Origin of the sequence: Actinomadura fibrosa, from assembly GCF_900659615.1 — a bacterium.
Taxonomy (GTDB): Bacteria; Actinomycetota; Actinomycetes; order Streptosporangiales; family Streptosporangiaceae; genus Spirillospora; species Spirillospora fibrosa.
Genome location: NZ_CAACUY010000027.1, coordinates 1 through 57,225 on the forward strand (window position 1 = coordinate 1; position 57,225 = coordinate 57,225).

The following is a 57,225-nucleotide window of genomic DNA, read 5'->3' on the forward strand; positions in this document are numbered from 1 at the left end:
CGTCCGACGCGGCGGCGCGCGGCGGCGCGTGGCCGTCGCCGCGGTCCTGGGAGATGGCGCTGCGGCTCCTCGCGACCGGCTACGCGACGGACGCCGGCCAGGACGCGGTCGCCGCCGCCGTGGTCGGCGCCATCGGCGACGGCGCCGGGCTGGAACTCCTGGCCTACCTGGAGGAACTGGACCTCCCCGACCCCGACCGGGTCCTCGCGAACCCGTCGGCGTTCACGCTGCCGGAGCGCGGTGACCGGCAGCTCGCGTTCCTGACGGCGGTGGTGGCGTCCGTCCAGGGCGACTGCACGCGGCGGCGCTGGGAGGCGGGCTGGGAGGTGCTGGCCAAGGCCGTGGACGCGGGCGTCCCGGACGTTGCCGCGCGAGCCGCCGCCGACCTCGCCGCCCTCCGCGACACCGGCTGGCCCGTCCCGAGCGGCATCGACGGGTTCATCGACATCCTGTCGCTCTCGGGCGCCCTCCCGAACGATGAGTGACGCAGGGGCGGCCGTCCTGAACCGGACGAAACTGCTGGCCGCCCGCTACCGGGCCGCGACCGACCGCCCCTACCTCGCGTCCGCGCTGTACTCGCTGACGGTGGTGCCGAGCCGGGCCGTCCCGACGATGGGCGTGGACCGGCACTGGCGCTGCTACGTGTCGCCCTCGTTCGTGGACGCGACGCCCGTCCCCGAACTGGCCGGGGTCTGGATCCACGAGGCGGCGCACCTGCTGCGCGACCATCACGGCCGCGCCGGGCGCCTCCCCGCCGCCGACCAGCGCGACCACGCGCGCGTCAACATCGCCCAGGACTGCGAGATCAACGACGACATGATCGCGGACGGCCTGCCCCTGCCCGCCGGACGCGTCGTCCCCGCCGACTTCGGGCTCCCGGACGGGAGGCTCTTCGAGGAGTACCTCCCGGGCATCCCGCCGCAGCCGCACCACGACTGCGGCTCGGGCGCGCACGGCCGTCCAGCACCGTGGGAGCGGGACGACCCGGGCGTCCCGCGGGTGAGCGAGGTGGAGGCCGAGGCGCTGCGCCGCGCGACCGCCGAGGCGATCCGCGCGCACGAGCGGTCCCGCGGGCGGCTGCCCGGCGGCTGGCGGCGCTGGGCGACGGAGGTGCTGGAGCCGACCGTCGACTGGCGGCGCGTCCTCGCGGGCGCCGTGCGCGAGGCCGTCGCGTGGGCGGGCGGCGCCGTCGACTACACCTACCGGCGGCCGTCCCGCCGGACCCCGGCGCTGCGCGGCGCCGTCCTGCCGAGCCTGCGCCGCCCCCTGCCGCGCGTCGCGATCGTGATCGACACGTCCGGGTCGATGGGCGAGGACGACCTCGCGGCGGCGCTGGCGGAGGTGACCGGCGTGCTCCGCGAGGTCGGCGTGCGCGGCAACCGGGTCAGCGTCCTCGCCTGCGACGCGGACGTGCGGGCCGTGGCGCGGGTGACGTCCGCCGAGCAGGTCGAACTCGGCGGCGGAGGCGGCACGGACATGCGCGCCGGGATCGCCGCCGCGCTCGCCCGCCCGGACCGCCCCCAGGTGGTGATCGTGCTGACCGACGGCTACACTCCATGGCCCGCCGAGGCCCCGTCCTGCCGCCTGATCGCCGCGCTGACCAGCGGCGCGACACCCGGCCGCGCGGCCGCGCCCGACCCGCCGGCCTGGGTCGAGACCGTGCGCCTCGGCCCGACACCCGGGAGGACCCCATGAGCGACGCGCCCGACCGCGAGGGCACCGGAGCCCCGCGCCTCGAAGAGGTCTCCGAGGGGATCTTCGCCTACGTCCAGCCGGACGGCACCTGGTGGATCAACAACACCGGCTTCCTCACCGGAGCCCGCGGCGTCGTCAGCGTGGACGCCTGCTCCACCGAACGCAGGACGCGCGCCTACCTGGACGCGATCCGCTCCGTCACCTCGCGTCCCGTCCGGACGCTGGTCAACACCCACCACCACGGCGACCACACCTTCGGCAACTACCTGTTCTCCGGCGCGACCGTGGTCGGCCACGAGCGCTCCCGCGAGGGCGTCATCGCCTGGGGCAAGCCGTTCGACGAGCCGTTCTGGACGAAGGTCGACTGGGGCGACGTCGAAATCGAGCCGCCCTTCCTCACCTACACCGACGGCGTCACGCTGTGGGTGGACGACCTGCGCTGCGAAGTCCGGTACGTCGGGACGCCCGCGCACACCCCCGCCGACTCGATCGTGTGGATCCCCGAACGGCGCGTGCTGTTCTGCGGCGACCTGCTGTTCAACGGCGGCACGCCGTTCCTGATGCAGGGCTCCGTCGCCGGAGCGATCAAGGTGCTGTCGGAGGTCCTGGCCCCCTTGGACGCGGCGACGATCGTCCCGGGCCACGGCCCCGTCGCCGGCCCCGAACTGATCGACGACGTCCTCGGCTACCTGCGGTTCGTCCAGTCCACCGCCGCCTCGGCCAAGTCTGCGGGCCTGTCGCCACTGGAGGCCGCCCGCGAGACCGACCTCGGACCGTACAGCGAACTGACCGACAGCGAACGGCTCGTCGGCAACCTCTACCGCGCCTACGCGGAACTCGACGGCGCCGAACCGGGCGCCCAGATCGACCTCTTCGCCGCGATGAACGACATGGTCACCTACAACGGCGGCCGCCCGCTGACCTGCCGCGCCTGACCGGCCGCCATGGCGCGACCGGCCCATAACGAGCCGCTGCGCCACTCAAAGCCGACCACAAACGAGTGCCGAACTCGAAATGCCACCACTCCTCCGCCAACACCACGAAACCTTGACTCCGGAGTGAGTGGTAGAGCAGGCGTCTCAATGTGCGCACCGGCCCGTCCACGCCCTCAAAAGCCGTGACCGCGGCCAGACTGGTGAACTCGTCGAAAGCGGTACCGAGCGCCAACGGCGTCCCCTGCCACGTAAGGGTGAGATCGACTGCACCACCGGTGAGATGAGGCGGAGGCTCGGCAGGATCGTCCGAAGGCGGCGCGACCGGGTCTTCCCCATCCGGATCGGCGGACGGAGCGAACGCCTCGAACAACTCGCGCTGCAAGGCCAGAGGCCGCCAACCGTCGAAAACAGCGAACCCGAATCCTCGCGGAAGGCCGGCGGCCGCCCTCCCCAACCGCCCAAGGACCTCCCCTCTGAGCCACTGCTCCCCCACCGCATGCCGCCAGCCCGCTCCAACATAACTGTGCAACACCTGGATTCCGGCATCCGCGATCCGCACCAACGGTTCCGCGTCGCCGACCACCGGTTTCGCACGCCGAAGAAGAACGGACTCAGGCGTCAATGCGGGAATGGCCGCCCGATGACCAGCGGGACAATGGCTGGCCGCAGCTGAGAGCACCGCATCGTCCACCACCGGAAAGACCATGATCGCGAGCGTACCAAGAGTGCATTCCGCCGAGGCGGCCTAAGCTGCCGAGCATGCCCAGGTCAGGGAACACGCATAGGGGGCCGAGCACGCACAGCAGCTTGACGGAGCACGCCCGGTGCCTGTTCGGGGACGAGTACCGTCCCGCGCCGCAATGCGACCTCGAGCACCGGGAGCATTACTTCATCGAAGAGCTGACCTTCGCCGACGCGGACGAGATCCTCGCCATGCTCCGCGAGCTCTGCCCCAACCTGGTCGACGGCCTCCTGCCGGTCTGGGTCCGGAACCTCGCCTATCGGCTGGTGCTCCTGCAACAGCCAGACGACCCGGCCCTGCTCCGGGAAGCGGCCGAGAGCCTCGTCCTGCACGGTCCGGACTGGGACGGCATCGCGGCAGACCTCAAGCGGAAAGCCGAAGCCCTGGAAGCAGCGAGCCCGCCGGACCCGCCTTGCTAGCGTGATGGTCATGTCGAACGATCCGCCCGATGTACGAGCATCACACGAGGATCGCGACCGCGCCGTCGACGTCCTGCGGATCGCGGGAGGCGACGGCCGCCTCAGCACCGAGGAACTCGAAAAGCGGCTGGAGCTGGCGCTCAACGCCCGGACGCTCGGCGAGCTGGCCGCCCTCACCGCCGACCTGCCGGATTCCAGGCCCGCCCCCGAGGCCAAAGAGGTCCTCGTCATCAGGCAGGAAGGCGGCAAGTACGTCCAGGACGGCCGCTGGCTGGTGCCCGCCCGCATCGACCTCCGCACGCAGCTGTGCCGGGTCACCCTCGACTTCACCCAGGCGGTGATCACCTCAAGCGCCCTGCGCATCGACGCGGAGATGGCGCACGGCAGGCTCGTGATCGTCAGCGCGCCCGGCATGGTGATCGACACCGGCGGCCTCAACCGCACGTACTCGAAGCTCAAGGTCCACTCCACGGATTGGACCGCCGAGCCCCGCCTCCGCGTCGAACTCGCGGGCACGCTCATCCACGCGAAGGTCATCGAGCGCCGGCCGCGGCGCTGACGGACGCGGCGGCCCGTGAGGATCCACCCGTCCGCCCGGACTACATCGGCAGGCCGTAGCCGGTGCACGTCGGCCTGAAACCGGGGACGTTCGCACCGAGCTGGTTGAGGACGTCCTGCATGACCGGGCTGTCATTGAACATCCCGACATGGCCGACGTAGTCGTCCGGGCACTGGTCCTGGACGAGGATGTTCGTGACGCCGTCGCCCTTCAGCCACGCGTTCGTGTACGGGGTGACGACGATGTCATTCTTGGTCTCGATGACGACGTACCGCGGCCCGGGGACGATGTCGCCGTCGCCGAACAGGGCGGTCTGGAAGTCCGAGCCCTCCTCCTGCTGGACGAGCCCGGGCGCGCCCGCGTCGTTGAGGACCTGGTTGGCGAAGCCCAGCAGGTTCAGCGTCCTCCCGAGGTTCACGATGCCGAGCATCGTCGTGCCGTGGTTGCTGGGCGCCAGCGCGACGAACGTGCGGACCTCGGCCGCGCCGCCGAGCCGCTTGAGGTAGTAGTGCGGCATCATCCCGCCCTGGGAGTGCCCGACGAGGTCGACCCGCTTCGCGCCGGTCGCGGCGAGGACCCTGCCGACGAACGCGTCCAGCGTCTTCGCGGACGCGGCGATGTCGCCGAGCCCGCCGACCCGGTCGAACGAGAGCTGCGTCATGCCGTAGTTGAACCCGAAGACGCAGTACCCCTCGTTCGCCAGCATCGGCGACAGAACGCTCCAATTGGTGCCGAGGTTCACGAACGTGGCATGGACGAGGACGACCGGCGTCGGGTGCTCGGGGCTCGGCTTGCAGTCCCAGTCGTTGGCGCCGGCGACCGCGTCCGGGCTGTTGAAGAAGTTCGCCAGGGACGTCCCGACATCGCCGACGGGGTACTTCTCGGCGGCCCGGGCGGGTGCCGCGACCGCACCGGCTCCAAGCAGCGACGCGAGCGTTGCCGCGGTCAGGCCGCGCAGGACCGTCCGCGCAGGACGGCAGTGGGACGAGCTCATCACAACGAGCCTCCGGGGGTGGACGCGGCAAGCACCCGCTTACCGCCGCCCCCGGAATGTAGAACCGCCACCCCACTTCAGGCAAGACCCCTTTTCAATTACACGTCCAGTTGCGAGCCCGCCCCGGACGCCCGCCGGCAGCCGCGCCAACGGCCCCCCGGACGGACGGCCGCCGCCGTCGCCCCTGACCGCTACAAGCAGCGCCACGCCGTCGACCGCGGCATCAGCCGGCTCAAGCACCACCGGGCCCTGGCCGCCCGGCAAGACGAACTCGCCGTCCGCTACGAAGCCACCCTCCACATCACCGTGATCAAGCGTGCCTGGGCGTCGCTCAGCAGGGCAGCTGACTTCGAGACACGCACCTAGGAGAACCGGGTCCGCTCGTCCACCCTGGCCATCGCCCGGACCTTCGCCTCCGCGATCCCTCCGATGTTCCGCATGTCCACGCCCCGCAGGTCCGCGCCCCGCAGGTCTGCTTTCTGTAGGCTCGCGTACCGGAGGTTCGCGTCCTGCAGGTCCGCGCCCCGCAGGTCCGCGTCACGCAGGCTCGCGCCCCGGAGGCCCGCGTCCCGTAGGCTCGCGTCGCGCAGGATCGCGTCCCGCAGGTCCGTGTTCTGCAGGCTCGCGTACCGCAGGTTCGCGTTCTGTAGGTCCACGCCCCGCAAGTCCGCGCCCCGTAGGCTGGCGTTGCGAAGGTCTGCGTTCTGTAGGTCCGCACCCCGCAGGTTCGTGTCCTGCAGGCTCGCGTTCTGTAGGCTCGCGCGCCGCAGGTCCGCTTGCCACAGGATCGCGTCCCGCAGGCTCGCGCGCGACAGGTTCGCGCGCCGCAAGTTCGTGCGCCACAGGATCGCGTCACGCATGTTCGCTCTCAGCAGGTCCGCGTCCCGCAGGTCCGCGCCCTGGAGATCCGCGTGCCGCAGGTCCGCGTCACGTAGGCGGGCGTTGGCAAGGTGGAGACGGCTGAGGTCCAGGGTGCGACGTTCGGGACGGTGCGGCCGGGTAGCAAGCGCGGTCAGCGTGGCCTGAACGTCGGCCTCGGGCTGGTCGGGCAAGGGACGCGGTCGGCCCAAGGTGGGCCCGCCGTCGTCGCGGCGGGCGGTGGGAGCCCGGCGGCGCACGAACGCCTCCAGCACCTCCACCACGTCGTCATGGTGGGGACGGGAGTCGGCGGCCACGTGCTCCAGAGCGTGGATGCCGCCGAGGCGCGCGTCGATGTCGGTCGAGCTGAGCCGTTCCAAGGCCTTGGTGAACCGGTCGGTCACCTGGCCGCGGTGCGACAGCCGGTAGTTGCGGGCGGTGTACAGCAGCGAGATCGCCACCACCACCGCACCGCCGGCCGACACCACCAGCAGCCGGGCGTTGTGCCGGTCCTTGGCGTCGCCGCCTTCGCCGTTCAGGCCCATCCAGCCGGGGATGCGCCACAGTGCGACCGCGTACCCCACCGCCAGCACGGCCAGACCCACCCCGGCCAGCACCGCCCCCGCGCGGCGGACGCCGGGCCGCGCGAGCTCGTACTGTCCCCGGCGGTGCAACCGCCGCGTCCGATCGCCCATACTGGCTCGGACGCTCCAGCCTCACCGCGCGTTCACGGCTGGCCGACAGCAGACAGACCTCGTGCTCTGTCTGGTGGATGCCGAGGGCGGCCTCTTTCTGCCGTATTCCGGCCGTCCCCTTGAAGCGAGTCTCGGGCGGTGAGGGCGGGACGCACGTCGTTGAGGACCTAGCCGAGGTACTCGTCTACCAGTCGCAACTGGAGGCAGGCACCCGCAGTCGTTGCCCGACATGCAGGGCGTCCCAGTTCACCCCAGGGTTCAGCGACCGGAGTGTCGAGAAAGAAATGCCGAGTTTACCGGCTATTCCGCGACCGGTGTCGCCGGCCTTGACGAAGTAGTAACACGCTGGAAGAACGACCGAGGAAGCCTGTTCGACATTGATGGTGTCGGCGAACACGGGCGTCGCGCCCACCATCGACGGTCCAAAGAAAAGCGTCAACGAGAAGATGGCCACGGCCGTTCGTCGCCGCATATCAGCCCCTTGTCCGACCCCGATATATTCGACAGTGTAGATGCCCCGCCGACCCACCTACTGGCCACATCCGGCCCAGCCACCGACGCCTTCACCCGCGCCGACTGATTCATGGGCCATCGGCGCTGCGATCTTGCGGATTCGCGACCGTGATGTGACGGATGACGACGAGCTGATGATCGCTTTAGCCTTCATCGCACCGTCCCAGGAGGAGGAGCCATGAAGAGTGCACTGGCCGTCAGGACCGCAATGATCGTCGGTGTGGCGACGATGATGACCGCGGGCCTTGCCGGAACCGCGTTCGCGGGCACGAACAGCCCCACGGCCAATCACTACAACAGCAACGACATCGTCGACGCGACGGCCAAGTTCTACCATGACGGCGACAAGATCTACATTAAGGACAACTACGCCGATGGCCACGCCGCGGTGGCGGAGGTCTGGGCCAGCGGTTACGGCACGTCCCACGTATGGGCGACCGGAGGTTCGGGGACCTCTGTGACCCAGAGCATCAACTACGCAGAGGGCCTTACCGTTCACATCAAAGCATGCATCGGTGAATACGGCTCTCGCGACATCATCAGCTGTAGCCCAGAGGTCACGGGCGTGGCCTGATCTCCTCCGCGCGCACCCTGTACGGGAATCGGCGAACGTCTGCGGACGATCACGCTCTGCGATATCCTGATTACAGAGCAGAAAGGGAGGGAAGATGAACGCCGAGATCGCAGAACTCACCGCCACAATGCGCGGGCGTGGAGAATGGGAGCATCGGCGTTTCTTCCCGCCCGGCCCCAAGCTGGCCATCTGCCTTTCCGGTGGGGACGGCACCCTCGCGGGCCTGTCGGAGACCGAGCTGATCGAGGTCGCGGCGGCGGCGCGTCGGCAGACCGCCTGGGCGCAGGCGCGCGAGCTGGCCGCGATCGCCGAGCTGACCCGCCGCCGCACGCGGGACGAGCGGGACGACCACCCCGACTACCGCGTCCTGTCGGCCCATGAGTCAGTCGTCGAGGAGGTCGCCGCCGCCCTCACGCTGACAAGTGAGAGCGCCGCCACCCAGGTCCACCTGGCCGAGCGTCTGCACACCGACCTTCCCGAAACGCGGCGCGCGCTGGAGGCCGGGCTGCTCGACCTGCCCAGGGCCCGCGCTATCAGTGACCTCACCGACCACCTTCCCGAGGACGTCACCGCCTCAGTCGAGGAAGCGGTCATCGAGCAGGCGTCGGAGCAGACCACTGGGCAGTTGCGGCGCCGCCTGCGTCGCGTCGTCCAGCGACTGGCCCCTGAGCAGGTGGAACGCCGTAAGCGCGAGGCCATCGCCGGGCGGCGGTTGGAGGTTTGGGAGACGCAGGACGGCACCGCCGACCTGGCCCTGTGCGATCTGGCCGCCACCGACGCGCATGCCATCCACAACAAGATCACCGCGATCGCGCACAGCCTGCGCCAGGACGGTGACGTGAGGTCTCTCGACCAGATCCGCGCCGACCTGGCTCAGCAACTGCTGCGCGGCACGCCCCTTCCCGAGGCCGCCCGAGCCGTCTTCACCGAACAGGTGGAACCCATCGCGCCCCCGGCCACTTCGCCGCCCAGCCTGACGGCAACGGCCGCCGTATCTGCCGAGGGAGCGCCCACCGCGTCCGTGCCGCTGGAGTGCCGCGACACCGCCGACGTACTCGCAGACGTGATCGGCGCGCGGCTGGCACAGGTCACCGAGTACGCCAGGAAGCAAGGGCGGCTCGACGGGCTCGACGCCCGGCTCCGGCACTCCGTCCGCGAACTCCAGGACCAGGTCGCCGCCGCCCGCGACGCGCACTGCGAGGCCGCCGACCACCGCCACACCGGGTACCGGCCGCCCGCCGCGATGCGCAAGGTGATCGAGGCCCGGCATCCGGTCTGCGTGTTTCCCAGTTGCAACCGCCGCTCCGACCGCTGCGATCTCGACCACACCAGTCCCTGGAGCCAGGACGGGCAGGGCCGAACCTGCCCCTGCAACCTCGCCCCGCTATGCCGCCGTCACCACCGAAGTAAGCAATCTCCAAGGTGGGCGCTCTATCAGCCTTGGTCCGGCTTGCTCATCTGGGTCACGCCGGCCGGGACCTGGCATATCGTCCGTCCAGAACGCCGTCGGGAATGAGCTGAACGGGCGCGACCGCCGCGCGCCCGTGCTCCGGCGTCAGAGATCGCCTCGCTGGTAGCGGCGGTAGTGATCCGCTAGCTCGTCCGTGCGCATGGGCGGCCACAATGTCAGGACGCCCGTGTGGCGATCCACGATCAGGACGCGATCGTGGCCGGCGACACGAGCGATGAAACCCGCGTCGAACTCCTCGACCAGGATCGCGCCGACGCGTCCAGTGTCATGGACGAACCAGGCGTCCGCGCGGCGCCACGCCTCGGCGCGGTCGATGGGCGCGGGATGCACGTGATAGGCGCTGAGGACGTCGGCGACCGCGCTGACCGTCCGGCAGTCGTCACGCCCGCAGCCGAGGCACATGTCGCCGCCGTGCGGGTCGGAACCATACCGGTGGACGCGCAGGACGGTCGTCAGCGCGGCGGCGAGTCCCAGCACGAGCCGACGTCCCTCCTGGACGAACTGGAAGCTCGCCGCGTCCATGACATGACCGCCCGCGTTCAGGGCGGCGGCGATGGCGTCCGGGTTCGCCCGCATGGCGGCGGTCATCGCGGAACGGACCCGCTCCCCCGTCTGGACGTGCAGCGCCACGGGACTCATGCCGCCGCGCACACCGCCTCCTTCTCGGTGAAGACGGCCGTGACGGTGCGGGCCTGCTCGTTGCCGAACCATCCCCAGCGCGACGCGATCGCGGACACCGTCCGCAGCCCGCGCCCTGACTCGGCGTAGACGTCCGCGACGGCCGCGGCCGGCTCGCTCGGCCCGCCCTCGTCGATGACGGCGACGGAGACCGCGCCGTCCGTGCACGAGATCTCGACCGTGAACGTTCCACCGGGACGTCCGGACTTGGTGTGCCGTAGCGCGTTGACGACCAACTCGTCCACAGACAGCAGCACATCGTCGAGAAACGGGCAGCCGACCAGGAGGCAGCCGACGAACCGCCGGACCGCGCGGGCCTGCTCGACCTCACCGGGGAACGATCGCCGCCAGTACAGCGGCGGCACAGCCTCAGCCGTGGCCGCAGGAAGCATCACCGGGCACATGTGAACACCTTCGATCGAGGACGGACGGTCTCTGCGGATCAGCCGGACTCACCCGCCGACCGCAAGCCAATCGTCACAGTCCGCAGCCGTCCGAACACGGCATACAAGTCGCGTAGGCCCCCCGGAAGCCGCATCAGCACAAGCGGACGGCGCCCATGCCTTGTTCGGACGCGCGGGCTGCGCACGTCCAAATCTTGCACGTGCGGATTTTCGGCGATGGCCTCCAAGCTGCCTGAAGTCACTCACAGCGATCACGCGAGGGCAGTACGTTGCGAGCGATGTCGATTACCGGAAGTCGCAAACCCCCACGCACGTCGATCGTCCCGAACAAGGAGGGCGGCCATGCCCAGCCCGTACATCCGTCGCCGCCAGCTCGCGGTGGAGATCCGGAAGCTCAGGGAAGAGCGGAACCTGACGTCCGACGACCTCGCGGGCCTGGTGTTCCACTCCCGGACGAAGATCACCCGACTTGAGAACGCCCAGGTCCGTCCCGACCTCGCCGAGATCATGAACATGCTCGACCTCCTGGAGATCACCGGCAGCCGGTACGACCGGCTCCTCAAACTCGCGCGCGAGGCAGCGCAGAAGGGCTGGTGGGATCGCTACGGCATGTCCATGGGTCCGCGCCAGAAGCTGGCAGCGGATCTCGAATACAACGCCCGCACCATCCGCTCCTACGACCAGACCGCGATACCCGGCGCCTTGCAATGTCCCAGGTTCGTCGAGGCCCTTGTCGATCTGGACCGCCTCCAACGCACGATCGACTACGAGCCGAAGCGGATGACCGAAGCACGTGAGAAGCGGCAACACGAGCTGCTGCGCCCGGACGGTCCGTCATATGAAGTCGTACTCGACGAATGCGTGATCCGTAGGCTCGACGTGCCTGCGGATGCCATGGCCGCCCAGCTCCGGCACATGATCGCCGCTGTCTCCGAGGCAGAAAGGATCATCATCCGAGTCCTACTGCACACCGCGCGCGTCCGAGGCGGTTTCCTCCCCAAGTCATCGTTCTACCTCTACACATTCCCGGACTCAGGTGACCCGCCGATGGGAGTAGTCGACACAGCCACCACCGATCTCGTCCTGACGAAGCAGCGAGACGTGGCCCGCTATGCCGGGATGTACAACCGGCTACTGGAAGCCGCACTATCTATCGAAGAGAGCCTCGGCTTCTTCGACCGGGTGGCCAAACAGCTCACCGAGCAGACAGGATCGGAGACATGACTAAACACTTCTACGGCTGGCGGAAGTCGCGTCGCAGCGAACCGAACGGCCATTGCGTCGAGGTGGGACGGGCTGTCGACCGAACGATCGGAGTCCGCGACAGCAAGCTCGACCGCAGCCCCGTCCTCGAACTCACCCCGGCCGCTTGGGCCAAGCTCCTCGACGAGCTACGCCGCCAAACCTGACAACAGGCCACTCCGAGGTGATCAAGGTGAGCGGGACCGAGCGTTTCAACGGCTGGCGGAAGTCGCGGTGGAGCGAGCCGAACGGGGCGTGCGTCGAGGTTGGGCGAGCCTTCAACGGGACGATCGGAGTTCGTGACAGCAAGCTCGATCGCAGTCCCGTCCTCGAATTCACCCCCACCGACTGGGCCGCCTTGCTGGACGGGCTTCGGCGTACCGTCTGACCTGCGGAGAGGTGGGGGTCAGCCTTTTCCTAGGACGCAGAAGTCGTTGCCTTCTGGGTCGGCTAGGACCTTCCACGGGACGTCGCCCTGGCCCAGGTCGACGTCGGTGGCGCCGAGGGCTCGCAGGCGGGCCACCTCTGCCTCCTGGTCGTCTTCGGCGTACGGCATCACGTCGAGGTGGATCCGGTTCCACCAGGACCTCGCGTCCGGCTTGCGGAGGAACTCCAGGTACGGGCCGACGCCCTTGGACGAGCGCAGGACGGCGTGGTCGTCGGTGACCTCGTGGAGGGTCCAGTCGATCGCCGCGTCCCAGAAGCGGGCCATGGCGCGGGGGTCCGCGCAGTCGACGATCACCGCGGCGATCGGGCCGGTGTCGCGGTAGATCTCGCGGGGCTCCAGCACGCAGAACACGTTGCCCTCGGGGTCGGCGAGGACGGTCCACGGGACGTCGCCCTGGCCGATGTCGGCGGGCGTGGCGCCGAGGTCCTTCAGGCGCGCCACCAGCTCCGCCTGGTGGGCGGCGGAGGTGGTGGCGAGGTCCAGGTGGACGCGGTACTTCACCGTTTCCGGGTCCGGGACCTTGACGAGGTCGACGCAGACGGCGCTGGGGTCCGGCCAGTTGAAGCCCACGGGTTCCAGGTTGGTGACACCCGGTCCTTCGCTGGACGTGCCCCAGCCGAGGGCCTCCGCCCAGAACCGCCCGAGGGCTGCATCGTCCTGAGCCTTGATGTTCACCTGGACAAGTCGCAACGCCATGCAGGTGATCATAAGCCCAGGTCGGCAGCGCTTGGACCCCTCAGGCTCGGCGGCGGCGTCCGCGCTGATGAGCCCTGCCCCTGGGGGTGAGGACGGACGTCGTGCGGCGCCGAGGGAGCAGGTGTCCGGCTCGGCGCCGGGCCGGCTTCCGGCTCGGGTTGAGGTCCTGGGGGATGAGCCGTTCTGGGCGCAGTGGCGGTGGAGGCTCGAAGTCCAGCTTCACCCGGGCCGGCGACATCTTGTGGAAGGACGCCAGCGGAGTGTTCAGCCGCCAGGGCTTCGTCCGGCGGACGGCCCAGGGCAGCACCGTGTGAGTTCGTGAAGACATGTTCTCTCTGAGACTGACATGAGGCCCATCGAGCACGGCCTCGGACGCTGGAGGACCGGGCGCGCACGGGCAGCCCGGCGAAGCCGACGGGACGGTCGGCTGGGAGTGAGCGGGAGAAGCGTCAGGTCAAAGAGCAGGCGGGGTCACGCGGTCGTCCTCTGTCCTCGGTGTAACGGGGCCGCAGGCAACGTATCGAAGCACGGAAGGGCGGCTCAAGCGGGTTTCCGTGGGGGCGGGCGGCGGGCGGCCCGCCCCGGGGCGGTTAGCGGAGTTCGGCGGTGGTGAGGAGGCGGATGTGCGCGTCGGCCCAGGCTTGGGCCGTCTGGTGCGGGTCGTCGCCGCCCAGCAGGGACGCCAGGCGGCGAAGGGTGGCGGCGGTGGTGCGGAGGCCGATCCGGTCGAGGTCGTCGCCGGTGCGGGCGATGCGGTCGCGCAGGCCGTGCGGGACGTGGAGGAGGCCGCGGTGGGCGGCTTCGGCGCAGACGTCCAGGGCGGCGGTGAGGGCGTCGCCGAGCGGGTCGGGTGGACGGGCGGACGGGCCGTCCAGGGCCGCGGCGCCGTCACCGGGTGCGAGGTCGGGGACGGCAATGCCGTCCGGGCCCATGACGGCGAACGGGTCGAGGACGAGGCCGCCGCCTTCGCGGTGGACGGCGCCGCTGACGTAGCGGGGGCGCGCGGCGAGTGCGGCGGCCAGGGCGTCGAGGGCGCCGGGGCGGCTCGGGGCGTAGTCGGCGGTGACGACGGCGGTGGTGCCCGCGGCGTCGGCGATCTGGGCCTCCAGCCGCTGCGCGCCGGGGTGGTAGCCGATGTCGCGGACCTCGGCGATCTCGATGACGCGGACAAGTTCCGCTTCGACGCGGGGGCGGACGGTCCGTGGCGGCAGCGCGGAGAGGGCGCGTTCCTCCGCTTTCAGGTCGCGGACGAGGAGCGTGGACGGCAGGCTCGTCCACGCGTCGCCGAGCGGGGTGACGCTGGTCTTGGCGATGCGGCCCGCCGTGACGCGGACGACGCGGCCCGCGCTGCGGGTGGCGCTCTCGGAGACGACGTTGGCGGTGGCGAGGGCGCGCAGGGACGCGCCGAGGATGCGGCGTCCGGCGAGGTCGGCGCCGGTGAGGGTGTCGCCGTCCGGGACGGTCCACTGCCGTTTCAGGACGAGCACCGTGCCGCCGTGGGCGAGGAACACCTCGACGGTGCGGTCGTCGGCGGTGCCCGCGACGCGGCAGCCGAGGGCGGTGAGGCGGACGCGGCGCAGCGGCGTCTCGGCGGACTCGTCGGTGCCGAGCACCTGGGCGCGGGACGAGCCGTTGCGCGCGGCGCGGTGGCGGGCGTGGACCTCGGCGAGGAGCGCGGCGAGGCGTCCGGGCTCATAGTCGGCGCGGCGTTCGCGGTGCGCGTCGAGCTGCCCGGCGAGGTCGTGCACGGCGCCCGCGGGCCAGTGCAGGTCGCGGGCGGTGAGCTGCCCGGCGATGCGGCGGAGGCCGGTGGCGAGGACGGGTCCGGCGTGCGCCGCGCCTTCGAGGAGCACCAGGTCGACCTGTTCGAGGGCGGCCTCCAGGCCGGTCGTCGTCGTCCCGGCGGCCGCGGGTGTCGCCTTGCCGCCCACGTCCAGCCAGGACGCGGCGTCGGTGATGCCGCGTGCGTCGGCGGCGCGGAACGCCCAGACGGCGAGGACGACGACCTCGGCGCGGACGGTCGCGACGGCGTCGGTGTCCACGTAGCCGAGTTCGTCCGGGACCAGGAACCGGACCGTGCAGGACGGCAGCTCGACGCGCGGGACCGGGTCGGCGGCGGACGGGCGGTGGATCCGCGCGGCGTAGCCGGTCCGGAACGTGCGGCGGGCGGCGGTGAGGGCGCGCTGGCCGAGGACGCGGGCGAGCGCGTCGTCGTCGAAGGCGCCGGGCGACCAGTCGGTGAAGGCGGGCCGCGCCTCCGCGGCCGGTTCGGTGTGGTCGCGCTGGTAGGCGAGCACCAGGCAGATGCGGTGGCGGCAGGTCGAGGTGGCGGCGCAGGTGCAGGTCGCGGCCTCCAGCCCGGCCCCGGCGGGGAGTTCCGCCCGCGTGCCGTCCGGGAAGGCGCCCTGCACGCCGCCGTCGTCGGCGACGGTGACGGCCGGGCCGTTCCCGGCGTCCAGGTCCTTCGCGGCGCGCTTCACGAGGCCGCGGTTGGACAGCGCGGCCAGGGAGTCGGGCGTCAGGGCGAGGAGGTCCGCGCGGCTCATCGGCGAGCTCCTCGGGGCGGCACCGCGACGGCGGACGCAGCGCTCATCGGCCGATCCTTTCGGCGACGAACTGGGCGAGTTGGCCGGGGGTCATCGCGCCGACGTGGGCGCCGACGTCGGCGAGGCGCTGGCCCATGTTCCGGTCGTAGGAGGGGTTGGCGTCCTCGTCCAGCGCGGCCAGCCCGAGGACCTGCGTGCCCTGCTCGACCAGCGCCTTCACCTCGCGGACGAGCCGTTCCGGGTCGCCGCCCTCGTAGAAGTCGCTGATCACGGCGACGATGGCGCGGCGGGGGTTGTCGACCAGGCCGGCGCCGTAGGAGACCGCGCGGGCGATGTCGGTGCCGCCGCCGAGCTGCACCTTCATCAGCAGCTCGGCGGGGTCGGTGACGTCGGAGGTCAGGTCGACGACGGACGTGTCGAACGCGACGAGGTGGGTGCGGAGGCCGGGCAGGCCCCACAGGCACGCGGCGGTGACCGCGGCGTGGATCACCGAGCCGACCATGGAGCCGGACTGGTCGACCAGCAGGATCATCTGCCACTGCTCGACGTGCCGCCGCGTCCGCGACACGAAGCGCGGGCGCTCGATGTAGAGGCGCCGCTCGTCCGGGCGGTAGTGGGCGAGATTCGCGCGGACGGTGCCGTGGAAGTCGAAGTTGCGGGCGTTCTTGACGCGGCTCGGCCGCCGCGTCCGGGTGCCGTGGAACGCCTCGCGCACCTCCGTCGCGAGCTTCTCCATCAGCTCGCGGACGACCGCTTCGACGATGCGCCGGGCGAGGGCGAGGACCTCGGGGTTCATGAGGTGCTTGGTGCGCAGGACGGCGCGCAGCAGCGCCTGGTCGGGCTGGACGCGCTCCAGCACGGCCGGGTCGGTGACGATCTCGTTGATCTCGTAGCGTTCGACCGCGTCGCGTTCGAGGCGCTCGATCGTCTCCTTCGGGAACAGCCGGTGGACGGCGTCGAGCCAGTCGACGGGGGTGAGCGCGGACGGGCCGTCCCCGCCGGTGCGGTCGTCGGACCGGGACGGCTCGCCCGACCCGCCGCCCCCGCCGCGCCGCACGCCGCGCCGCGCCAGCTCCGGGTCGCGGCCGTAGAGCCAGTCGAGCGCCTGGTCGCGGTCGGCGGCCTCCGCGGTGAGCCCGCCCATGGACGGTTCGGCGGGCGTCCCGAGGACGAGCCGCCACCGCTCCAGATCCGGTGTCGTCATGCGGGTTCTCCCTGGGTCAGGCCCGCGGCGGTCAGGGCGCGGTCCACGCGGTCTTCCAGGGCCCGTGCTTCGGCGATGACCATCGGGGCGGCGGGCGTCCGGAGGAGCGAGCGGCCGGAGCCGCGCAGGCCGCGGCGTTCCAGCAGGGCCTGCGCGATCGCCTCGCGCTCGCGCGGCGGGAAGTACTCGAACGCCTGCCGCAGCGCGGGCAGCGCGACGAGGAAGTCGGCCTCGTCGAGGTCGCCGACCAGCTCGTCCAGGACGGCGAGGACGCCGGTGTCCGCGTCGAGGACCTCTTGGCGGGCCAGCGCGAACAGTCCGGCGAGCCAGTCGCCGAACGTGGCGGGCGCCGCGGCACCGCGAAGCGCCCGAACCGGATCACCCGTGCCGGTGGAGGCGGCGGTGCTGCCGGTTCCGGCGGTGCTGCCGGTGGCGGTGGTTCCGGCGGTGGCGGTGTTGCCGGTGGTGGCCAGGGTGCGGGTCAGGCCGAAGGCGGCGCCGCGGAGGTCGGGCGGGGCCTCGGGGTCGGCGGCGACGCGGCGGGCGACGCCGAGGGCGGCGTCACGGTCGAGGCCGAGGGGGCCGGCGGCGTGCAGCAGCGCGTCGCGGGTCGCGGCCATGGCGCGGAGCCGGTCCGGGTCGGCGGGCGCGGTCGCGCCGCGGACGCCCTCGGCCAGCCACAGCACCCGCGTGACGCACTCCTGCACGACCCGGCCGAACAGGGGGCTGCGGGCCGTCCCGAGGACACGGTCGTGCCGCCACAGGCCGAGGACGGTGTCCAGCGCCAGCCCGAGCGGGCCGAGGTCGGGCGCGCCGCCGATCCGGGTGGAGATGGACGCGGCGATCCGGTCGGCCTGCCCGGCGCAGCCGCACAGCGCGGCGTCGAACAGCACCTCGGCGAGCCGGGCCATGTCGCCGCCCGCGCCGGTGAGGCGTTCCTCCAGCGCGGACACCGCCGCGTCCGCGAGGGTCGGGCCGTGCGCGCCCGCCTCGATCAGCGCGGACGTCCGGCGGCCGCCCGCGTCGGGCGCGGTCACGTGCCAGCGCTCCTCCAGCACGGGGTCGGCGCCGGTCTCCGGGCCCGACTCCCGCACGAAGCCGGGCACGCCGAGGACGCGCAGCCGGTGCAGGGCGCGGCTCCGCGCGAGGCCCCGCTCGGTCGTCAGCTTCAGCGTGAACGTGCCCGCCCGGTCGAGGCCCAGCCGCTCCAGCTCGGCGGCGGCGTCGTGGACGAGCGGCGGCGCCGGGGTGTCGGGGTGCAGGCGGCCGACGCGGTCGCCGCTCAGCGCGGCGACCATCTCGGCGACGGCCGGGTGCGCGCCGGGCGCGAGCGGGCCGCGCGACGTCCACGGCAGCCGCTGGTCGAGGTCGTCGGTGACGAGCGCGGCGACCAGGCCGTCGAGGAGGTCGGTGCGGGCGGGCGCGCGGTGGCCGCGCAGCCGGGTGAGGCCCTCGGTGAGGGTGCGGGCCGCGATCAGGTCGGCGGTGGAGACGGGCTGGCGGCGCTTCCGGAGGCGCGTCACGACCGTCTCGGTGAGCGCCGCCGCGGCGGCGTCGGGTCCGCCCTCCCACAGCCGCTGGTAGTACTCGGGGGACGGCATGCCCGACTGGTAGCCGGTGAACGCGTCCAGCCGCCGGAACGAGTACGGGACGAGGAAGCTGCCGCCGGTCGCGCCGTCCGGGGGCGACGGCACCTCGGGCCACTCCGCTCCCCCGCCCGCCGCGACGAGCGCCCGCAGCGCCGGTGTGTGGAACCCGCCCGTGACGACCACGACGGGACGGTCTCCGGCCTCGGCCTCCGCCGCCCGGATCCATCCCGCCATGTACGTTTCGCGGGCCGTGTCGTCGGCGCCCGCCTCCGCTTCGCCCCGGATCAGGTCGAAGTAGGCATCGAGCCGCGCCGCCAGGCCGTCGCCGCGCCGCCCGGACGGATCGGCGTCCAGCCGCGCCGCCAGGTCCTCCCCGCCCTCGGCGGGGAGGTCCGTGGCGTCGATCTCGAAGAGGTGGTCCCAGAGGACGTCGGTGTTGTCGACGGCGAACGTCCGGCAGAGGCGCTCGACGGCGTCGGCGTAGCGGCGCTCGGCGTCGGCGTAGCGGTTGCTGCGCTCGGCGAACGCCGGATGCCAGGCGGGGAGGTCGATGAACATGACCTCGGCGCCCGCCGCGTCGCCCGCGTGCAGCGCGACCCATTCGGGCGAGTACGCGCAGAACGGCGACCAGGACGCGTGGACCCGTTCCGCGTCCCGGTAGTAGCTGAAGATCGCGATGGGGGGTTCGTGGCCGAGGAGCAGCTCGTCGAGCCGGTCGCCGACGTCGGCGGGCCCCTCGATCAGCACGAACGCCGGGTCCAGCCGCTCGATCTCGGCGCGGACGAGCCGCGCGCACGCGGGGCTGTGGTGCCGGACCCCGAGGAACGTGACGGCCATCAGCCGGGCAGCAGGTGCCGGGCGGCGTGCAGGGCCTTCCACTGCTCGCCGTCGCGGCGGGACGCCTGCTGCTCCAGGTAGCGGCGCAGCCGGGACAGGTCGTCGGGGCTGTCCTTGGCGGCCGTCCCGGCGAGGCATTCGACGATGTCGGCGGCGCCGCCGGCCTCGCCGCGCAGGAACCAGCCGCGGACGCCGACGGCGTGCGCGACCGACACGGCCTCGGCGGTGCTCATCACCGCCGACAGCCGGTCGAGGGTCCGGCCGTCCTCGGTGGCGGCGTTCCGCAGCTCCCGGAACGTCGTGACCAGCACCTCCAGGACGTCGCGGCGCGGCGCGACGGCGACGCCGCTGCGTTCCAGGAGCCGCGCCGCCTCGGCCTCCACGAGGTCCAGCTCGGTGCCGAAGTCGGCGATGGGGAACACGGTCTCGAAGTTGAAGCGGCGTTTCAGCGCCGCGCTCATCTCGTTGACGCCGCGGTCGCGGGTGTTCGCGGTCGCGATGACGTTGAAGCCGTCCCTGGCGAACACCATCGACTCCGGGCCGGTCAGCTCCGGGATCGCGAGGACGCGGTCCGACAGCGGCGACAGCAGCGAGTCCTGCACCTCCAGCGGGCAGCGGGTGATCTCCTCGAAGCGGACGATCCTGCCCTGCGCCATGCCGTCCAGCAGCGGCGCCGGGACCAGCGACCGCGTGGACGGCCCCTCCGAGACCAGCAGCGCGTAGTTCCACGAGTACTTGATCTGGTCCTCGGTGGTCGCGGCGCCGCCCTGGATCGTCAGCGTGGACGTGCCGCTGACCGCCGCGGCGATCAGCTCCGACAGCAGCGACTTCGCCGTCCCGGGCTCGCCGACGAGCATCAGGCCGCGGCTCGTGGCGAGGGTGACGAGAGCGCGGTCGATGAGCGAGGCGTCCCCGACGAACTTGCGGGTGACGCCGATCGCGTCGTCGCCGACGATGAACCGCCGCGCCGCCGTCAGGCTGAGCGCCCAGCCGGGCGGGCGCGGGCCGGTGTCGTCCTCCCGCAGCCGTTCCAGCTCGGCGGCGAACCGGACCTCGGCGGGCGGCCGCTGGTAGTCGGTGGTGTCCTCAGCCATGTCCTTCTTCCGGGGAGGTGAGCGCGGTCAGGGTCGCGACGATCTCGGACGCCGCGACGGGGTCGAGGTCGCCGAAGCGCAGCGGGGCGTCCTTGGTGACGCGGAAGTGGTGGTCGTCGGGCTCGATGCCGAGCCATACCCTCTCGATCGTCTGGCGGTCGCCGGTCGCGTCGAACTCCATCGCGGAGATGCCGGGATAGAGGGCGAGCACGACGTGCCGGCCCGGGGTGACGGGATAGGACATCCACATCTCGTTGCCGCCGCCCTGGGGCTCGCCGCGCTGCCAGCCGTGCCGGACGAGGCCGAGGAGCCTGCGCACGTCGACCGTGACGCCCTCGAAGCGGTGCAGGCGCTCGCTCTCGCGCTCGTCGTCCGCCAGCGTGTGGACGGGACGGCTGAGCTGCGGGAACGGCTGGAGGATCTCGTAGTCGGCGAACACCTCCGACCAGGCGGGCAGCGCGTCGCCCAGGGTGAGGGGGTGCGCGACCTCGACCTCCGCCGTGGCGGGGAGGGTGAGAGCGTCGTCGTCGATGCCGGCGAGGGTGCGGTCCTCGGCGATGCGGAACGCGACGCCCCCGCCTTCCGCAGAGTCTCCGAAGGTGATCCAGACGAGGCGGCGGGCGACGTGCCAGGTGAGGGGATGCTCGACGACGAAGCGCTGGAAGTCGTCCGGTGCCCAGCGGCGGCGCGTGGCCATGGCGCTCTCGAAGCGGCGGAGCAGCCCGGCCGCGACCGTCCGGACGTCCTTCTTCAGCGCGGTGAACGCCTGGTGCGCGGCGGGGGCGAGGACGGGGTCGTCCTTCGCGCCGGGCTTCGGCAGCGCCTTGCGGGGCTTGCCCTGGTCGTCGGTCACGTAGGGCTTGAGGTGCTCGTCGAACCCGACGGTGAACACGCGGGGGCCGTAGTCGAGCCGCAGGGTCCCCGCCGCGTCCAGGCCGAAGGTGGGGACGAGGCGGTCGGCGAGCTGGTCAGTGCCGAGGCCCAGCCGGTCCGCGACCTCTGCGATCTTCTCCTGCGCGCGGGTCTTGAGACCCTGGAACTTGACCTTCTCGGAGATCCCGTGGAGGTGCATCAGCGCCACGTCGGTGCCGATCTCGGCGAGGACGTCCAGGCCGTTGACGGCGTACTTGTGGCCGCCCTCCCCCGGCCAGGCGCGGATCACGGGCGTGAGTCGGCGCACGGTCCCGTCGTCGCCGGTGCGGCCGAGCTGGGTCAGCGCCCAGCCGTCCTTGGACGGGGCGCCCATGTCCCGCCACTTCTGGAACAGCGCCCAGCCGAACTCGGCCAGCGAGGCGGTGTCGCAGACGGCCTTCACCTCGTCCGTCCCGTACGAGACGGGGAGCGCGGTGAGCTGGATCAGGCGCGCGGTCGCGTCCGGCGGCAGGGCGGCGGCGCGGTCGCGGAGGAGCACCTGCGGCAGGACGGCGGGATCGGCCCAGTCGCCGATCTTCGGTGGCTTGACCAGCCCCGTCTCCGCCGGATGGGCGCCGAGGAGCTCGCCGATCGCGTCGGCCGCGTCGTCGCCGAAGGCCGCGCGGGCGGCGGCCGTCACGTCCCCGCCGATTTCGCGGAGCGCCTGCTCGGCGGCCCGCTGCGGTTTGGGAGCCTTCCCGAGCGCCGCCGGGACGAGGTACGGGGCCGCAGCGATGCCGTGCCGGTCGAACCAGGCGCGGGCAGTGTCGGCGGTCGCCTTGCGGCCCAGGCCGTCCGCCATCAGCAGGGCGGCGTCGGCGCTCAGGAACGGCATGAGCAGCGGCGCGCACCTGGGCCCCTTCTGAGCGATGCGCACGGCCAGCGGATGGGCGTCCAGCTCGTGCCGGGCGATGAGGAGGCGCATCCACTCGTCGGTGTCCCAGCGGCTCACGCCCTCGAAGCCGCCCAGTAGCGGACGGACCACCTCGTCCGGTCCGTGCACGAGGACCTGGATGATCTGGCTCGTCGAACCGGCGGCCAGGCTCTGCCAGTCGGGCTTCACCGGCTCGCTGATCCTTGACACGTCCGACGCGAGCCACTCGTCGCGCTCGCCGTCCGCCCAGATGATGCGTGCGGCGGGCGGTTCGAGGCCGGTCAGGACGGGACGGCGGAACGTCCGCTCCCACGGAGGGGTCAGGAGGGCGACGGGCAGCGCGTCGTCCGGCGCGGACGGGACGCGGACGGACGCCGCCGCGAGCGGCTCGACGACCTCGCGCACCTCGTCCGGCAGCTCCGGCAGCGCCGCCTGGACGGCCTCGGCGTTCGCCGCGACATGCTCCTTCAGCAGCGCCTCGGCCCCGGACGCCTCCGACGCGGCGAGGAGCCGCAGCGCCCGCACTGGGAACCGCTCCATCGCCGCGACCAGCGCGGGGCGGGCGTGCTTGCGTTCGAGCCGGTCCAGGATGGCCTGGAACGCCGCGTCCGACGGCAGCACGGCGATGGTCTCAAGGTAGATCTTCTGGAGAGGGGCGCCGAGATAGGGCCTGCCGAGGTTGCGGAGCAGGAACGGGAGGAGGTCGGCTCCCATCGCGTCCACCATCGTGGCGAGCACGCCCCGGTTCGCCTCCCGCCCGTCGAGGAGCAGCGGCGGATCGCCGAGGAGGTCGGCCCGGTCGACGGAGCAGAGCATCATCCAGCGGTCCGCGCGCTTGATCTCCTCGTCGGAGGCGAGCTGCTCCTCCAGCCAGTCGCGCCGGGCGGGCACCAGGTAGGTCGCGACCCAGCGAGCCGCCCACGTCTCCCGGTGCGCGGCGAGGCGTTCGACCGCGTCCGCGTAGGAGGCGTCGTCGGCGGCGGCCAGCAGGCACCGGACGCGCCGCAGCGTCTCCGGCTCCGTCCCGTTCACGCCGCTGCCGCGCACGACGCCGAACACCTCGTGGTTCCCGGTGCGGCCCCGCCGCCCGCCCATGCGGCTCAGCTCCAGCGCCGCGCACGCGGCGAACCCGAGGCCGTGCTCGGCGGCCCAGGCGTCCACGAAGATGCGGTGCACCGTCTGCGGGGACTCCCGGACGGTCATCGCGACGATCGTCGCGATCGCGGCGGCGCCGGAGGGGTCGGGCGTGCCGGACAGGTGCCGCCAGGCCGCCTCGGTGAGCTCCTCCGCGCCGATCCCTCCGTCGAGGAACCGCTTCACCGCCCCGTCGGTCCCGTCGATCAGCTTCCGCATCGCCCTGACCGCGGACGGGCCGATCTTGATCTCGGGGCCGGGGGTGCCGCCGCGCCGCGGGTGCAGGGAGCGGCGCCAGGCGTCCGGGATCGTCACGGTGTTCTCGCTCATGCCGCCACCGCCGCGTCGGAGAGGGTGGTCAGGTCGGTGATGATCTCGGACGCCGTGACCGGGTCCAGCTCGCCGAACCGGTGCGGGGTGCCTCTGCTCGGCCAGAAGTCGGTGGGTTCGGTGGCGAGCCACACGTAGTCGAGGCGCTGGTGGTCGCCGGTCGCGTCCACGGCGCCGACCGCGATGCCCGGGTCCAGGTCGATGACGACGTACCGGTCGGCGGCGACCCGCCGCGAGATCCACCGCTCGCCGCCCGCGTCCAGCGGGGTGCCGCGGTCCCAGCCGCGCGCCACCAGGCCGAGGACCTTCCCGAACGGCACCTTCAGCCCCTCGAACCGCTCCAGCCGCCCGCTGCCGCGCTCCTCCTCGGTCAGCACGTGGACGGGCCGCGCGAGCTGCGGGAACGGCTGGAGGATCTCGTAGTCGGCGAACACCTCCGCCCACGCCGCGACGGAGTCGCCCATGAGCACCGGGTGCGCGATGCCAACGCGCGCGGACTCCGGCAGGGTGAACGCCTCGTCGTGGACGTCGGCGAGCGTCCGGTCCTCGGCGATCCGGAACGTGGCGCCGTCCCCGGCCGTCCACACCAGGCGGCGGGCGAGGTGCCGGACGAGCGGATGGCCGACGATGAAGCGGCGGAACTCGTCGGGCGTCCAGCGGCGCTGCGTCACCATCGCCCGCTCCAGGCGGCGGAGCTGGCCGTCCGCGACCGTGCGGACGTCCTTCCTCAGCGCGGCGAACGCCTTCGCGGCGGCGGGCGCGAGCTCCGGGTCGTCCTTCGCGCCGGGCTTCGGCAGCGCCTTGCGGGGCTTGCCGCCCTCGTCCGCGACGAGCGGCTTGAGGTGCTCGTCGAACGTGACGGTGAAGCGGCGCGGCCCGTAGTCGAGCGTGAGGCTCCCGTCCGCGTCGAGCCCGAACTCCGGGACGAGCCGGTCGGCGAGCTGCTCGGTGCTGAGCCCGAGCTGCTCGGCGACCTCGTCGATCCGCTTCCGCGCCTCCGCCCTGAGGCCCTTGAACTTCACCTTCTCGGCGATGCCGTGCAGGTGCATCAGCGCCACGTCCGACCCGATCTCGGCGAGGACCCCGAGCGCCGCGACGGCGTACTTGTGCCCGCCCTCGCCCGGCCACGCGCGGATCACCGGAGTCAGCCGCCGCACGGTCTCGTCGTCGCCGCTGCGGCCGAGCTGCTCCATCGCCCACCGGTCCTTGGACGGGCTGCCCGCGTCCCGCCAGCGGCGGAACAGCGCCCACCCGAACTCGGCCAGCGAGTCGGGGTCGCAGACCGTCCGCAGGTCCTGGAACGCCAACCGGTCGGACACGGCCATCAGTCCGATGAGGTTGCGCGCCGCGTCCGCCGGAAGCGCCCGCTCCCGCCCGGCCAGCAGCACCTGCGGCAGCCCCACCGGGTCGGCCCAGTCACCGGTCTTCGGCGGCTGGACGAGCCCCGTCGCCAGCGGATGCGCGACCAGCAGCTCCTCCACGGCCTTCGCCGCGGCCTCGCCGTGCGCGGCCAGCGCCGCGGCGACGACGGGCGCGATCCCCTGGGACGCGGCGACGTGCCGCAGCGCGTTCCCGGCGTTCCGCGCCTGCTTCGCCTTCTTGCCGAGCGCCGACGGGACGAGCAGCGGCACCGCCGCCAGCCCGTGCCGCCCGAAGTAGGCGCGGCCCGCGTCGCGGCTCCTGTCCTTGGTGAGCCAGTCGGCCGCGAGGAGCGCCGCGTCCTCGTCCAGGAACGGCAGGAGGGGCGGGTAGCAGGTCTCCGGGAACGCCTCCGCCCTGCGCCTCGCGACGGGCCCCGCGTCGAGCTCGAACCGGGCCACGAGGTAGCGCATGATCCGGTTGCCCCCCGTCCCGGGATAGCCGGCGTAGTCCGCCAGCCGCGGCCGGATCAGCTCCACGGGCCCATGGAGCATGAGCGGCAGCGGCGCGGGACCCCGGCCGCCGGCCTTGTGTCCCTCGATGAGCTGCTCCAGCTCGCCGCTCTCCGGCTCCTTGACCCCGGGTCCCTCGTCGAGCCAGCTCTGGCGCTCGCCGTCCAGCCACGCCATCGCGGGCGCCGGAACGCTGAGGCCGATCACCACGGGACGCCGCGCGTCCAGCCACACCGGCGACGCCAGGACGGACGGGACGTCCTCCGGCTCCGCGTCCGGCACCGGCACCATCGACGCCGCGAGCGGCTCCACGACCGCCCGCGCCTCCTCCGGCAGCTCCGACAGGATCGCCGGGACCGCGGCCGCGTGCGCGCGCACGTGCTCGGCCAGCAGCTCCGCGGCCTGCGCCGACCGCGCGACCGGCAGCAGCCGCAGCGCCCGCACCGGGAACCGCTTCATCGCCTCCAGCAGCGCGGGCCGCGCGTGCTTCACGCCGATCCGGTCCACAAGCGCCTGGAACGCCTCGTCCGTCGGCAGGACCGCGATCGTCTCCAGGACGCGCTTGCGATCCGCCGCCTCGATGTGCGCCTCGTCGGCGTTCTGGACGAGGTACTCCAGGGCCCCGGCCCCCACACCGTCCACGAGCGTGGCAAGGAGGCCCCGCGTCGCCTCGCCCCAGTACAGCCCGTCCGCAAAGATCGGGGCCTTCAACTGCTCCGGCTTCCCCACCGCGCACAACGCCATGGGCCGCACCGGGCGCCAGTACGCCGGGAACGCGCCCGCGCAGCACTCGTCCACCCAGTCCTCGCGGGTCGGCACCAGATAGGACACGAGCCACCGCGTCGCCCAGTCCGACCGTTGCGCCGCGAGCCGCTCCACCGCGTCCGCGTACTCGCCGTCGTCCGCGACCGCGAGCAGCCCCCTGATCCGCCGCGCGAGCTCGTCCGCCACCTCGACGACGTTGTCCTTGTCCCGGTGGACGGCGCCCACCCACGTCCCCGTCGCATGGGCCGACAGGACCCCGGGCGCGATCCAGTCACCGCCCACGACCCGGTCGCCGACCGTCCGCCCCAGCTCGACCAGCGCGGACGCGGCGAACGCGACGCCGTGCTCGACCACCCACGCGTCGGCGAACACCCGGTGCACCTCGTCCTTGCGGCGCGGCATCCCCAGGACCGTCACCGCCGCGACCACCGCCGCCCCGGCCGGGTCGGGCTCCCCGTCCAGATGCCGCCGCGCGGCCTCCGTGAGCCCCTGGTCGCCGTGCTTCCCCTTCAGCAGCGACGCGACCGCCCCACCGGTCTCCTCGACGAGCCTCCGCGCCGCCTCCGGCGCCCCCACGTCCACCGTGACCTCCGGCCCCGGCGCCCCGCCGCGCCGCGCGTGCAGCGCCCTCCGCCACGTCTCCGGCAGCACCAGGAGGTCCTCGTCTAAAGCGTGATCGTCCATGCCCCCTCACGGTAGAGCAGCGCCCCGACAAACCACCCCCGAACACCACACACCAGCAGCCCGCCTCCCGGACGCCACGCCCCGCCCGCCGTCACCTCGGGCTCTTCCACTTGATCTTCACCCGCTCGGGATCCGACGCCGCCTGGACGCAGGCGAACTGACGGTGCTTCCTGGCGGCGCGCAGTTCCCGGGCGTCCAGCCTCTCGCGGAACTTGACATCCAGCGGCGCACCCCTCACCGGGAGGACGCGTGCCCGGATCTTGTAAATGGTCTCCTTGTTCACCATCACGTGGGTGTCGTCGAGGTCGAGCACCGTGGCCGTGCACTCGATGGTCGGCTCATCACCGGAAACCCCCTCCGACTCACCGGGAATCGCCATGGAGACACCGCCTACCACAGTGAAGATGAGGCCACCCATGATGAAGCCAGTGCTGGTCGAGACGCTTTTCTTCTTCCGCTTGAGCCTGACCGTGACGACGATCCCCCCGATCAGGAAAGGGATGCCGATCATCGCGAACAAGAGACCGGCGAACATAGGCGATGCCTTTCAGTCAACGGATGGAGCAGAACTCGGGAATGATCACCTCGGGCTCGTCCACTTGATCTTCACCCGATGGGGATCCGACACCGCCTGGACGCAGGCGAACTCGCGGTGCCCGCCGACGGCGCCGGCCTCCAGCGCGTCCAAGTACTCGTGGATGACGACCTCCAACGGCGCGCCCTCCGCCGGGACGACCCGCGCCCGGATTCGCATCCCGCGATGGTGCAACCAACGGCTTCGAAGAGGCTCTCGCGTTTCCCCTCGGACCACCGGACCGCGAGGACGATCCCGGCGCCCAAAAGGGGCAGGCTGATGAGCAGGATGAGAACACCGGCGAATGCCATGTTTCCCCCTCCATCCACCCGTACGACAGGCTTCCCTCGCACACCAAAAAGCCAGGAAATACCTAACAGGGCGCGGGAAGGATCATCTCGGGCTCGTCCACTTGATCTTCACACGCTCGGGATCCGACGCCGCTTGAACGCAGGCGAACTTTTGGTGCCCGCCGACGGCCCCGGCCTCCCACGCGTCCAATCTCTCGCGGATGACGACCTCCAAAGGCGCGCCCTCCGTCGGGACGACCCGCACCCGGATCTTGTAGAGGTGCTCCTTGTTGAGCGAGATGTGAGCGTCGTCAGCGTCGAGCACCGTGGCCGTGCATCCGATGGTCGGCTCACCGTCAGAGACCCCCTCCGACTCGCCCGGAATGAACAGGAAGATCCCACCCACGACGATGAACAGGCATCCTCCGACGATATGAGCAACGGCATCGAAGACATCTCTGCGTTCCCGCTTGCGTCTGACCGTGGAGACAATCCCAAGGATCAAAAGAGGTAGGCCGATGAGCAGGACAAGCAAACCGTAGAACGCCATGCTGACCCTTCAATCCAGCCGCACGGCAAGGTTCCCTTTTGACAACAGAAGGCCAGGAAAGGACCTCTTCACAGGCGGCGTCACGGAGATTAGCGAGATCGCCCTCCTCGTCACATCCGTCACATGGCCTGCCTGCGTACGTCATGGCGAGCAGGTCTATAGGCGTGCTCTCGGGGGGTGATCGGACTCCGGACGTTCCCCGGGCGGAAACCGCCGCCCGACACCGACTCCCGCAAGGTGCTGCATGCCGCGCTGGAGGACGCCGAACAGCTCGGCGACATCGTTCCCGACCCGCTGGAGCTGGCGCGCCCGGATGCCGGCGCACCCACCGACACCACGCCGCTGGATCTGCGCCGACCGGGCCCGCGCCCTGCTGGGGCGGCGCTCCAACAGCGACTGCGGGGTGGCATCCACGACCGGGCCGGCGTATCCCGGGCGGCGTCGCGGTCGGGCTGCCCCGCCGGTGTGACCATCACCGCGAGCCATCATTGCTTGCGGCCCTGCGCCTTCGTGCCCGTGGATCGTGCGGGGGTCCGGGTGAGGGGTCGCTCATTCAGGCCGGGCGCGCTGTTGTCGGCGCGGCATGACCGGTGGGGCTAGCCATACCCGAAGACTCCGGTCCGGCCCAGTGCTTCCTTCGCCGGACCGCCGGTTGTATGGACGCGTCTCGCGTAGGCGGGACGCGCCGTCCGCACCCGGACCGAGCCCGCAGGAGAGCCATGAGCCGCGCCATGCCCCGCTCACCGATCCGACGAGTCCTACGGCCGCCACTGGCGGCCTTGCTGGCGAGTGGCCTGCTGGTCGCGAGTCTGGGAACGGCGAAGGCCATGCCCGTGGCGGCGGGCTCAGGGCCCGCTCCCTCCCCGCAGGTCCAGTTCACGCTGCCCGCCCCTACCGGCCACCAGCGCGTCGGCACGGTGTCGCTGCATTTGGTCGACCGGTCCCGACCCGACCCCTGGGTGCCCGCTCAGCCGGACCGCCATCTCATGATCCAGATCTGGTACCCGGCCGCCACCGTCCGCGGACACCCGAACGCGCCGTGGATGACGCCCGCCATCGCGCGCGCATACGAACGGCTCAACAACCTGCCCGTCCTCAACTGGCCGACGACCGCCGGGCACGTCGGCGCTCCGGTTCAGCGGCGCCGGGCGGGGTGGCCCGTGCTCCTGTACTCCCACGGCCTGGGCGGGTGGCGCACGGAGGCCACCGCCCTGATCGAGGACCTCGCCAGCCGCGGCTACGTCGTCGTGACCATCGACCACACCCACGACGCGTTCGCCGTCGAGTTCCCGGACGGACGCCTGGAGCCCTCCGCCATCCCCGAACTCACCGACGACAACGAGGTCGAGCTGACCACCAAGGCGGTCGAGGCCCGCGTCGCGGACACCCGGTTCGTCCTCGACCAACTCGCCGCGCTCAACCGGGGGCGCGACCTGGACGCCGACCACCGGCGACTGCCGCACGGCCTGCGAGGCGCGCTCGACCTGGCCCGCGTCGGGATGTTCGGCCAGTCCGACGGGGGCACCACCACCGCCGCGGCCCTGCACGACGACTCCCGTCTCACCGCCGGGATCAACCTGGACGGAACCCTGTGGACCCCCGCCGCCGTCGCCGGCTCCCGTCGTCCGCTCCTGCTGTTCGGCAGGCAAGAGGAAGACGCCGGGAGGGACGCTTCCTGGGCGACGTTCTGGGCCAACCAGCGCGGCCCGAAGCTGCGACTCAAACTCGCCGGGGCGGCCCACGACACCTTCCTGGACTTCGCCGTGCTGCTGCCACAGGCGGCTCCCATCCTCGGCATCCCGCCGGACGAGGTGGCCAAGGCGGCCGGCACGATCGAGGGGCGACGCGCGGCCGCGGTGGTGCGCGCCTACGTCAGCGCCTACTTCGACCGATACCTGCGCGGCAGGCACAGCGACCTGCTCGACGGACCGTCGTCCCGGTACCCGGAAGTCAGATTCGCCCCCTGACCCTGCACAATTTCCGGACGGAAACTCCCACCCGCCGCCGGTCCAGCCTCGTCCGGCTGGCCTGGGTCAGCGGTGAGCGCGCACGCCAGGCGGCGGAACTGCTCGGCGACCCCGTGTGGACGGCCGTCGCCGCGTTCGGCCGCGCCCACGCCCGTCCCTCGGCCAACCGGCCCCGCGCGCTGATGACCTTGGACCGCGTCGCCGACGCCGTCGAGCCGCACGTGGGCGACGACCGCTTCGCGCGCAAGGTGTACGCGATGCTTCGGTTGTCCGCCGCGCTAGCTTGCGAGGTCGGCGGCGACCACGCCGGGACGCGCGAGCACGCCGCCGAGGCGCGCGCGCATGCCGCCGAGGCCGTCCCGCATCGCCGAGCCTCTCGGCGACCGGCCGGACCTCTGGGAGCTGTTCGGCCCCGCCAACGTCGCCGTCTGGCGCGCGTCCCTGGCCGTGGAGGCGGGTGAGCCCGGCGAGGCCCTCGCCCACGCGGACCGTGTCGAACCGCGCGCCCTCGCGGACCGCGTCGAACCGCGCGCCCTCGCGCCCGGCAACCGCCGCGCCGCACTGCTCATCGAGCGGGCCCGCGCCCACGCCATGCTCGGACGCGCCGCCGACGCCGTCCGCGAGCTGCGAGCCGCCGAGCGCCTCTCCCCCAGCCAGATCCGCAATCACCCCCTCGTCAAGGAGCTGGTCGGGGGCCTCCTCCCGCGCGCCCGGCCCGCGATCTGCGCGGGCTAGCGTGGCGGATGAACCTCGTTTCCGGACGGAAACTTCCGCCCGCCTGAGCGGCCTACGCTGCACCGCCCTACCCGTCTCCCGCCGATCACTCCTGGTACAGCGCCGATCGCTTACCGTGGACGCAGGCGTCGAAAGGTTGGCCATGGCCCTGCCTGGTAACGAGACGAGGCGGATCGGCGAGAACGTCCGCGCCGCCCGCCTGTACCGCGGGATGTCCCTCGAAGTCGCCGCCGGACTCGTCGGCCGCACGAAGGGATGGCTGTCCCGCATCGAGAACGGGCACCTGCGCCTGGAACGGCGCACCGACATCAGTGCCCTCGCCGAGGCCCTCTCCGTCTCGGCCACGGACCTCCTCGGCGAACCCACCCCGATCGTCCGCCCGGAGAACCGCGCGTACGCCGACGTCGTCCGGCTCCGCGAAGTCCTGCTCGACTCCTCCCTGGACGACCCACCCGACATCCCCGCCCGCCCCGTCAACGTCCTCGCCGACCTCAAGCAGGGCCCCATCCTGCGGCAACGCAGGGAGTCGGACCATGCGGCCCTCGCGTCCTCGCTGCCGCCCGTCATCGCCGAACTGCACGTCCACGCCGCCCAAGGCGACGAGAGGACGCGGATCGCCGCGCTCCGGCTGCTCGTCGAACTGTGCGCCGCCGCGACCTCCCTGCTCCGCAACACCGGCCAGGTCGATCTGGCCTGGGTCGCGGCGGACCGCGCTGATCGGGCCGCGCACCTGCTCGACGACCCCGTCATGATCGGGGCCGCCACGTTCAGCCAGGCCCATGCGCGCCGGTCGTCCTCGATGTCGCGCGCGCTGCGGGAGAGCGCCCGAATCGCCGACGGGCTTCAGGACCAGCTCGGTGACGACCGCTTCGCGCACCAGGTGTACGGGATGCTCCGCCTCACGGCGGCCCTCGCCTGCCAGTTGCGATCGGAGCCGGGCGCCGCGTCCGATCAGTTGGACGAGGCGGCCCGTGTGGCCGACCGCGTCGGCGAGCACGCGGACGCCTGGCAGTGGTTCGGCCCCGCCAACGTCGGCGCCTGGCGAACGCTGCTCGCCGTGGAGGCGAGCGAACCCGAGGGGGCGGTCCAGGCCGCCGACGCGACCGATCCCGCACCGCTTCCTCGCGGCCGGAAGGCAGCCCTCCATCTGGAGAAGGGCAGGGCCCTCGCGATGCTCGACCGGAATCTACAGGCGGTCTCCGAGCTGCGACGCGCTGAGAAGCTCGACGCGCAACTGATCCACCATGATCCGATGGTTCGTGACCTCGTCGCCGATCTGTACGACCACTCCTCTCACCGGGATTTGCGTGGGCTGGCTTGGCGCATGAACCTGGCCTGACCGCGGTTTCCCCGGCGAAACTCGGACGCGAGCGCCCTGACTTAGCGTGCCCGTCTCATCACAACTAGTGAGGCGGGATGTGTCGATGACCCGAGGTTCCAACGGGCTGCCGGTCCTCTACTCGTGGGACGTGAAGGTGAGTGCCCGGGGCGGCGCGGGCGGGGTCACCGATGACCCAAAGGTCGCGGTGCGGCGGGTGGACGCGGTGCTGGTGGACGCGCCGCCCGGGGCGTGCGGGGTCGTCCGGAAGGTGCTGCCGAGCACGAGCGGCCGGATCGTCTACGTCGATCTCGGCGAGGTCGGCCGGGCGTGGTGGGACGGGCGCCGCATCGTGTGGACGGCCCGGTGAACGCCGTCCGGCATCTGGACACGCTGGGCGGGGAACTGGCGGCGCGGGGGCATCGCGTGGCGCTCCGCTACGGGCCGCCCGCGCTGCTGCGGGTGTCGCATCCGGCGCTGCCGGTGCTCGGGGAGAGCGTCGCGGTGCGGCCGGGGCCGGACGGGCTGCCGTGGTTCGCGGCGTCCACGGGGGTGCTCCTCGCGCCGTGCTCCGATGTGCCGGAGGCGGCCCGGAAGGTGGTGGACGGGCTGGCGCCGTTCGTGGCGGCGTCCACCGCCCCGGTTCGGCCGGGGCGGTGGGGTCGCCTGTTCAGCCGGTCAGGGATGTGAGGTGGGCGAGGACCTCGGAGGCCGTCACCGGGTCGAGTTCGGCGAAGGTGTGGCCGGTGCCGTCCTTCGGTGGGAAGCGGTGAGGGCGCTCGGTGATCCAGACGTGGGTGAGCCTGTCGGTGTCGCGGCCGTAGGGCATGCCGACCTGGATGCCCGAGAATAGGCTGATCACGACGTAGACCGAGCCGCTCCGGTATTCGAGCCAGTTCTGTGTCCCGTTGTCTTGGGGTCTGCCCCGCTCCCAGCCGTGCTTGTCCAAGGCGAGCAGGCGGCCCATGGGGACCTCGGCGCCCTCGAAGCGGGGCAGGTGCCAGGACGCGGCCTCGTCCGAGGCGAAGGCGTGGACGGGACGGGCGAGCTGCGGGAACGGCTGGAGGATCTCGTAGTCGGCGAACAGTTCCGTCCAGGTGGGGAGGTCGTCACCGAGGTGGATCGGGTGGGGCAGGGCGATCTCGGCGCCGTCCGGGAGCGTGACGGTCTTGTCGTCCACGTCGGCGAGGGTGCGGTCCTCGGCCAGGCGGACGGCGGTGCCGCCGGACGTCCAGACGAGGCGGCGGGCGAGGTGCCAGATCAGCGGGTGGCCGGCGATGTGGTCGCGCCAGTCGGCGGCGGACCAGCGGCGGCCGTTCAGCATCGCGGCCTCCAGCCGTCCTAGCTGGACGGACGCGATGGCGCGGACGTCCTTCTTCAGATCGGCGTAGCGTTGGTAGGCGGCCGGGGCGAGGGACGGGTCGTCCTTCGCGCCGGGCTTCGGCAGCGACTTGCGGAGCTTCCCGTCGTCATCGGTGACGTAGGGCTTGAGCTGCTCGTCGAAGCCGACGGTGAAGCGGCGCGGGCCGTAGTCGAGCGTGAGGGTTCCGGACGCGTCCAAGCCGAAGCGCGGGACGAGGCGGTCGGCGAGCTGCTCGCCGGTGAGGCCGAGGTGCCTCGCGACCTGTGCGATCTTGGCGCGGGCGGCGTCGCGGAGGCCGCCGAACTTCACCTTGCGGGCGATGCCGTCGAGGTGGACGAGCGCGGTCTCGGTACCCATCGCGGCGAGGACATCGAGGCCCTGGACGGCCCGGTGGTGCATGGCCTGCCCCGGCCAGGCCCGCAGGATGGGCGTGAGGCGGCGGACCGTGTCGTCGTCGCCCCAGATGCCCAGCGTGGTCAGGGCCCAGGCGTCGGCGGTGGGCGCTCCGCCGGTCCGCCAGCGCTCGAAGATCGCCCAGGCGAAGGCGGCGAGCGAGGGCGGGTCGCAGGCGTCGTGGACGTCCGAAAGCCCCGGGAAGACATCGTCGCCGGACATCGCCAGCATCGTCGCGATGTGCGCGTTGGCTTCGAGTGGGACGATGCCGCCGCCGCGCAGTGCGACGGCGGGCAGGGTGGCGGGGTCGAGCCAGCCACCGATGCGCGGCGGGTCGAGGAGCGCGACGGCCCACGGGTCGCCGGGGTCGACGCGTGGGACGTCCGCGAGCAGGGGCGCGACGGCTGCGGCGTGCCGTCCGGCCGCGTCCACGACGGCCTCGGGTGACCGCTCCGCCGCGATGAGGCGCAGCGCCAGGGCGGCCTTGGCGCGCAGCGACTCGCGGGCGCCCAGCGCGTCCGGCAGCAGGTAGGGGACGGCGTCGGCGCCGTGCCGCGTCAGCCAGGCGTGCGCGATCCCGGCGTCCTCGCCGCCGCTCGCCAGCCAGCCGGAGACGATGCGGGCCGCCTTGCCGTCGAGGACGGGCAGGAGCGTGCCTCCGGCGTTCTCCGGGCTGTCCTTGGCGGCGTGCAGGACGGGGGCGAGCGCATCGAGTCCGAAGCGCGCGAGGACGGCGTCCACGCCCAGGCCCGAGCGACCTATGTCCGGCTTCCACGTCGCGAGCAGCGGCCGGACGTCGTCCTCGGGTCCCCATGTGAAGAGTTCGACCGAGCGCCACAGGCGGCCGTCGCGCTGCTGCCGGACGGCGTCGTCCCAGTCGGTCTCGGGGGCGGGGCCGGGGCCGGGGGCCCATTTCTCGCGCTCGCCGTCCTCCCAGACGATCTTGGACGGCGGGGGCTTGAGGCCCTTGACGATGACCGGGTCCGGCGCGTCCCACACGCGCCACGGAGGGTCGGTCAGCACACCGGGTAAGGCGTCGGCCATTCGGTTCTCCTTGATTCGGGGGGCGATTCCCGGTTTCGATGCATACCGGCCGCCCGTGGATCCCGTGATCCTCACACGTACCGGCGACACCCCGTGTCCTGGCTGGTGGGAGGGGTGCGGGACGATGGTGGACGGTCGCGCAGAGAAGGGACGGACATGGACATCGGGGACGGGACGCTGGCGGTGGGGGCGGGGCGTCCGCCCGCCGAGAAGTACGCGCCGGCGCTGCCGGGGCCGGTGTTCGCGGCGCACTTCCACCTGCCGGGCGAGCCGGTGGGGCCGTACACGTACGGGCGGGACGCGAACCCGACGTGGACGCTGCTGGAGGCCGCCATCGGCGAGCTGGAGGGCGGCGCGGAGGTCGTCACGTTCGCGTCCGGGATGGCGGCGATCGCGGCCGTGGTGCTGTCGCAGGTCAAGGCGGGCGACGTGGTCGTGATGCCGACCGACTGCTACAACGTGACGCGCGCGCTCAAGGACCGGCTGGAGTCGTACGGCGCCGAGGTGCGGATGGCGCCGACGGCGGACGACGCGCAGCTCGGGGTGCTGGACGGGGCGCGGCTGGTGTGGCTGGAGACGCCGTCCAACCCGAACCTGGACGTGTGCGACATCGCGCGGATCGCGGACGCCGCGCACGCGGGGGGCGCGCTCGTCGCGGTCGACAACACGCTGTCCACGCCGCTCGGGCAGCGGCCCCTCGATCTCGGCGCGGACTTCTCGGTGGCGAGCGACACCAAGGCGATGAGCGGGCACGGCGACCTGCTCCTCGGGCACGTCGCGACGCGTGACGCCGGGCTGGCGGAGAGCGTGCGGCTGTGGCGCAAGACCGTCGGAGCGATCCCGGGGCCGATGGAGGCGTGGCTCGCGCACCGGTCCCTGGCCACGCTGCACCTGCGGCTGGACCGGCAGGCCGCGAACGCCCTCGCGCTCGCGACGGCGCTGAAGGACCGGCCCGAGGTGTCCGGGCTGCGGTATCCGGGGCTGCCGGACGACCCGTCGCACGAGCTGGCGTCCCGGCAGATGCGCCGGTTCGGGTGCGTCGTGTCGTTCACGCTGCCGGACGAGGCGTTCGCGGAGCGGTTCCTCGGCGCGCTGCGGTTCGCGGCGCAGGCCACGAGCTTCGGCAGCGTGCACAGCTCGGCGGAGCGGCGGGGCCGGTGGGGCGGCGACGCGGTGGAGCCCGGGTTCGTCCGGTTCTCCGTGGGCGTGGAGGACGCCGGAGACCTCGTCCCGGACGTGCTCCGCGCACTCGACGAGGCCGCGAAAAACAGGTGACCCGCGGGCCGGTGAAGCCTTACCGTTCCGGCCCATGAGCGATGAGGCACGGGCACTCCTGGAAGGCGGCGACATCCCCGGACTCCTGCGGCATCTGCGGTTCCACGCGGAGGAGATGAACCTCGCGGAGGTCGCGCGGCTGATGGAGGGCGCGGCGGCGCTGTCGGGGTTCGACGACCTGCGGGAGGCCGCCGCGGCGGTGGCCGTCCAGGCGGCGCCGCAGGAGCTGTACGACTTCGGGTACGCGTGCGTCGAGCGCGGCGTGCCGTTCCTGGCGGTGCCCGCGCTGCGGGAGGCGCTGCGGCTCGTGCCCCGGGAGAAGGCGCTCGTCATGGAGCTGGTCTCGGCCCTGGAGCGCGAGGAGCGGCACGAGGAGGCCGTCGCCGTCCTGGACGATCAGTCCGCGCTGGACGACTGGCCCGACCGCTACCTGCTCGCCCACAACGCGCTCATGGCCGGTGACCTGGACCGCGCGTCGGACGAGGCCGCGCGGCTGGCCACCCCGGCGGACGACCGGTGGCTGCCCGCCCGCGACCGGCTGGCGCGGGCGCTCGGCCGGGCGGAGGCGGCGCGGTCCGCCGGGCCCCTCGACGACCGGGACCTGCGCGGCTGGCACTTCGCGCTCGGCGGCGGCGTGCTGCTGACGCTGTCGCCGTTCGGGTTCGACGACGGCATGAACGGCCGCTTCGCCTACCTCGGCGACAGCTATGACGCGTGCCGCCGGAGCATCGAGCGGCTGCGCCTCGTCCTGGACGCGGCAGGGCAGCGGCCGCGCGAGGTCGCCCTGCTGGACGACCGGTCCAGCCGGATCCTGGGCCTCGCCACGGCGGAGGTGCTCGGGCTGCCCGCGCGGCCGTTCGAGCCGGGCCGTCCCAGCGTGCTCGTGGTGGCCTACGACCTCCGCGAGGTCGACGCGGGACCGCTGTGGGAGCGGGCCGAGGAGCAGATCCTGTTCGAGCACGCCACCTGCTGGACGGACCCGCCGCAGGTCAGCGCGGACGTCAGCGGCGTCCTGCACCAGACCGTCACCCGTCCGTGGGGCGAGCGGCTGCGGCTCGACCCGGAGCGCCGCGAACCGGAGCGGCTGCCCGAGGACGAGCGGTCGCCCGAGGAGCTGGCGTCCGAGATCGTCCGCGCCGACCCGCAGGCGGAGCCCGGCGACGACGGCGCCCCCGCCGACGGCGACGACGTGCTGACCGCGTTCGTCGCCGCCGTCCGCGACCGCTGGCTCACCGGGACGCGGGACGCGGTCCACTCCCCCGGCCCGGTGCACAGCTCCCGGTTCCTATAGCAGCGACTCCAGGTCGAGGAGGAGTTCGGAGAGGACGACCGGGTCGAGGTCGGCGAAGCCGTGCGGGATGGGCGGGTCCGCGCTGTGCGGGGCGGGCGCCATCCGGACGCGCGTGAGCGTCTGGGTGGAGGTCATGTTCACGTAGCCGACCGCGATGCCGGGGTTCAGGTCGATCACGACGTGGCGGTCCGGGGCGACCTGCTTGGAGATCCATTCTTCGATGCCGCCGTCCTGCGGCGTGCCCCGCACCCAGCCGGCGCGCGTCAGGCCGAGGATCTTCCCGTACGGGACGGACAGGCCCTCGAACCGCGCCAGTCGGCCGTCCTCGCCCTCGCCCTCGTCCAGGGTGAGGACGGGGCGGCCGAGCTGCGGGAACGGCTGGAGGATCTCGTAGTCGGCGAACAGCTCCGACCAGGCCGCGACCTCCTCGCCGAGGTGGAGGGGATGGGCGATGCCGACGTGGGCCGCGTCGGGGATCGTGAACGGCCGCTCGTTGACGTCGGTGGGCGTCCGGTCCTCGGCGAGCCGGAACGCGGCGGTATCGGACGCGGCGGCGCCGGTCGTCCAGACCAGGCGCTTCGCGACGTGCCAGATGAGCGGGTGGTCGACGAAGAAGGCGCGGAAGTCGGCGGGCGTCCAGCGGCGGCCCGCGACCATCGCGGACTCCAGGCGCGCGGCCTGGTCGCCCGCGATCGCGCGGACGTCCTTCTTCAAGGCCGCGAAACGCGCGTACGCGGCGGGCGCGAGGTCGGGGTCGTCCTTGGCGCCGGGCTTCGGGAGGGCCTTGCGGCGCTTGCCGTCGTCGCCGGTCACGTAGGGCTTGAGCTGCTCGTCGAAGCCGACCGTGAAGCGGCGCGGACCGTAGTCGAGCGTCATGGTCCCGGCGGCGTCGAGGCCGAAGTCCGGGACGAGCCGGTCGGCGAGCTCGTCGGCGGTGAGGCCCCGGTCGGCGGCGAGCCGCTGGAGCCGGATCTCCGCCTGCCGCTGGAGGCCCTTGTACTTCACCTTCCGCGCGATGCGGCTCAGTTCGATCAGCGCCATGTCGCCGGAGCGTTCGCCGATCGCGACCAGCGCGTCCAGGCCCGCGACGGCGCGGTCGTGGCCGCTCTGCCCCGGCCATTCGCGGATGAGCGGGGTGAGGCGGCGGACGGTCTCGGCGTCGCCGAACCGGCCGAGCGCGGGCAGCACGAACCCGGACCGGCCGGGCATGCCCGCCGTCCGCCACGCCTCGAACATGCCCCACGCGAACGCGGTCAGCGAGGCCGGTTCGCACGCGGCGGCGGCCTCGGCGACGGCGTCCTCCACGCCGGGGTAGGCGTCCGGGCGCTCCGCCATGGCCAGCAGGAGCACGAAGGTGCGGACGGCGTCGGCGGGGAGTTCCCGGCCGCCGCGCAGGACCGGGGGCGGCAGCGCGCCCGGCTCCACCCACGCCGGGAGGACGGGGGGCTTGGCCGCCTGCTGGTGCGCGGGGACGTACCTCGGCGCGGTCGCGAGCAGTTCGGCGACCGCCTTGGCCGCCTCGTCTCCGTGGACGCGGGCCGCCTCGGCGACGTCGCCGCCGACCTCCTCGTGGATCCAGCGCAGCGCGTGGACGGCGGTGCGGCGGGCGGCGCGGCGCTTGCCGAGCGCGTCCGGGACCAGGTACGGGACGGCGGCGAGACCGTGCCGCCCGAACCACTCGCGGGCCAGGGGCTGGGCGGACTTCAGCCGGTACAGCCAGTCCGCCATCAGCCGGGCGACCTCGGCGTCCAGGAAGGGCAGCAGCGCGGGGCCGGTGCCGTGCGGGTTTGACCTGCCCAGGCGGACCGCGACGTCCCGTGCGTCGCCCTCGAAGCGGCCGATGATCGGACGCAGCGAGTGGGCGAAGTCCCACGTGACGGTCGGTGCCCAGTCGGCGAGGAGCGGCCGGACGAGGTGCTCCGGGCCCAAGGCGAGAAGGGTCGCCTGCGTGGGCGGGTAGTGCATCCGGCCGTCGCGGAACTGCTCGACGGCCGCCTCCCATTCGTCGCCATGCCACTTGCCGTACTGGCTCGCCGCCCATTCCTCGCGCTCGCCCGGCAGCCAGGCGATGTGCCGGTCGTCCGGCGGGACGAGCCCCGGGACGAGGATCTGGGCGTCGTCCTTCGGCGCTTCGGGAGCGCGTGACCACGGCGGGTCGACCAGCGCCTTCGGCAGTGCCTCGGCCATCATCGCTCCTTCAATGCGTTGAGGTCGGCGAGGATCTCGGACATGAGGACGGCGTCCACCTCGCCCAGCGGCGGCCCGGCGGGTCCGTGCCCGTCCCGGACACGGCTCGCGTGGACGCGGGTGAGGCGCTGCTCGCCGGACAGGTTCGGCTGGCCCGCCACGATGCCCGGATCGAGCTCGACGACGACGTACCGGTCGTCGCCGACGCGGCGGACGATCGTGGTCCCGATCCCGCCGTCGCCGATCGGCCCGCGATCCCAGCCGCGCCGGGTCAGCCCGAGCACCGCGCCGAACGGGACGGTCGCGCCCTCGAACCGCTCCAGCCTCGTGCCCGCGCGCTCCTCGTCCGTCAGCGTGTGGACGGGCCGCGCGAGCTGCGGGAACGGCTGGAGGATCTCGTAGTCGGCGAACAGCTCCGCCCACGCCTTCAGGTCGTCGCCGAGGCGGAGCGGGTGGGCGACGCCGACGTCCGCCGCGTCCGGGAAGTCGAGCGGGGCGTCGTGGACGTCCGCGAGGGTGCGGTCTTCGGCGACGCGGAACGCGCTCGGGCTTCCGGTCGCGTCCCAGGTCTGCCAGACGACCCGCCGGGCCAGGTGCCACAGCAGCGGATGCTCCGCGAAGTGGGCGCGGAACTCCGCCGCCGTCCAGCGCTCGCCCGTCACCATCGCGGTCTCCAGCCGGTGGACGCGGTCGGCGGCGACGGTCCGGACGTCCTTGCGCAGCGCGTCGTAGCGGGCACGCGCTGCCTCCGCGCGGGCGGCGTCGTCTCGCGCGCCGGGCTTGGGCAGGGCCTTGCGCGGCTTGCCCTTGTCGTCCCGGACGTACGGTTTGAGCTGCTCGTCGAACCCGACGGTGAAGCGGCGCGGGCCGTAGTCGAGGACCATGCTCCCGTCCGCGTCCAGGCTGAAGTCGGGGACGAGCCGGTCGGTGAGCCGCTCGGCGGTCAGGCCCCGCTCGCGCGCCAGCTCACCGATCATCGCGTGGGCTCGCTCGCGCAGCGGCTTGTCCTTCGACCGCGCGACACCCGCGACCTGGAGCAGCGCTGTCGTGGTGCCGATCGCCGCGAGGGTCTCCAGTCCCGCCGCGGCGCGGGCGAACTTCGACCATCCCGGGCAGGCGCGGACCACCGGGCCGAGGCGGCGGGCGGTCTCGTCGTCGCCGACGCGGGCGAGCACGCGCAGGGCCCAGTTGTGCGTGCTCGGCCGCCCGGCGTCCAGCCAGCGGGTGAACAGCGCCCAGGCCAGCTCGGCGACGGCGCCCGGCTCGCAGGCGGCGACGGCCTCGTCCAGCCACCCGGACGCCGCCGGATACGCGTCGGGCGCCTTCGTCATCGCCAGCAGCAGCACCAGGGCGCGGACGGCGTCCGGCGGCAGCACGTCCCGGCCGCCGCGCAGCGGGACCGGCGGTAGCGTGCTGGGATCGGCCCACACTGGGAGCGGCGGCGGGGCCTGCACGTCCTTCCGCAGGTCGGCGGCGAGCAGGCGCCCGATCGCGGCGGCGGCCTCGTCGCCGTGGACGCGGGCCGCGCCGACGACCGCGTCCGGGCCTTCGGACGCGGCGATGATCCGCAGGACGTGCGCCGCGTTCGTGCGCGGCGCCGTGGGCCGGGCGAGCGCGTCCGGCACGAGGAACGGCACCGCCGCCACGCCGTGCCGTTCGAGGTAAGCGCTGGTCAGCGCCGCCATCGTCGGGACGCGGCAGGCCCAGTGGGCGATCAGCCGGACCACGTCCGCGTCCAGGAACGGCAGGAGGATCGCGCCCGTGCGGGTCCGCTCGTACTCCGCCGCGTGGAGCGCCGCGTCCCGGGCCAGGACGCCGAACCGGGCGACGACCGGCCTCAGCGCGTCGGCGAGGTCCCACGACTCCGGACGCCACGACGCCACGAAAGGCCGGACGGCGTCCTCCGGGCCCTGCGCGAAGAGCGCCGCGAGCCACCGGTGGTCGCCGCTCGCGCCCGCCCGGTACTGGCGCAGGACGCGGTCGAGCGCCGCGTCGTCGAACGCGACCGAGGCTCGGGTGGCCGCCCAGGCGTCCCGCTCCCCCGGCTTCCACGCCAGGACGCGGTCGGCCGGGGGCAGAAGGCCCGGGACGAGGTCCTCCGGCTGCTTCTTCGTCTTCTTGATCCCCGCCCACGGCGGGCTCAGCAGGACGTCCGGGATCGCGGTCATCGCGGCGTCCCGGTCAGGTGGACGAGGTCGGCGAGGATCTCCGAGGCGATGACCGGGTCGAGATCGGCGGCGCCCACGGTGGTGCCGCCCCGCCAGAAGCCGTCGGGCCTGCTGAGCAGGCCGACGCGGTCGAGGGTCTGCTCCGGCGCCATGTCGGTGGCGGCGACGGAGATGCCCGGATCGAGGTCGATGACGACGTACCGGTCCGGGGCGACGCGCCGCGAGATCCAGGGCTCGACGCCCGCGTCCTGCGGGACGCCGCGCTCCCAGCCGCGCCGCTCCAGCCCGAGGACCCTGCCGACCGGGACCGTCGCGCCCTCGAACCGGGCGAGCCGCCCGCTCGCGCGCTCCTCGGCGGTGAGCTCGTGGACACCGCGTCCGAGCTGCGGGAACGGCTGGAGGATCTGGTAGTCGGCGAACAGCTCCGACCAGGCCGCGAGCGACGCGCCGAGGTCGACCGGATGCGCGACGCGGACGCTCGCCGAGTCCGGGAGGGTGAGGACGTCGTCGTCCGCGCCGGCGAAGGTGCGGTCCTCGGCGACGCGGAACGCCGCCGCCTTGCCGCCGCCGTCCTCGCCCTCGTCCTCGGTGGAGATCCACACCAGGCGGCGGACGATGTGGCCGACGAGCGGGTGCCCGGCGAGCAGGTCCCGGAACTCGGCCATGGACCAGCGGCGGCGCGTCACCATCGCCGTCTCCAGGCGGCGGACCTGGTCGGCGGCGACGGTGCGGACGTCCTTCTTGAGCGCCGAGAACGCCTTGTAGGCGGCGGGCGCGAGGTCGGGGTCGTCCTTGGCGCCGGGCTTCGGCAGGGCCTTGCGGCGCGTGCCGTCCTCGTCGGCGACGTGCGGCCTGAGCTGCTCGTCGAACCCGACCGTGAAGCGGCGCGGGCCGTAGTCGAGGACCATGCTCCCGTCCGCGTCCAGGCCGAGGTCGGGGACGAGCCGGTCGGCGAGCTGCTCGGCCGTCAGCCGCAGCCCGGCGGCGACCTCCGCCATCTTCTCCTGCGCCCGCTTCCGGAGCGCCTTGTACTTCACCCGCTGGGAGATCGCGTGCAGGTGCGTCAGCGCGACGCCGGTGCCGATCTCGGCGAGGACGTCCAGGCCGTTCACCGCCTTGGCATGGCCGCCCTCGCCGGGCCAGGCGCGGATCACCGGCGTGAGGCGGCGGACGGTCTCGTCGTCGCCGATCAGCCCGAGCTGCGTCAGCGCCCACCCGTCCTTGGGCGGCGCGCCGTGCGACTCCCAGCGGCGGAACACCGCCCAGCCAAACTCGGCGAGCGAGCCCGGGTCGCACACCTCGCGGACGGTGTCGAGGCCCGCATAGGCGTCGCCGGGCTTGGACAGCGCGAGCATCGTGAGGACGTGCTCCGCCGCCGCGTCCGGGAGGGCGTGCGTGCGGTCCCGCAGGAGGATCTGCGGGAGCGCGCGGGCGTCGGCCCAGTCACCGATCACGGGCATCTTGGCGGGCAGGACGTCCGCGGGGTCCGTCGCCAGCAGCGCCTTGATCGCCCGCGCCGCCGGTTCGCCGTGGACGCGGGCCGCCTCGACGACCGCCTCGGCGCCGTGCCGCGCGGCGATCACGCGCAGCGCGGCCTCGGCGGCGCGCCGTCCGGCGCCCGCCTTGCCCGAGGCGGGCCCCAGCGCTGCGGGGACCAGCGCCGGGACGGCCGCCGTGCCGTGCCGGCCGAACCAGGCGCGGGCGGTCTTCCCCGCCTGCTTGAGCCGGACCAGCCAGTCGGCCATCGTGCTCGCGACCTCGTCGCCGAGGAACGGCATCAGGAGCACGCCCGCGTTGGCGGGATCGCGCCGGGCCGCGGCCAGGGCGGGGGCGAGCGCGTCCAGCTCGAACCGGGCGACGACCACCCGCATCCACTCGTCCACGTCCCAGGTCTGGGGCGGCTCCCAGCCGTCCAGCAACGGCCGGACCAGCTCCTCCGGCCCCTCCACGAACAGCAGCGTGTGCATGTACGGGGGGAGATCGCCCGCCTTGAACCGCTCTACCTGGACCGGCCATTCCAGCCGCTCGACCCACCGCCACAGGTGGTGCAGATCGACCGTCCACGCGTCGCGCTCGCCCGGCTCCCAGACGATGCGCCGCGTCCCCGGCGGAGTCAGGCCCTTGACGACCACGGGCTTGGCCTTCGGGCGGGCGCGCGTCCACGGCGGCGCGGCGAACAGCGGCGGCAGCGACGCGGCCTCCGGATACCGTTCCGTCGCCTTCTGGACGGCCCGGATCGCGGCGCGCGACTCCTCCGGCAACTCCGGAAGCACCTCCTCGACGAGCCCCGGATGGGCGAGAAGGTGCGCCGACAACGTCTCCCTCACCGCGGGGACGTCCGCCGCGCGGGCGAGCAGCCGCAGGGCCTGCCTCGGGAACCTCTTCGCCGCGCGGCTCACGGCGGCCTGCACATGCGGGCGGCCGATCCGATCGACGAGCGCCTGGAACGCCTCGTCGGCGGGTAGCCGCGCGAGGACGTCCAGCAGCGTCCGCGTCATCGCGACGTCGATGTAGCGCTCGTCGGCGGCCGCGGCCAGCAGCGGCGCCGCGGCCGCCGGGCCGATGCCCTCGACCAGGGTGGTGAAGACGCTCAGGCTGTGCTCGTCATGGCTGAGCGCCAGCCGGTGCGTCCGCGGCTGGTCCGGCTGTCCGAGGGAGCAGAACACCATCCAGCGCACCAGCGACTCGTCCACGGAGAGGGACGGCGCGGCGGCGCAGACGTCGTCGACCCAGTCCTCCCGGGTCGGGACCAGGTACGACACGACGACCTTCCGGAGGCGCGTGCCGCGGTGGTCCGCCAACCTCGCGACCGCCTCGGCGTACACGCCGTCGTCCGCCGCGGCGAGGAGCCCGCGCACGTGCCGGGCGGCCTCCTCCTGGTGCCACCAGCCGCCGATGTAGTCGCGGGGCCTGCGGTCCCTGACGCCCCGCCAGGTGCGGGCGCCGCCGGAGCTGGTGTAGTCGGTGGTGACCTCGCAGAGCTCCGCGTAGGCGCAGGCGGCGAACGGCAGGCCGTGCTCGGCGGTCCAGGCGTCCGGGAACGGGTCCCTGTCGTCGAACCGGAGGAAGCCCTGCGTGGAGTACGTCAGGTGAGCGATCACCGCCGCGCCGACGGGGTCCGGTTCGCCGCGCAGGTACGCGCGGGCGCACTCGGCCAGGCCCGGATCCGTGCCGGGGAGCGCGAGAACGTCCTCGATCTCCGGACGGGCCGCGTCCAGGAGCGACCGCACCTTCTCCGCGGCGTCCTTGTCGGGGCGCACCTCCGGCCGCGGCCCCAGACGGTCGCGGCGGGGGTGCCGCTCGCGCAGCCACGCTTCGGGGAGATCTAAGGCGTTCTCGTCGGGCGGCGGGAAGGCGGGTGCGCTCATGCCGCCACACCGTAGGGGAGATCTCCGACAAACCGACCGGGAACGGCGAAGGCCGGTCAGGAACCCTTGCGGACGTCCCGTTCGACGAGGTCGGCGGCCTTGCGGGCGGCGACGAGGATCGGGTCCCACACGGGCGCGTAGGGCGGGGCGTAGCCGAGGTCGAGCCCCGTCATCTCCTCGACCGTCATGCCGTTCCACAGCGCGATGGCCAGGCCGTCGATGCGCTTGGCGGCGTTCTCCTCGCCGACGATCTGCCCGCCGAGCAGGCGGCCGGAGCGGCGCTCGGCGATCAGCTTCGTCTTCATCGTGACGGCGCCCGGGTAGTACCCGGCGCGGGTCGTGGACTCGATCAGCGCGGTCACCGTCGAGAACCCGGCGGCGGCGGCCTCCCGCTCGTTCAGGCCGGTGCGCGCGACCTCGTACTGGCAGATCTTGGAGACCGCGGTGCCGATCACGCCGGGGAACGTCGCGTACCCGCCGCCGATGTTGATCCCCGCGATCCGGCCCTGCTTGTTGGCGTGCGTGCCGAGCGCGATCGCGACGGGCGCGCCCGACACGAGGTGCCGGCTCTCGACGCAGTCGCCCGCCGCCCAGACGCCCTCGGCGCGGGTCCGCATCCGCCGGTCGGTGACGATGCCGCCGGTCGGGCCGACCTCGATCCCCGCCGCGCGGGCCAGGTCGGACGCGGGCCGCACCCCGAGCCCGAGGACGACCAGGTCGGCGGGCAGCACCGACTCCCGCGTGCGGACGGCGGTCACGTGCCCGGACTCGGTGTCGAAGCCCTCGACGGGCTCGCCCAGGTGCAGCTCGACGCCGATGCCGCGCATCGCGTCGGCGACCAGCGCGCCCATGTCCGGGTCGAGGGTGCCCATCGGCTGCTCGGCGGCGTCCACGAGGGCCACCTCCAGGCCCCGCGACACCAGCGCCTCGGCCATCTCCAGCCCGATGTAGCCGCCGCCGACGACGACCGCCCGGCGCGGCCCGTCCTCGTCCAGGACGCGGCGGAGGCGGATGCCGTCCTCCAGCACCTGCACGCCGTGGACGCCCTCCGCGTCCGCCCCGGGCAGCTTGGGACGCGCGGGCACCGCACCGGTCGCGATCACAAGCTGGTCGTAGGGCTCCCATGCCTCGCCGCCCCCGTCCAGGTCGCGGACGCGGACCCGGCCGCCGTCGAGGTCGATCTCCGTCGCCTCGCGTCGGAGCCGCAGGTCGATGTCGTTGTCGCGGAACTCGGCGGGCGTCCGCGCGATCAGCTGGTCGGCGTCCTCGACCGCGCCGCCCACCAGGTACGGGATGCCGCACGCCGAGTAGGACGCGTAGCGGCCCCGCTCCAGGACGGTGATCGCCAGATCGTCCGCCCCGCGCCGCCGGCGCGCCTGCGACGCCGCGCTCATCCCCGCCGCGTCGCCTCCGATGACGAGCAGCCGCTCGGGTCCGGCCATCCCCCCCACCTCCCGATGATCACTCCTGCGGTGCGGCGAGCGTAGCGCGGGCCCGGAGGCCGTAGATCCTGCGGGCGTTGCCGGACGCGACGAGGGCGGCGACGCGGCGGGCGTCCGCGGGCGTCCAGGCGCCGTCGTCGGCGCCCCCGGCGAGCATCCCGGCGAGGCCCCGGCGGAACAGCAGCGCGCCGAGGTGGTAGAACTCGGCCAGGCCGAACGCGTCGGAGGAGTACAGCACCTTCCCGAACGGCGCCAGCTCCAGCAGCTCGGCGATCAGCGCCGGGGCGCGGTGGCCGAGGTTGTGGGTGGCGAGCCCGGCGTCCACGTACACGTTCGGGAGCACCTGCGCGAGGTAGCCCGCGTGCCGGTGGAACGGATAGTTGTGCAGCAGCATCGCGGGCGTCCCGGCGGCGTCCATCGCCCGCAGCAGCTCGATGAGCAGGAGCGGGTCGCCGCGCCGCAGGTCGGCGTCCACGTCCCCGAGCCCGACGTGGAACTGCACCGGCAGTCCCGCGTCCACCGCGCACCAGACGAGGAACCGGTGCAGGACCTCGTCGCAGACGCGCGGCGCCGAGGTCGCCGCCGCGCGCAGCAGTCGTCCCGCCGCGGCGGCCACCTCCGCGTCGCGCGGGCGCTCGCCCGACAGCTCCAGCCCCGCGCGGTACGCGGCGATGGACTTCGCGCCCACGGCGGTCGCGGCCCGCTCGGCGACCCTGGCGCGCACCTCGTCCGCGAACCCCTCGGCGGACACACCGGACGAGGCGGCGTCCTCCGCCACCCGCTCCAGCCGGACGATCTCGTACGCCTCCGCCCCCGCGAGCCGTCCGAGCTCGGGCGGATCGAGGATCGCGCTCGGCGTGTAGCCGGTGTCCACGCAGAGGACGTCCAGGCCGGCGGCCTCCAGGAACCGGCGGTTCACCTCGGCCGCGCCCAGCTCGGCGCGCCGGGCCAGGTAGTCGTCCGGCTCCGCGTGCGCGTCCAGGCCGAGGACGGGCGGGCACCACCGCCGCAGCGCGAAGCCGACCTGCGAGTCGAACGGGCTCGTCCCCGGCGGCCCGCCCGTCTCCGCCTCGGTCAGCAGCGCCTCGAACGCCGGACGGTCGAGATCGCGGTCCAGCACGCCGTGGCAGTGGTGGTCGGCCAGCGGCAGCGACTCCAGCCATTCGAGCACGACACCCGTCCCTTCCCTTCCCTGAAACGCCCGGTCGTTCTCCCTACGATCCTGTAGTGCCCCCCACCGCACGCCGCGCCACACCGCGCGCCCGCCGTCCGACGCCGTCACCTCCGGTCAGGAGCACCCACATGGAAGATTCCGGACATCCCGCCGTCCTCGACGGGCCCGCCCGCGCCAGGCTCGGCGCCCGGGCCGCCGAGGCCGCCCGCCGGCTCGCCGGCGAGGACATCGTCGCGGTCGCGCTCACCTGGGTGGACGTCAGCGGCATCACGCGGACGAAGACCGTCCCGGTGAGCCGGCTGGAGCACGCCGCCGCGTGGGGCGTCGGCATGTCCCCGGTGTTCGACGTCTTCCTCCTGGACGACTCCATCGTCTCCGGCCGGTACGTGGGCGGCCCCACCGGCGACCTGCGGCTCCACCCCGCGCTGGACCGGCTCGTCCCCATGGCTGCATTGCCCGGCTGGGCCCACGCGCCCGCCACCCGGTACGCGCAGGACGGCACCGTCCACCCCCTGGACGCGCGGGCGCTCCTCACCCGGGAGGCGGCGCGGCTCGCGGCGGACGGCCGGTCCGTGCGGGCCGCGTTCGAGATCGAGTGGGCGGTGTCGGAGAGCGGCGGCGACGACTTCTCCCCCGCCTGCCACGGCCCCGCGTACGGGATGACGCGGATCAGCGAACTGTCCGGCTACCTGCGGGACCTGCTGAAGGCCCTCGCCGCGTCGGGCGTCGCCGTCGAGCAGCTCCACCCCGAGTACGCCGCCGGCCAGTACGAGATCTCGGTCGCCGCCGAGGACCCGGTCGGTGCCGCCGACACCGCCGTCCTGGTCAGGGAGACGATCCGGGCCGTGTCGATGGCGCACGACATGGTCGCCTCGTTCTCCCCGAAGGTCGAGGCGGACACGGTCGGCAACGGCGCCCACGTCCACCTAAGCCTGTGGCAGGACGGCACCGAAGCCCACGGAGGCTCGGAGGGCCTCGTCGGCGCGGAGGGACGCGCGGGCGGGGAGGGGCGTGCCGGCAGGGAGAGCCTTTTCGCCGCGGGTGGGCGGGGGCCGGTCAACGCGATGGCGGGGGGTGACGGCGCGGCCGGGATGACGGCCGCCGGGGAGGCGTTCGCGGCCGGGATCCTGGAGCGCCTTCCCGCGCTCCTCGCCGTGGGCGCGCCGGCGGTCGCGAGCTACCTGCGGCTCGTCCCGTCCCACTGGGCGGGCGCGTTCGCCTGCTGGGGACCGGAGAACCGCGAGGCGGCGCTGCGGTTCATCACCGGCGCCGAGGGCGAGCGCGCGGGCGCGGCGAACCTGGAGGTCAAGTGCTTCGACGGCGCCGCGAACCCCTACCTGGCGCTGGCCGCGCTCCTCGCGGCGGGACGGCACGGGATCGGCGCGGAGCTGACGCTTCCCGAGCCGATCGGCGTCGACCCCGGCCTGCTGTCCCCGGACGAGCGCGCGGCCCGCGGCATCGAGCCGCTGCCGTCGTCGCTGGCGGACGCGGTGGCGGCGTTCGAGGCGGACACCGTCCTGCGGGAGGCGCTCGGCGAGGCCGCGGCCGACACGGTCGCGACGGTCCGCCGCGGCGAGATCGCGCTGCTGGACGGGGCGACGCCGCAGGAGGTGGCCGCCGTGACCCGCTGGCGGCACTGACCGGGCCCCGTCAGGATGAGGCGGGAGGCGCGTCCCCCTGGCAGGCGATCACGGTGCCGGCGTCGAACGGCTGCACGCGCACCTGCATCTCGCCGCAGGCGCAGCGGGTGTAGGTCACCACGCCCTCCGACGTCAGATGCCGGGAGAGCACCTCGTACACCTCGGTCTGGGGCCAGCCGCAGCGCGGGCATTCCTCCACCGTCGCGTCCTCACGGATTATGATGCTCTGTAAGGCTTAAAACTAAGATGTCGGATACAGCATGGCACGGAGGCGGGAGCCGGGGCAATGCGGATCACTGGGTACAGGAGCCACGGGGTGGCCGCGGCCGTCGCGCTCGTCAACGCCGTGACCAGCACGGGCGGTGATGACTCCGACGGCGCGCTGCGCGCCCTCCTGCGCGACAACGAGTTCTTCTGGCAGCAGTTCGACACCCGCGACGCCGACGACTTCCGCCGCTGGGGGCGGACGCTCCGCCCGTTCTTCGAGGCGTCCGGCGTCGAGGAGGCGATGGCGCTGCTGAACGGGCTGATGCTGGCCGTGCCGATGCACCCGCACCTGTCCGACCACGAGCCGCACGGGCTGCACATCCACTACGCGCCGCCGTCGTCCCGGCTGCCGGACCGCTTCCGCGCCACCACGCTGATGAACCTCGCCGAGCTGGTCGTCGAGCACGGCCTCACCCGGACGGGCGTCTGCGCCGCGGACGGCTGCGACCGCGTCTACGCCGACACCTCGCGCGCGGGCCGCCGCCGCTTCTGCTCCGAGACGTGCGCCAACCGGACCAACGTCGCCGCCTTCCGCGCCCGCCACCGCACCTGACCCGGTGGCGGGTGGGTGAGGCCGGGATCACGTGGTTTTGCCGCAGATTTGCGCGGACGCGGGAAGATGGTGGGCGCGAATCCTATTGAGTGAAGAGTGTCCGCCCGGTACGCCCGGCAACGCGAACACCGTCCCGGACCGCCGCCCGCGGCCGGGGCGTGACCCGTACCGCGACGAGAGACCTCTACGCACCATTGACTGTACGCACCATGTCCTTCGCCTTTTTCCGTTCCGGCCGCCGCACCGACGGCCACCCGCGCCTCCAGGTGGCGACGGAGGTGCAGTCCACCGTCTTCCGCATCGCCCGGCTGACCGCGACCGCCGTCCTCGCCTTCGTGGCGGCGCTCGCGGTGCTGCCCGCCGGCGGGCCGCAGCCGCTGCTGGCCCCGCTGACGGCGCTGCTCGTCGTCCAGTACTCCGTCTACCAGACGATCAAGTCGAGCGTCCTGCGGGTCCTCTCGGTGACCTCGGGGGTGCTCGTGGCGGTGCTGTTCGCCGGCACCATCGGGTTCTCCTGGTGGACGCTCGGCCTCACGATCGGCGCCGCGCTCACCATCGGGCACCTGCTGCGCCTCGGCGAGCACGTGCTGGAGGTGCCGATCAGCGCGATGCTCATCTTCGCGCTGGGCTCCGCCAGCGAGTCCGCCGCCGCCGACCGCGTCCTGGAGACCCTCGTCGGCGCCGGGACGGGGCTGGTCGCGACGCTCGTCGCGCCGTCGGTGCGGGTCCGGCCCGCCGAGCAGGCCGTCCAGCAGATCACCGACCGGCTGGCGGCGCTCATCGGCGACATCGCCCGCGACCTGCGGGGCGATCCCGCCACCGGGGAGGCGGAGCGGTGGCAGCGCGAGGCCGAGCGCCTCGCCCGCGACATCGTCAGCACCGACCAGGCGCTCGGCGCCGCCGAGGAGAGCGTCCGGCTCAACCCGCGCGCCCGGCGGCTCGTGGACGCGGGCGTCGCGCTGCGCAACGCCATCGAGACGATGGAGCACTTCACGCTGTCGCTGCGCGGCCTGACCCGGTCCCTCGCCGACGACGAGCGGCTCGGCGCGCACGGCCGGCTGCTGCGCGACGCCCGCCTGCGGCCGCAGCTCGCGGACGCGCTGGAGGGCATCGCCGACAGCATCGTCGCCTACGGCCGCCTCGCCCGCTCCGACCTGGACCGCGACGCCCGCCCGTTCAAGGCCGAGCAGGAGCTGGAGGTGCGCGTCGACATCGCCCGCGAGCGCCGCGCCCGGCTGACCCGCGAGCTGCACGCGCGCGCCGCCGCGGGCGACCTGTGGCCGCTGTACGGCGAGGTCAGCATGGACATCGACCGCCTCATCGAGCACCTGCGCGTCGAGCACCGCTCCCGCGCCCGCGAGCAGTGGCGGCGGCACCGCGCCGTGGAGCGGCACCTGCCCGAGCGCCCGGTGAACGTCGTCCGGCAGGCGGGGCACCAGCTCCGCAGGGCGGCCGAGTCGGCGGTGGCCGCCGCCGAGCGCAACGCCCGCGACGCCGACAGCCCCTACCACTTCCGCGAGTGACCCGCGGCCCGCGGTGTTCGGCCACCGCGCGGCGGGTCAGCGGAAGGTCGGCTCCAGGACGTCGATGCCGCGCGTGTTGTCGGCGACGTACACGTACCTGCCGTGCCAGTAGGGCTGCCAGGACGCGGCGTCGGCGGGCCGGTAGTAGGCGACCTGCCGCGGGTTCGTGGGGTCGCGGACGTCGAGGAAGCGCGTCCCCTGCGAGTAGAACGACTGCGCGATCACGCCGTCGCGGACGTCGAAGTAGTGCGCCGAGCAGTCGTCCTGCGCGGGATCGGGGTCGCTGCCCTCCTTGCCCGCGACGCCCCACGTGGCGACGGTGTTGAGGCGGAACTTCCTGTCCGGCGTGGACCGCCACCCCTCACCGTTGTAGGACCCGCTCAGCGACGCGATGACGAGCAGCCCGTCGTTCGCGCAGCCTTCGTTGAAGGTCTCCTCGGTGATGTACAGCAGCTTGCCGTTGCCCCACCTGCGCGGGTCGGCGGCCTGGTTCCGCGTCGAGCCGACCGCCCGGTAGCTGTTGTGCATGAACGTGGAGTGCGTGGTGGCCTCGTCGAGCCCACCGCCCGCGTACGGGACGGGGTCGAACGCGGTCGCCCGGCGCCACTTCCGCTTCAGCGGGTCGTAGTGGCGGCCGCTCGTGTAGTAGCCGCGCACCCCGCCGCGTCCGGACGCCCAGGCGACGCCGTCCGAGTCGACCTGGATGTCGTGCGTGTAGTCGGTCTTGCCGTCGTTGCGCCCGGTGTCGATCGGGTCCGGGTCCACCTTCGGCTTCGCGGGGTTCCGGACGTCGGTGACCCAGACGGGGCGCCCGCCCCAGTCGGCGGGCATCCAGCTGGCCTTGGCGGGGCCGCCCGTCCACAGGTACCGGCAGTCGTTGACGCAGGTGGTCGTGTGCCCGGCCGGGACCTGCACGTACGTGAGCTGCCGCAGGCTCTCCGGCTTGGACGCGTCCACCACGTAGACGCCGGACTCGCCGGTGGCGGTGTTGCCGCCGAACGCGCGCGGGTCCCGCGACAGGTAGATGATCTTCCGCTCGGCGTCGACGTCGGTGTCCTCGGTCTCCCACATGCCGGGCATGCTGAGCTGCCCGACGAGCTTCGGCACGCGCGGGTCGGCGGTGATGTCGTAGGCCTTCAGCCCGAACTGGCCGGTCGCGTACATGATCGTCCGCTTGCCCCGGCCGTGCCCGTAGTCGAGGAACACCAGCGAGATGGCGCCCTTGGCGTCGGAGGTCCCGCCGACCCGCCGCACCCCCTTGACCGACTCGGTGTCCGAGGCGGCCGTGGACGCGCGGTGGCCGTGCGAGGCGTGGCCGCCGGCCCGCGCGCCGCCCTGCCCCTCGCCCTGCCCGTCCGCCGCCGTGGTCTTCGCGGCCGTGGAGTAGCCGGGTTCGGGCGGGCAGGCCCACGCGGTCCCGGCCGTCAGCGCCACGGCCGCCGCGACGGCGCCGCCGCCCTGGAGGAGCCGCTTCGCCGGACGTGACCGGTGGGAGAGCCGTGAGGAGCGGGGGAGCATGGCGCCTCCAGTTCGGGTGCGTTCCGCAGGGCCCAGTGTGACCAGCGGACCACACAAGATCAACCGGGGCGCGGGTCACGAATCGGACTCAGCACCGTAAGGACCGTGGCGCCTGTCGCGGCGCTTCCGCGTCCGGTGATCGTGCCGTACGCTCTGCGGCGTCCCGCCCCCTGCTCCCGGGAGAGGCCGTTGAAGAGCGCCACGCGCACCGCCGCCCTGGTCGCCGGGGCCGTCGGCGTGCTGCTGGCCCCCCTCGCGGCCCTTCGGGCGTGGAGCGACCCGGCCGATCCGCGGATCTCGGTGGGCGCGCCCGCGCCCGCCACGCTGCTGCCCGGCGACGTCCGCGACGCGACCGGACGGATGATCGCGAACGCGGTGTGGACCGGGCTGACCGCCGCCGACCCCGCGTCCGGCGCGCCCGTCCCGGCGGCGGCGGAGTCGGTCACGAGCCCGGACCGGCGAGTCTGGACGGTCCGGCTGCGTCCCGGCGGGAGATTCCACGACGGATCGCCCGTCACGTCCCGCTCGTTCACCGACGCCTGGACGGCCGTGCTCCGCGAAGGCTGGACGGGCGCCCGCCTGATCGCCGACGTGGCCCGCGTCAAGGGCGCCGGGCACGTCGCGAAGGACGGCGAGGTGCCGGGGCTGACGGTGAAGGACGACCGGACGTTCGAGGTCACGCTCGACCGTCCGCTGAACGGGTTCCCGGCGCTGCTCGCCGACCCCGCGTTCCTCCCGATGCCGGACGCCGTGCTGCGCTCCCACGACTGGGCGTCCTACGCACGGAACCCGGTCGGCAACGGCCCGCTCCGGGTCGCGGCGCGCAAGGGCGGCGAGATCGAGCTGCGGCGCCCGTCCGGTGGCCGGGCCGTCGTCGTCAAGGCGATGCCGGACGCGGCGGAGCAGTACGCGGCCGCGGAGGGAGGCGACCTCGACGTCGCCACCGCGGTCCCGGCCGCGCGGCACGAGTCGATGGACGCCGACTTCCGGACACGCCACCTCGTGGTGCCGGGCAGGACCATGACGTACCTGGCGTTCCCGGGCTGGGTGAAGCGGCTCTCGTCGCCCACGCTCCGCCAGGCGATGTCGATGGCCATCGACCGTCCCGCCGTGACGGACGGGGTCCTCGGCCGCCAATACTCCCCCGCCGACGCGCTGGTCGCCCCCGGCATCCGTCCCGGCCACCGGGACGGGCAGTGCCGCCTGTGCGTCCACGACGGGCGGGCCGCGTCCGCCGCGCTGACCGACGCGGGCGGGCTCGGCGGCCCGGTGTCCCTCTGGTATCAGGCGGGCTCGGGGGACGACGCGTGGGTCAAGGCCGTCGCCGGCCAGCTCCGCAAGGAGCTGAAGATCGACGCGCGCCCCCGGCCCGCCGACCTGCGGAAGGCGCTCGACGACCGCACGGTGGACGGGCCGTTCGCCGTCCACACGACCGCCGCGTACCCGGCGCCCGTCGCCTCCTTGGCACCGCTCCTCGACTTCGGCGACTCCTACGCGTCCGGCCTCGTCGAGCAGGCCGAGAAGGCGGCCACGCCCGAGGACGGCGTGATCCCGGCGCGGCTCGCCGAGACCGCCCTGCTGCGCGACATGCCCGTCCTGCCGCTGTGGTCGGCGCACGACCACCTCGTGTGGTCCGGGCGCGTCCGCGGCGTCACCGCCGACGCCTTCACCGGCCTCCGCCTCGACCGGCTGACCCTCGCGGACTGACGCATACCCTGGCGATCATGGAAACGATCCGGGTGCTGATGATCTGCGGGAGCCTGCGCGCGGGCTCCACCAACGAGGCCGCGCTGCGCACCGCGCTGGCCGTGGCCCCCGCCGCGGTCGAGGGCACCCTCTACACGGGCATGGGCGCCCTCCCCCACTTCAACCCCGACGACGACCGCGAGCCCCTGAACCCCGCCGTCGCCGAACTCCGCGCGGCGATCGGCGCCGCCGACGCCCTGCTGTTCTGCACGCCCGAGTACGCGGGCGCGCTGCCCGGCTCGTTCAAGAACCTCCTCGACTGGACGATCGGCGGCGGCGAGATCTACGAGAAGCCCGCCGCCTGGATCAACGTCGCGTCGCCCGCCGCGCCCGCCGGCGGCGCCGACGCGCACGCCTCGCTCCGCAAGGTCCTCGGCTACGCGAGCGCCGAGATCGTCGAGGACGCCTGCGCGCGTATCCCCGTGACCCGCCCGGACGTGGGGCCGGACGGCCTCGTCCACGCGCCGGAGCTACGCGCCGGCATCGCCGACGCGCTCGGCGCCCTGGCCGACCACTGCCGCGGGTAGCCGTCCGCGAACCACCAGGGACACCGCGGGCAGCGCGCCGACCAGCGCGATCAACGCGGCCGTGACGAGCATCGCGCCGAGCCCGTCCAGCCGGTACGGGACGCCGAGGACCGCGACGCCCACCGCGATCCCGAGCTGCTTCGCCGTGTTCGTGATGCCCGCCGCGACGCCCGCGCGCTCCGGCGGCGCCGCCGCCAGCCCGACCTGGCTGGACACGAGGTTCCCGACCCCCGCGAGGCCCCCGACCGCGAACCCCGGCACCATCGCGGGCCACAAACCCGTCCCGTACGAGGCGGCCAGCAGCAGCGTCGACACCACCGTCAGCAGCGGACCGGCCGCGACGAGCCAGGCCGCCGGGAGGCGGTGCGCGACCCGTCCGAGCAGCAGCGGCGCGGCCAGCGCGGGCACGCTGTAGGTGAGGAACCACAGCCCCGCCACCGCCGGACGCGTGCCCATCGGCCCCTGCACGTACAGCGAGAAGTAGCCGAGCGCCCCAGCTCCGGCCGCATGCGACGCGAGCGCCGCCGACGCGTTGGCCGCGTACAGCCGGTTCCGCAGCAGCGACAGGTCGATCATCGGATCCGGAACACGCCGGACCACCAGGAACACCGCGGCGACAACGGCCACTGCCCCACCGCCGATCACGCCGGGCGCCGTCCACCCCAAACGAGGCCCCTCGATCAGCACCCACATCGCACCACCGAGCGCACTCGCGAGCGACGCCGCCGCCACGGGATCGAGCGGCCGCGGACGCGGATCACGCGACTCGCGCAGCGCCCCGGCCGCCACGGCCAGCGCCAGCACCCCGACCGGCACGTTGAGCACGAAGACGGCCCGCCAGCCGAACAGCTCGGTCAACCCGCCGCCCGCCAGCGGCCCGGTCGCGATGGCCCCGCCCGACGCCGCGGCGAACACGCCGAGCGCCCGGTTCCGGGACGGCCCCGCCGGGAACGCCGCCGCGATCAGCGGCGCCGCCGTCCCGTACAGCACGGCCGCACCGCACCCCTGCACGGCCCGACACAACACCAGAGCCAGGGCGGACGGCGCGCACGCGCAGCCGAGCGACGCCGCCGTGAACACGCTGAGCCCGATCAGGAACAGGCGCCGCCGCCCCAGCCGGTCGGCCAGGGCGCCCGCGGGCAGCAGCAGCGCCGCGAGCGCCAGCGCGTAGGCGTCGACCGTCCACTGCACCTCGGCGAGCCCCGCGTGCAGGCGCCGCTGAAGGTCCGGCAGGGCGACGTTCACCCCGACCAGATCGAGGACGAGCAGGTATCCGGCGGTCGAGGCGAGCGCCACGGTCACGGCGGGGCGGCGTCCGGCGGGCATGTCCCGCCTCCTTAAATATACGGCGTAGATATACGGCGTATATTAAACGCTAGACTGCGATCCGTGAAGACCCCGGCCCAGCGCGGTCGCGGCACCCGCGGGCTCACCCGCGACGAGGTGCTCGACGCCACCCTCGCCCTCGCCGAAGACCGCGGCCTCGACGCCGTCAGCATGCGCGCCGTCGCCGACCGGCTCGGCGTCACCCCGATGGCCCTCTACCGCT

At 73.4% G+C, this 57,225-nt stretch carries 48 protein-coding genes and 1 pseudogene (1 of these 49 only partly in view); 23 read left to right on the top strand and 26 right to left on the bottom strand.

What is annotated here, in order from left to right; translation table 11 throughout:
* The 3 genes and pseudogenes from E1300_RS12730 to E1300_RS12740 form a co-directional block, all read left to right on the top strand.
* Positions 1–485: pseudogene (locus E1300_RS12730) on the top strand (AAA family ATPase); the annotation flags it as partial.
* On the top strand, positions 478–1,695 hold the full coding sequence (locus E1300_RS12735) for a vWA domain-containing protein (RefSeq protein ID WP_131757189.1): 1,218 nt from the start codon (positions 478–480) through the stop codon (positions 1,693–1,695). The pseudogene E1300_RS12730 and the gene E1300_RS12735, both read left to right, overlap by 8 nt.
* Entirely contained in the window at positions 1,692–2,630 is a 939-nt protein-coding gene (locus E1300_RS12740) for an MBL fold metallo-hydrolase (RefSeq protein ID WP_131757190.1), read from the top strand. Before E1300_RS12735 ends, E1300_RS12740 begins: the two co-directional genes overlap by 4 nt.
* Here E1300_RS12740 and E1300_RS12745 read toward each other — a convergent pair.
* Positions 2,590–3,336: a M15 family metallopeptidase gene (locus E1300_RS12745; RefSeq protein ID WP_131757191.1), complete on the bottom strand. Its 747-nt coding sequence runs from the start codon at positions 3,334–3,336 to the stop codon at positions 2,590–2,592. The genes E1300_RS12740 and E1300_RS12745 overlap by 41 nt on opposite strands.
* 101 nt (positions 3,337–3,437) lie before the next feature.
* Between E1300_RS12745 and E1300_RS12750 the strand changes: the two genes are divergently transcribed.
* Both E1300_RS12750 and E1300_RS12755 read left to right on the top strand, forming a co-directional pair.
* Positions 3,438–3,791: a hypothetical protein gene (locus E1300_RS12750; protein WP_242619118.1), complete on the top strand. Its 354-nt coding sequence runs from the start codon at positions 3,438–3,440 to the stop codon at positions 3,789–3,791.
* A gap of 10 nt (positions 3,792–3,801) precedes the next feature.
* Positions 3,802–4,350 carry a DUF1707 SHOCT-like domain-containing protein gene (locus E1300_RS12755; RefSeq protein WP_207399683.1) on the top strand — a complete coding sequence of 183 codons (549 nt, stop codon included), beginning with the start codon at positions 3,802–3,804 and terminating at the stop codon, positions 4,348–4,350.
* Positions 4,351–4,390: 40 nt separating this feature from the next.
* Here E1300_RS12755 and E1300_RS12760 read toward each other — a convergent pair whose 3' ends face one another.
* From E1300_RS12760 to E1300_RS12775, 3 genes are all read right to left on the bottom strand, one after another.
* Positions 4,391–5,344, bottom strand: a complete 954-nt coding sequence (locus E1300_RS12760; protein WP_131757193.1) for an esterase/lipase family protein — start codon at positions 5,342–5,344, stop codon at positions 4,391–4,393.
* 362 nt (positions 5,345–5,706) lie between these two features.
* Positions 5,707–6,876 (bottom strand): pentapeptide repeat-containing protein, encoded by a 1,170-nt coding sequence (locus E1300_RS12770; protein ID WP_207399684.1) that lies wholly within the window; start codon positions 6,874–6,876, stop codon positions 5,707–5,709.
* A 205-nt stretch (positions 6,877–7,081) separates the two neighbouring features.
* Positions 7,082–7,351 (bottom strand): LysM peptidoglycan-binding domain-containing protein, encoded by a 270-nt coding sequence (locus tag E1300_RS12775; RefSeq protein WP_207399685.1) that lies wholly within the window; start codon positions 7,349–7,351, stop codon positions 7,082–7,084.
* Between the two features lie 237 nt (positions 7,352–7,588).
* Here E1300_RS12775 and E1300_RS12780 point away from each other — a divergent pair, with 237 nt between their 5' ends.
* Both E1300_RS12780 and E1300_RS12785 read left to right on the top strand, forming a co-directional pair.
* A complete protein-coding gene (locus E1300_RS12780) occupies positions 7,589–7,984 on the top strand; it encodes a hypothetical protein (protein ID WP_131757196.1) in 396 nt (131 codons plus the stop codon).
* 94 nt (positions 7,985–8,078) lie between these two features.
* Positions 8,079–9,500: an HNH endonuclease signature motif containing protein gene (locus tag E1300_RS12785; protein ID WP_131757197.1), complete on the top strand. Its 1,422-nt coding sequence runs from the start codon at positions 8,079–8,081 to the stop codon at positions 9,498–9,500.
* 39 nt (positions 9,501–9,539) lie between these two features.
* Here E1300_RS12785 and E1300_RS12790 read toward each other — a convergent pair whose 3' ends face one another.
* Both E1300_RS12790 and E1300_RS12795 read right to left on the bottom strand, forming a co-directional pair.
* Complete coding sequence (locus E1300_RS12790; RefSeq protein ID WP_131757198.1) at positions 9,540–10,106, bottom strand: SUKH-4 family immunity protein; 567 nt, start codon at positions 10,104–10,106, stop codon at positions 9,540–9,542.
* Positions 10,091–10,525: an ATP-binding protein gene (locus E1300_RS12795; RefSeq protein WP_131757241.1), complete on the bottom strand. Its 435-nt coding sequence runs from the start codon at positions 10,523–10,525 to the stop codon at positions 10,091–10,093. Before E1300_RS12795 ends, E1300_RS12790 begins: the two co-directional genes overlap by 16 nt.
* A 354-nt stretch (positions 10,526–10,879) precedes the next feature.
* Here E1300_RS12795 and E1300_RS12800 point away from each other — a divergent pair, with 354 nt between their 5' ends.
* From E1300_RS12800 to E1300_RS12810, 3 genes are read left to right on the top strand one after another with little or no spacing between them, the layout of a single operon-like run.
* Positions 10,880–11,761: a helix-turn-helix domain-containing protein gene (locus tag E1300_RS12800; protein WP_131757199.1), complete on the top strand. Its 882-nt coding sequence runs from the start codon at positions 10,880–10,882 to the stop codon at positions 11,759–11,761.
* Positions 11,758–11,946 carry a DUF397 domain-containing protein gene (locus tag E1300_RS12805; protein ID WP_131757200.1) on the top strand — a complete coding sequence of 63 codons (189 nt, stop codon included), beginning with the start codon at positions 11,758–11,760 and terminating at the stop codon, positions 11,944–11,946. The genes E1300_RS12800 and E1300_RS12805 overlap by 4 nt, the downstream gene beginning before the upstream one ends.
* Positions 11,947–11,972: 26 nt before the next feature.
* Complete coding sequence (locus E1300_RS12810) at positions 11,973–12,167, top strand: DUF397 domain-containing protein (RefSeq protein WP_131757201.1); 195 nt, start codon at positions 11,973–11,975, stop codon at positions 12,165–12,167.
* Between the two features lie 18 nt (positions 12,168–12,185).
* On the opposite strand, the gene E1300_RS12815 is transcribed toward E1300_RS12810, so the two are convergent.
* From E1300_RS12815 to E1300_RS12860, 11 genes are all read right to left on the bottom strand, one after another.
* Positions 12,186–12,923, bottom strand: coding sequence for a VOC family protein (locus tag E1300_RS12815; protein ID WP_131757202.1), 738 nt, complete (start codon positions 12,921–12,923; stop codon positions 12,186–12,188).
* Positions 12,924–12,963: 40 nt separating this feature from the next.
* A complete protein-coding gene (locus tag E1300_RS12820; protein WP_131757203.1) occupies positions 12,964–13,251 on the bottom strand; it encodes a hypothetical protein in 288 nt (95 codons plus the stop codon).
* Positions 13,252–13,513: 262 nt separating this feature from the next.
* Positions 13,514–15,469 carry a YehQ family protein gene (locus E1300_RS12825; RefSeq protein ID WP_131757204.1) on the bottom strand — a complete coding sequence of 652 codons (1,956 nt, stop codon included), beginning with the start codon at positions 15,467–15,469 and terminating at the stop codon, positions 13,514–13,516.
* Between the two features lie 43 nt (positions 15,470–15,512).
* Positions 15,513–16,673, bottom strand: coding sequence for a VWA domain-containing protein (locus E1300_RS12830; RefSeq protein WP_131757205.1), 1,161 nt, complete (start codon positions 16,671–16,673; stop codon positions 15,513–15,515).
* Entirely contained in the window at positions 16,670–19,099 is a 2,430-nt protein-coding gene (locus tag E1300_RS12835; RefSeq protein WP_131757206.1) for a DUF5682 family protein, read from the bottom strand. The genes E1300_RS12830 and E1300_RS12835 overlap by 4 nt, the downstream gene beginning before the upstream one ends.
* Positions 19,099–20,193 (bottom strand): AAA family ATPase, encoded by a 1,095-nt coding sequence (locus E1300_RS12840; RefSeq protein ID WP_131757207.1) that lies wholly within the window; start codon positions 20,191–20,193, stop codon positions 19,099–19,101. Before E1300_RS12840 ends, E1300_RS12835 begins: the two co-directional genes overlap by 1 nt.
* Complete coding sequence (locus E1300_RS12845; protein WP_131757208.1) at positions 20,186–23,443, bottom strand: DUF4132 domain-containing protein; 3,258 nt, start codon at positions 23,441–23,443, stop codon at positions 20,186–20,188. Before E1300_RS12845 ends, E1300_RS12840 begins: the two co-directional genes overlap by 8 nt.
* On the bottom strand, positions 23,440–26,763 hold the full coding sequence (locus E1300_RS12850; RefSeq protein ID WP_131757209.1) for a DUF4132 domain-containing protein: 3,324 nt from the start codon (positions 26,761–26,763) through the stop codon (positions 23,440–23,442). The genes E1300_RS12845 and E1300_RS12850 overlap by 4 nt, the downstream gene beginning before the upstream one ends.
* Positions 26,764–26,854: 91 nt before the next feature.
* Complete coding sequence (locus E1300_RS12855; protein WP_131757210.1) at positions 26,855–27,298, bottom strand: hypothetical protein; 444 nt, start codon at positions 27,296–27,298, stop codon at positions 26,855–26,857.
* Positions 27,299–27,343: 45 nt separating this feature from the next.
* A complete protein-coding gene (locus E1300_RS50000; RefSeq protein WP_165502810.1) occupies positions 27,344–27,517 on the bottom strand; it encodes a hypothetical protein in 174 nt (57 codons plus the stop codon).
* Between the two features lie 213 nt (positions 27,518–27,730).
* Entirely contained in the window at positions 27,731–28,177 is a 447-nt protein-coding gene (locus E1300_RS12860; RefSeq protein WP_131757211.1) for a hypothetical protein, read from the bottom strand.
* Between the two features lie 779 nt (positions 28,178–28,956).
* Here E1300_RS12860 and E1300_RS12865 point away from each other — a divergent pair.
* From E1300_RS12865 to E1300_RS12885, 5 genes are all read left to right on the top strand, one after another.
* The gene (locus tag E1300_RS12865; protein ID WP_207399686.1) at positions 28,957–30,144 is read left to right on the top strand and encodes an alpha/beta hydrolase family protein; all 1,188 of its coding nucleotides are present in this window, start codon (positions 28,957–28,959) and stop codon (positions 30,142–30,144) included.
* 342 nt (positions 30,145–30,486) lie between these two features.
* Complete coding sequence (locus E1300_RS12870; RefSeq protein ID WP_131757212.1) at positions 30,487–30,879, top strand: hypothetical protein; 393 nt, start codon at positions 30,487–30,489, stop codon at positions 30,877–30,879.
* A 142-nt stretch (positions 30,880–31,021) separates the two neighbouring features.
* On the top strand, positions 31,022–32,218 hold the full coding sequence (locus E1300_RS12875; protein ID WP_131757213.1) for a helix-turn-helix domain-containing protein: 1,197 nt from the start codon (positions 31,022–31,024) through the stop codon (positions 32,216–32,218).
* Between the two features lie 85 nt (positions 32,219–32,303).
* Positions 32,304–32,567 carry a hypothetical protein gene (locus E1300_RS12880; protein ID WP_131757214.1) on the top strand — a complete coding sequence of 88 codons (264 nt, stop codon included), beginning with the start codon at positions 32,304–32,306 and terminating at the stop codon, positions 32,565–32,567.
* Positions 32,564–32,887, top strand: a complete 324-nt coding sequence (locus E1300_RS12885; RefSeq protein ID WP_131757215.1) for a hypothetical protein — start codon at positions 32,564–32,566, stop codon at positions 32,885–32,887. The genes E1300_RS12880 and E1300_RS12885 overlap by 4 nt, the downstream gene beginning before the upstream one ends.
* Here the strand turns inward: E1300_RS12885 and E1300_RS12890 are convergent.
* Positions 32,868–34,997: a DUF4132 domain-containing protein gene (locus tag E1300_RS12890; protein ID WP_131757216.1), complete on the bottom strand. Its 2,130-nt coding sequence runs from the start codon at positions 34,995–34,997 to the stop codon at positions 32,868–32,870. The two genes, E1300_RS12885 and E1300_RS12890, sit on opposite strands and share 20 nt — an antisense overlap.
* Positions 34,998–35,153: 156 nt before the next feature.
* Between E1300_RS12890 and E1300_RS12895 the strand changes: the two genes are divergently transcribed.
* Positions 35,154–36,272, top strand: coding sequence for a cystathionine gamma-lyase (locus tag E1300_RS12895; RefSeq protein ID WP_131757217.1), 1,119 nt, complete (start codon positions 35,154–35,156; stop codon positions 36,270–36,272).
* Between the two features lie 34 nt (positions 36,273–36,306).
* On the top strand, positions 36,307–37,563 hold the full coding sequence (locus E1300_RS12900) for a hypothetical protein (protein ID WP_131757218.1): 1,257 nt from the start codon (positions 36,307–36,309) through the stop codon (positions 37,561–37,563).
* Here the strand turns inward: E1300_RS12900 and E1300_RS12905 are convergent.
* The 5 genes from E1300_RS12905 to E1300_RS12925 are packed head-to-tail and all read right to left on the bottom strand — an operon-like array spanning position 37,558 to position 47,899.
* Positions 37,558–39,750, bottom strand: coding sequence for a DUF4132 domain-containing protein (locus E1300_RS12905; protein ID WP_131757219.1), 2,193 nt, complete (start codon positions 39,748–39,750; stop codon positions 37,558–37,560). The genes E1300_RS12900 and E1300_RS12905 overlap by 6 nt on opposite strands.
* On the bottom strand, positions 39,750–41,918 hold the full coding sequence (locus tag E1300_RS12910) for a DUF4132 domain-containing protein (protein WP_131757220.1): 2,169 nt from the start codon (positions 41,916–41,918) through the stop codon (positions 39,750–39,752). Before E1300_RS12910 ends, E1300_RS12905 begins: the two co-directional genes overlap by 1 nt.
* Complete coding sequence (locus tag E1300_RS12915; RefSeq protein WP_131757221.1) at positions 41,915–45,286, bottom strand: DUF4132 domain-containing protein; 3,372 nt, start codon at positions 45,284–45,286, stop codon at positions 41,915–41,917. Before E1300_RS12915 ends, E1300_RS12910 begins: the two co-directional genes overlap by 4 nt.
* Positions 45,287–45,342: 56 nt before the next feature.
* A complete protein-coding gene (locus E1300_RS12920) occupies positions 45,343–46,728 on the bottom strand; it encodes an FAD-dependent oxidoreductase (protein WP_131757222.1) in 1,386 nt (461 codons plus the stop codon).
* 19 nt (positions 46,729–46,747) lie between these two features.
* A complete protein-coding gene (locus E1300_RS12925; RefSeq protein WP_131757223.1) occupies positions 46,748–47,899 on the bottom strand; it encodes an amidohydrolase family protein in 1,152 nt (383 codons plus the stop codon).
* A gap of 131 nt (positions 47,900–48,030) precedes the next feature.
* On the opposite strand from E1300_RS12925, the gene E1300_RS12930 reads away from it, so the two are divergent.
* Complete coding sequence (locus tag E1300_RS12930) at positions 48,031–49,542, top strand: type I glutamate--ammonia ligase (protein ID WP_131757224.1); 1,512 nt, start codon at positions 48,031–48,033, stop codon at positions 49,540–49,542.
* 10 nt (positions 49,543–49,552) lie between these two features.
* Here the strand turns inward: E1300_RS12930 and E1300_RS12935 are convergent, their stop codons facing one another.
* The gene (locus tag E1300_RS12935; RefSeq protein ID WP_131757225.1) at positions 49,553–49,741 is read right to left on the bottom strand and encodes a hypothetical protein; all 189 of its coding nucleotides are present in this window, start codon (positions 49,739–49,741) and stop codon (positions 49,553–49,555) included.
* A gap of 117 nt (positions 49,742–49,858) precedes the next feature.
* Here E1300_RS12935 and E1300_RS52390 point away from each other — a divergent pair, with 117 nt between their 5' ends.
* Both E1300_RS52390 and E1300_RS12945 read left to right on the top strand, forming a co-directional pair.
* Positions 49,859–50,362: a CGNR zinc finger domain-containing protein gene (locus tag E1300_RS52390; protein WP_242619119.1), complete on the top strand. Its 504-nt coding sequence runs from the start codon at positions 49,859–49,861 to the stop codon at positions 50,360–50,362.
* Positions 50,363–50,571: 209 nt separating this feature from the next.
* Complete coding sequence (locus tag E1300_RS12945; RefSeq protein WP_131757226.1) at positions 50,572–51,885, top strand: FUSC family protein; 1,314 nt, start codon at positions 50,572–50,574, stop codon at positions 51,883–51,885.
* 36 nt (positions 51,886–51,921) lie between these two features.
* Here E1300_RS12945 and E1300_RS12950 read toward each other — a convergent pair whose 3' ends face one another.
* On the bottom strand, positions 51,922–53,403 hold the full coding sequence (locus E1300_RS12950) for an LVIVD repeat-containing protein (protein WP_131757227.1): 1,482 nt from the start codon (positions 53,401–53,403) through the stop codon (positions 51,922–51,924).
* A gap of 189 nt (positions 53,404–53,592) precedes the next feature.
* On the opposite strand from E1300_RS12950, the gene E1300_RS12955 reads away from it, so the two are divergent.
* Entirely contained in the window at positions 53,593–55,110 is a 1,518-nt protein-coding gene (locus tag E1300_RS12955; protein WP_131757228.1) for a peptide ABC transporter substrate-binding protein, read from the top strand.
* A 17-nt stretch (positions 55,111–55,127) separates the two neighbouring features.
* A complete protein-coding gene (locus tag E1300_RS12960; RefSeq protein WP_131757229.1) occupies positions 55,128–55,676 on the top strand; it encodes an NADPH-dependent FMN reductase in 549 nt (182 codons plus the stop codon).
* Here E1300_RS12960 and E1300_RS12965 read toward each other — a convergent pair.
* Positions 55,620–57,002, bottom strand: a complete 1,383-nt coding sequence (locus E1300_RS12965; protein ID WP_131757230.1) for an MFS transporter — start codon at positions 57,000–57,002, stop codon at positions 55,620–55,622. The two genes, E1300_RS12960 and E1300_RS12965, sit on opposite strands and share 57 nt — an antisense overlap.
* 63 nt (positions 57,003–57,065) lie before the next feature.
* Here E1300_RS12965 and E1300_RS12970 point away from each other — a divergent pair, with 63 nt between their 5' ends.
* Positions 57,066–57,225, top strand: the 5' end (the start) of a protein-coding gene (locus E1300_RS12970; protein WP_207399687.1) for a TetR/AcrR family transcriptional regulator. Its footprint extends 410 nt past the window's final position; 160 of the gene's 570 nt are visible here — the first part of the coding sequence; the start codon lies at positions 57,066–57,068; its stop codon lies off the right edge, out of view.

Bases quoted from the DNA above. Each gene is read 5' to 3' on its own strand.
- E1300_RS12795 (WP_131757241.1), bottom strand. From the start codon at position 10,525: ATGCTTCCTGCGGCCACGGCTGAGGCTGTGCCGCCGCTGTACTGGCGG.
- E1300_RS12825 (WP_131757204.1), bottom strand. From the start codon at position 15,469: ATGAGCCGCGCGGACCTCCTCGCCCTGACGCCCGACTCCCTGGCCGCG.
- E1300_RS12755 (WP_207399683.1), top strand. From the start codon at position 3,802: ATGTCGAACGATCCGCCCGATGTACGAGCATCACACGAGGATCGCGAC.
- E1300_RS12845 (WP_131757208.1), bottom strand. From the start codon at position 23,443: ATGAGCGAGAACACCGTGACGATCCCGGACGCCTGGCGCCGCTCCCTG.
- E1300_RS12905 (WP_131757219.1), bottom strand. From the start codon at position 39,750: ATGGCCGAGGCACTGCCGAAGGCGCTGGTCGACCCGCCGTGGTCACGC.
- E1300_RS12740 (WP_131757190.1), top strand. From the start codon at position 1,692: ATGAGCGACGCGCCCGACCGCGAGGGCACCGGAGCCCCGCGCCTCGAA.
- E1300_RS12780 (WP_131757196.1), top strand. From the start codon at position 7,589: ATGAAGAGTGCACTGGCCGTCAGGACCGCAATGATCGTCGGTGTGGCG.
- E1300_RS12950 (WP_131757227.1), bottom strand. From the start codon at position 53,403: ATGCTCCCCCGCTCCTCACGGCTCTCCCACCGGTCACGTCCGGCGAAG.
- E1300_RS12830 (WP_131757205.1), bottom strand. From the start codon at position 16,673: ATGACGACACCGGATCTGGAGCGGTGGCGGCTCGTCCTCGGGACGCCC.
- E1300_RS12965 (WP_131757230.1), bottom strand. From the start codon at position 57,002: ATGCCCGCCGGACGCCGCCCCGCCGTGACCGTGGCGCTCGCCTCGACC.
- E1300_RS12880 (WP_131757214.1), top strand. From the start codon at position 32,304: ATGACCCGAGGTTCCAACGGGCTGCCGGTCCTCTACTCGTGGGACGTG.
- E1300_RS12930 (WP_131757224.1), top strand. From the start codon at position 48,031: ATGGAAGATTCCGGACATCCCGCCGTCCTCGACGGGCCCGCCCGCGCC.
- E1300_RS12895 (WP_131757217.1), top strand. From the start codon at position 35,154: ATGGACATCGGGGACGGGACGCTGGCGGTGGGGGCGGGGCGTCCGCCC.
- E1300_RS12805 (WP_131757200.1), top strand. From the start codon at position 11,758: ATGACTAAACACTTCTACGGCTGGCGGAAGTCGCGTCGCAGCGAACCG.
- E1300_RS12800 (WP_131757199.1), top strand. From the start codon at position 10,880: ATGCCCAGCCCGTACATCCGTCGCCGCCAGCTCGCGGTGGAGATCCGG.
- E1300_RS12735 (WP_131757189.1), top strand. From the start codon at position 478: ATGAGTGACGCAGGGGCGGCCGTCCTGAACCGGACGAAACTGCTGGCC.
- E1300_RS12945 (WP_131757226.1), top strand. From the start codon at position 50,572: ATGTCCTTCGCCTTTTTCCGTTCCGGCCGCCGCACCGACGGCCACCCG.
- E1300_RS12920 (WP_131757222.1), bottom strand. From the start codon at position 46,728: ATGGCCGGACCCGAGCGGCTGCTCGTCATCGGAGGCGACGCGGCGGGG.
- E1300_RS50000 (WP_165502810.1), bottom strand. From the start codon at position 27,517: ATGCGAATCCGGGCGCGGGTCGTCCCGGCGGAGGGCGCGCCGTTGGAG.
- E1300_RS12870 (WP_131757212.1), top strand. From the start codon at position 30,487: ATGCCGCCGAGGCCGTCCCGCATCGCCGAGCCTCTCGGCGACCGGCCG.
- E1300_RS12820 (WP_131757203.1), bottom strand. From the start codon at position 13,251: ATGTCTTCACGAACTCACACGGTGCTGCCCTGGGCCGTCCGCCGGACG.
- E1300_RS12855 (WP_131757210.1), bottom strand. From the start codon at position 27,298: ATGTTCGCCGGTCTCTTGTTCGCGATGATCGGCATCCCTTTCCTGATC.
- E1300_RS12860 (WP_131757211.1), bottom strand. From the start codon at position 28,177: ATGGCGTTCTACGGTTTGCTTGTCCTGCTCATCGGCCTACCTCTTTTG.
- E1300_RS12915 (WP_131757221.1), bottom strand. From the start codon at position 45,286: ATGAGCGCACCCGCCTTCCCGCCGCCCGACGAGAACGCCTTAGATCTC.
- E1300_RS12785 (WP_131757197.1), top strand. From the start codon at position 8,079: ATGAACGCCGAGATCGCAGAACTCACCGCCACAATGCGCGGGCGTGGA.
- E1300_RS12745 (WP_131757191.1), bottom strand. From the start codon at position 3,336: ATGGTCTTTCCGGTGGTGGACGATGCGGTGCTCTCAGCTGCGGCCAGC.
- E1300_RS12960 (WP_131757229.1), top strand. From the start codon at position 55,128: ATGGAAACGATCCGGGTGCTGATGATCTGCGGGAGCCTGCGCGCGGGC.
- E1300_RS12850 (WP_131757209.1), bottom strand. From the start codon at position 26,763: ATGGACGATCACGCTTTAGACGAGGACCTCCTGGTGCTGCCGGAGACG.
- E1300_RS12910 (WP_131757220.1), bottom strand. From the start codon at position 41,918: ATGACCGCGATCCCGGACGTCCTGCTGAGCCCGCCGTGGGCGGGGATC.
- E1300_RS12875 (WP_131757213.1), top strand. From the start codon at position 31,022: ATGGCCCTGCCTGGTAACGAGACGAGGCGGATCGGCGAGAACGTCCGC.
- E1300_RS12890 (WP_131757216.1), bottom strand. From the start codon at position 34,997: ATGGCCGACGCCTTACCCGGTGTGCTGACCGACCCTCCGTGGCGCGTG.
- E1300_RS12835 (WP_131757206.1), bottom strand. From the start codon at position 19,099: ATGGCCGTCACGTTCCTCGGGGTCCGGCACCACAGCCCCGCGTGCGCG.
- E1300_RS12815 (WP_131757202.1), bottom strand. From the start codon at position 12,923: ATGGCGTTGCGACTTGTCCAGGTGAACATCAAGGCTCAGGACGATGCA.
- E1300_RS12900 (WP_131757218.1), top strand. From the start codon at position 36,307: ATGAGCGATGAGGCACGGGCACTCCTGGAAGGCGGCGACATCCCCGGA.
- E1300_RS12760 (WP_131757193.1), bottom strand. From the start codon at position 5,344: ATGAGCTCGTCCCACTGCCGTCCTGCGCGGACGGTCCTGCGCGGCCTG.
- E1300_RS12840 (WP_131757207.1), bottom strand. From the start codon at position 20,193: ATGGCTGAGGACACCACCGACTACCAGCGGCCGCCCGCCGAGGTCCGG.